The 57,233-nt window shown below is 48.0% G+C and carries 55 protein-coding genes, 1 tRNA gene and 2 pseudogenes (1 of these 58 running past the window's edge); 25 read left to right on the top strand and 33 right to left on the bottom strand.

What is annotated here, in order from left to right; all coding sequences use genetic code 11:
* Positions 1–1,678 (top strand): ABC1 family serine/threonine-protein kinase SpkK (gene spkK / locus IQ217_RS06485; RefSeq protein WP_228025714.1); only part of this gene is annotated, 1,678 nt, incomplete at its 5' end.
* 124 nt (positions 1,679–1,802) lie between these two features.
* Positions 1,803–2,909 (top strand): hypothetical protein, encoded by a 1,107-nt coding sequence (locus IQ217_RS06490; protein ID WP_194019328.1) that lies wholly within the window; start codon positions 1,803–1,805, stop codon positions 2,907–2,909.
* A gap of 89 nt (positions 2,910–2,998) precedes the next feature.
* On the opposite strand, the gene IQ217_RS06495 is transcribed toward IQ217_RS06490, so the two are convergent.
* Positions 2,999–4,036, bottom strand: coding sequence for a LysR family transcriptional regulator (locus tag IQ217_RS06495; RefSeq protein ID WP_190598121.1), 1,038 nt, complete (start codon positions 4,034–4,036; stop codon positions 2,999–3,001).
* A 314-nt stretch (positions 4,037–4,350) separates the two neighbouring features.
* The gene (gifA, locus tag IQ217_RS06500; RefSeq protein ID WP_010871779.1) at positions 4,351–4,548 is read right to left on the bottom strand and encodes a glutamine synthetase inactivation factor IF7A; all 198 of its coding nucleotides are present in this window, start codon (positions 4,546–4,548) and stop codon (positions 4,351–4,353) included.
* A gap of 144 nt (positions 4,549–4,692) precedes the next feature.
* On the opposite strand from gifA, the gene IQ217_RS06505 reads away from it, so the two are divergent.
* Entirely contained in the window at positions 4,693–5,613 is a 921-nt protein-coding gene (locus IQ217_RS06505; RefSeq protein ID WP_194019329.1) for a PhzF family phenazine biosynthesis isomerase, read from the top strand.
* Positions 5,614–5,759: 146 nt separating this feature from the next.
* Positions 5,760–5,840: transfer RNA gene (locus tag IQ217_RS06510), tRNA-Leu, on the top strand.
* Between the two features lie 39 nt (positions 5,841–5,879).
* On the opposite strand, the gene IQ217_RS06515 is transcribed toward IQ217_RS06510, so the two are convergent.
* The 9 genes from IQ217_RS06515 to IQ217_RS06555 all read right to left on the bottom strand — a co-directional run bounded on the left by IQ217_RS06515 (position 5,880) and on the right by IQ217_RS06555 (position 14,027).
* Positions 5,880–7,409: a YifB family Mg chelatase-like AAA ATPase gene (locus IQ217_RS06515; RefSeq protein WP_194019330.1), complete on the bottom strand. Its 1,530-nt coding sequence runs from the start codon at positions 7,407–7,409 to the stop codon at positions 5,880–5,882.
* Positions 7,410–7,563: 154 nt separating this feature from the next.
* Positions 7,564–7,848 carry a small RNA NsiR4-regulated ssr1528 family protein gene (locus IQ217_RS06520; protein ID WP_194019331.1) on the bottom strand — a complete coding sequence of 95 codons (285 nt, stop codon included), beginning with the start codon at positions 7,846–7,848 and terminating at the stop codon, positions 7,564–7,566.
* A gap of 154 nt (positions 7,849–8,002) precedes the next feature.
* Positions 8,003–8,440: a molybdenum cofactor biosynthesis protein MoaE gene (locus IQ217_RS06525; RefSeq protein WP_190598125.1), complete on the bottom strand. Its 438-nt coding sequence runs from the start codon at positions 8,438–8,440 to the stop codon at positions 8,003–8,005.
* A gap of 5 nt (positions 8,441–8,445) precedes the next feature.
* Positions 8,446–8,691, bottom strand: coding sequence for a molybdopterin converting factor subunit 1 (gene moaD, locus IQ217_RS06530; protein WP_194019332.1), 246 nt, complete (start codon positions 8,689–8,691; stop codon positions 8,446–8,448).
* Positions 8,675–9,718 carry a cyclic pyranopterin monophosphate synthase MoaC gene (moaC, locus tag IQ217_RS06535; RefSeq protein ID WP_194019333.1) on the bottom strand — a complete coding sequence of 348 codons (1,044 nt, stop codon included), beginning with the start codon at positions 9,716–9,718 and terminating at the stop codon, positions 8,675–8,677. Before moaC ends, moaD begins: the two co-directional genes overlap by 17 nt.
* Positions 9,719–10,702: a GTP 3',8-cyclase MoaA gene (moaA, locus tag IQ217_RS06540; protein WP_194019334.1), complete on the bottom strand. Its 984-nt coding sequence runs from the start codon at positions 10,700–10,702 to the stop codon at positions 9,719–9,721.
* A complete protein-coding gene (locus IQ217_RS06545; RefSeq protein WP_194019335.1) occupies positions 10,678–11,850 on the bottom strand; it encodes a molybdopterin molybdotransferase MoeA in 1,173 nt (390 codons plus the stop codon). Before IQ217_RS06545 ends, moaA begins: the two co-directional genes overlap by 25 nt.
* Positions 11,851–11,865: 15 nt before the next feature.
* A complete protein-coding gene (gene cynS, locus IQ217_RS06550) occupies positions 11,866–12,315 on the bottom strand; it encodes a cyanase (protein ID WP_194019336.1) in 450 nt (149 codons plus the stop codon).
* Positions 12,316–12,518: 203 nt separating this feature from the next.
* Positions 12,519–14,027, bottom strand: a complete 1,509-nt coding sequence (locus tag IQ217_RS06555; RefSeq protein WP_194019337.1) for a ferredoxin--nitrite reductase — start codon at positions 14,025–14,027, stop codon at positions 12,519–12,521.
* 232 nt (positions 14,028–14,259) lie between these two features.
* Between IQ217_RS06555 and IQ217_RS06560 the strand changes: the two genes are divergently transcribed.
* The gene (locus IQ217_RS06560) at positions 14,260–14,499 is read left to right on the top strand and encodes a type I restriction-modification system subunit M N-terminal domain-containing protein (protein ID WP_228016714.1); all 240 of its coding nucleotides are present in this window, start codon (positions 14,260–14,262) and stop codon (positions 14,497–14,499) included.
* A 148-nt stretch (positions 14,500–14,647) separates the two neighbouring features.
* Positions 14,648–14,935: a hypothetical protein gene (locus IQ217_RS06565; RefSeq protein WP_194019338.1), complete on the top strand. Its 288-nt coding sequence runs from the start codon at positions 14,648–14,650 to the stop codon at positions 14,933–14,935.
* 204 nt (positions 14,936–15,139) lie between these two features.
* Here the strand turns inward: IQ217_RS06565 and IQ217_RS06570 are convergent, their stop codons facing one another.
* Together IQ217_RS06570 and IQ217_RS06575 are read right to left on the bottom strand one after the other, a co-directional pair.
* Positions 15,140–18,397: a glycoside hydrolase family 9 protein gene (locus IQ217_RS06570; RefSeq protein WP_194019339.1), complete on the bottom strand. Its 3,258-nt coding sequence runs from the start codon at positions 18,395–18,397 to the stop codon at positions 15,140–15,142.
* Between the two features lie 167 nt (positions 18,398–18,564).
* Complete coding sequence (locus IQ217_RS06575; protein ID WP_228023957.1) at positions 18,565–18,795, bottom strand: type II toxin-antitoxin system RelE/ParE family toxin; 231 nt, start codon at positions 18,793–18,795, stop codon at positions 18,565–18,567.
* 484 nt (positions 18,796–19,279) lie between these two features.
* Between IQ217_RS06575 and IQ217_RS06580 the strand changes: the two genes are divergently transcribed.
* Together IQ217_RS06580 and IQ217_RS06585 are read left to right on the top strand one after the other, a co-directional pair.
* Entirely contained in the window at positions 19,280–20,119 is an 840-nt protein-coding gene (locus IQ217_RS06580) for a tetratricopeptide repeat protein (RefSeq protein WP_194019340.1), read from the top strand.
* 87 nt (positions 20,120–20,206) lie between these two features.
* Positions 20,207–21,547, top strand: coding sequence for a TldD/PmbA family protein (locus IQ217_RS06585; RefSeq protein ID WP_194019341.1), 1,341 nt, complete (start codon positions 20,207–20,209; stop codon positions 21,545–21,547).
* A 65-nt stretch (positions 21,548–21,612) separates the two neighbouring features.
* On the opposite strand, the pseudogene IQ217_RS06590 reads toward IQ217_RS06585, so the two are convergent.
* Positions 21,613–21,807 (bottom strand): annotated as a pseudogene (locus tag IQ217_RS06590) (hypothetical protein); the annotation flags it as partial.
* A gap of 48 nt (positions 21,808–21,855) precedes the next feature.
* Here IQ217_RS06590 and IQ217_RS06595 point away from each other — a divergent pair.
* The gene (locus IQ217_RS06595; protein ID WP_194019342.1) at positions 21,856–22,428 is read left to right on the top strand and encodes a Uma2 family endonuclease; all 573 of its coding nucleotides are present in this window, start codon (positions 21,856–21,858) and stop codon (positions 22,426–22,428) included.
* 182 nt (positions 22,429–22,610) lie between these two features.
* Positions 22,611–23,120, top strand: coding sequence for a DUF3592 domain-containing protein (locus tag IQ217_RS06600; protein WP_194019343.1), 510 nt, complete (start codon positions 22,611–22,613; stop codon positions 23,118–23,120).
* Between the two features lie 216 nt (positions 23,121–23,336).
* On the opposite strand, the pseudogene IQ217_RS06605 reads toward IQ217_RS06600, so the two are convergent.
* A pseudogene (locus IQ217_RS06605) lies at positions 23,337–23,822 on the bottom strand (vitamin B12 dependent-methionine synthase activation domain-containing protein); the annotation flags it as partial.
* A gap of 128 nt (positions 23,823–23,950) precedes the next feature.
* On the opposite strand from IQ217_RS06605, the gene IQ217_RS06610 reads away from it, so the two are divergent.
* Together IQ217_RS06610 and IQ217_RS06615 are read left to right on the top strand one after the other, a co-directional pair.
* On the top strand, positions 23,951–24,523 hold the full coding sequence (locus tag IQ217_RS06610) for a Uma2 family endonuclease (RefSeq protein WP_194019344.1): 573 nt from the start codon (positions 23,951–23,953) through the stop codon (positions 24,521–24,523).
* Between the two features lie 172 nt (positions 24,524–24,695).
* Positions 24,696–25,510 (top strand): IS5 family transposase gene (locus IQ217_RS06615; protein ID WP_194019345.1). Its coding sequence is split into 2 segments (ribosomal slippage): positions 24,696–25,062 and positions 25,062–25,510, totalling 816 coding nucleotides; the frame shifts between segments, so codons are not numbered across the junction.
* Positions 25,511–25,764: 254 nt separating this feature from the next.
* On the opposite strand, the gene IQ217_RS06620 is transcribed toward IQ217_RS06615, so the two are convergent.
* The 7 genes from IQ217_RS06620 to IQ217_RS06650 form a co-directional block, all read right to left on the bottom strand.
* On the bottom strand, positions 25,765–26,217 hold the full coding sequence (locus IQ217_RS06620) for a BLUF domain-containing protein (RefSeq protein WP_190597955.1): 453 nt from the start codon (positions 26,215–26,217) through the stop codon (positions 25,765–25,767).
* Between the two features lie 142 nt (positions 26,218–26,359).
* The gene (locus tag IQ217_RS06625) at positions 26,360–27,502 is read right to left on the bottom strand and encodes a response regulator (RefSeq protein ID WP_194019346.1); all 1,143 of its coding nucleotides are present in this window, start codon (positions 27,500–27,502) and stop codon (positions 26,360–26,362) included.
* A gap of 217 nt (positions 27,503–27,719) precedes the next feature.
* Entirely contained in the window at positions 27,720–28,496 is a 777-nt protein-coding gene (locus IQ217_RS06630; RefSeq protein ID WP_228017301.1) for a putative bifunctional diguanylate cyclase/phosphodiesterase, read from the bottom strand.
* 440 nt (positions 28,497–28,936) lie between these two features.
* A complete protein-coding gene (locus tag IQ217_RS06635; RefSeq protein ID WP_194019348.1) occupies positions 28,937–30,613 on the bottom strand; it encodes an NAD+ synthase in 1,677 nt (558 codons plus the stop codon).
* 49 nt (positions 30,614–30,662) lie between these two features.
* A complete protein-coding gene (locus IQ217_RS06640; protein ID WP_194019349.1) occupies positions 30,663–31,382 on the bottom strand; it encodes an NUDIX hydrolase in 720 nt (239 codons plus the stop codon).
* Between the two features lie 41 nt (positions 31,383–31,423).
* Positions 31,424–32,287 (bottom strand): DNA-formamidopyrimidine glycosylase, encoded by an 864-nt coding sequence (locus IQ217_RS06645; protein WP_194019350.1) that lies wholly within the window; start codon positions 32,285–32,287, stop codon positions 31,424–31,426.
* Positions 32,288–32,321: 34 nt separating this feature from the next.
* Positions 32,322–32,546 (bottom strand): photosystem I reaction center subunit IV, encoded by a 225-nt coding sequence (locus tag IQ217_RS06650; RefSeq protein WP_190597961.1) that lies wholly within the window; start codon positions 32,544–32,546, stop codon positions 32,322–32,324.
* Positions 32,547–33,045: 499 nt separating this feature from the next.
* Between IQ217_RS06650 and IQ217_RS06655 the strand changes: the two genes are divergently transcribed.
* The 4 genes from IQ217_RS06655 (at position 33,046) to IQ217_RS06670 (ending at position 37,720) form a co-directional block, all read left to right on the top strand.
* A complete protein-coding gene (locus tag IQ217_RS06655) occupies positions 33,046–34,152 on the top strand; it encodes a hybrid sensor histidine kinase/response regulator (protein ID WP_194019351.1) in 1,107 nt (368 codons plus the stop codon).
* 172 nt (positions 34,153–34,324) lie between these two features.
* The gene (gene fni / locus IQ217_RS06660; RefSeq protein WP_194019352.1) at positions 34,325–35,374 is read left to right on the top strand and encodes a type 2 isopentenyl-diphosphate Delta-isomerase; all 1,050 of its coding nucleotides are present in this window, start codon (positions 34,325–34,327) and stop codon (positions 35,372–35,374) included.
* Positions 35,375–35,480: 106 nt separating this feature from the next.
* A complete protein-coding gene (locus IQ217_RS06665) occupies positions 35,481–36,389 on the top strand; it encodes a succinate--CoA ligase subunit alpha (RefSeq protein WP_194019353.1) in 909 nt (302 codons plus the stop codon).
* Positions 36,390–36,553: 164 nt separating this feature from the next.
* Positions 36,554–37,720, top strand: coding sequence for a nucleotidyltransferase family protein (locus IQ217_RS06670; RefSeq protein WP_190597965.1), 1,167 nt, complete (start codon positions 36,554–36,556; stop codon positions 37,718–37,720).
* An 84-nt stretch (positions 37,721–37,804) separates the two neighbouring features.
* Here the strand turns inward: IQ217_RS06670 and IQ217_RS06675 are convergent, their stop codons facing one another.
* The gene (locus tag IQ217_RS06675) at positions 37,805–38,506 is read right to left on the bottom strand and encodes a HEAT repeat domain-containing protein (protein WP_190597966.1); all 702 of its coding nucleotides are present in this window, start codon (positions 38,504–38,506) and stop codon (positions 37,805–37,807) included.
* Between the two features lie 144 nt (positions 38,507–38,650).
* Here IQ217_RS06675 and IQ217_RS06680 point away from each other — a divergent pair, with 144 nt between their 5' ends.
* Complete coding sequence (locus tag IQ217_RS06680; RefSeq protein ID WP_190597967.1) at positions 38,651–38,950, top strand: 2Fe-2S iron-sulfur cluster-binding protein; 300 nt, start codon at positions 38,651–38,653, stop codon at positions 38,948–38,950.
* Positions 38,951–39,036: 86 nt separating this feature from the next.
* On the opposite strand, the gene IQ217_RS06685 is transcribed toward IQ217_RS06680, so the two are convergent.
* The gene (locus tag IQ217_RS06685) at positions 39,037–39,462 is read right to left on the bottom strand and encodes an FHA domain-containing protein (protein ID WP_190597968.1); all 426 of its coding nucleotides are present in this window, start codon (positions 39,460–39,462) and stop codon (positions 39,037–39,039) included.
* Positions 39,463–39,756: 294 nt separating this feature from the next.
* Between IQ217_RS06685 and IQ217_RS06690 the strand changes: the two genes are divergently transcribed.
* Both IQ217_RS06690 and IQ217_RS06695 read left to right on the top strand, forming a co-directional pair.
* Positions 39,757–40,911: a pyridoxal-phosphate-dependent aminotransferase family protein gene (locus tag IQ217_RS06690; RefSeq protein ID WP_194019354.1), complete on the top strand. Its 1,155-nt coding sequence runs from the start codon at positions 39,757–39,759 to the stop codon at positions 40,909–40,911.
* Positions 40,912–41,128: 217 nt separating this feature from the next.
* Positions 41,129–41,713: a Uma2 family endonuclease gene (locus tag IQ217_RS06695; protein WP_194019355.1), complete on the top strand. Its 585-nt coding sequence runs from the start codon at positions 41,129–41,131 to the stop codon at positions 41,711–41,713.
* A 264-nt stretch (positions 41,714–41,977) separates the two neighbouring features.
* On the opposite strand, the gene IQ217_RS06705 is transcribed toward IQ217_RS06695, so the two are convergent.
* On the bottom strand, positions 41,978–43,450 hold the full coding sequence (locus IQ217_RS06705) for a phosphohexomutase domain-containing protein (protein WP_194019356.1): 1,473 nt from the start codon (positions 43,448–43,450) through the stop codon (positions 41,978–41,980).
* 126 nt (positions 43,451–43,576) lie between these two features.
* On the opposite strand from IQ217_RS06705, the gene recO reads away from it, so the two are divergent.
* On the top strand, positions 43,577–44,392 hold the full coding sequence (recO, locus tag IQ217_RS06710) for a DNA repair protein RecO (protein WP_194019357.1): 816 nt from the start codon (positions 43,577–43,579) through the stop codon (positions 44,390–44,392).
* A 29-nt stretch (positions 44,393–44,421) separates the two neighbouring features.
* On the opposite strand, the gene IQ217_RS06715 is transcribed toward recO, so the two are convergent.
* The gene (locus IQ217_RS06715; protein ID WP_194019380.1) at positions 44,422–44,634 is read right to left on the bottom strand and encodes a ssl0294 family protein; all 213 of its coding nucleotides are present in this window, start codon (positions 44,632–44,634) and stop codon (positions 44,422–44,424) included.
* 591 nt (positions 44,635–45,225) lie between these two features.
* Between IQ217_RS06715 and IQ217_RS06720 the strand changes: the two genes are divergently transcribed.
* Positions 45,226–45,693, top strand: a complete 468-nt coding sequence (locus IQ217_RS06720; protein ID WP_194019358.1) for a GNAT family N-acetyltransferase — start codon at positions 45,226–45,228, stop codon at positions 45,691–45,693.
* 14 nt (positions 45,694–45,707) lie between these two features.
* On the opposite strand, the gene pstB is transcribed toward IQ217_RS06720, so the two are convergent.
* Genes pstB through pstS form a run of 4 tightly spaced genes read right to left on the bottom strand, consistent with a single transcriptional unit; the run spans position 45,708 to position 49,456 of the window.
* Entirely contained in the window at positions 45,708–46,511 is an 804-nt protein-coding gene (gene pstB / locus IQ217_RS06725; protein WP_228023958.1) for a phosphate ABC transporter ATP-binding protein PstB, read from the bottom strand.
* A gap of 46 nt (positions 46,512–46,557) precedes the next feature.
* On the bottom strand, positions 46,558–47,430 hold the full coding sequence (pstA, locus tag IQ217_RS06730) for a phosphate ABC transporter permease PstA (protein ID WP_194019359.1): 873 nt from the start codon (positions 47,428–47,430) through the stop codon (positions 46,558–46,560).
* Between the two features lie 4 nt (positions 47,431–47,434).
* Positions 47,435–48,421: a phosphate ABC transporter permease subunit PstC gene (pstC, locus tag IQ217_RS06735; RefSeq protein WP_194019360.1), complete on the bottom strand. Its 987-nt coding sequence runs from the start codon at positions 48,419–48,421 to the stop codon at positions 47,435–47,437.
* 33 nt (positions 48,422–48,454) lie between these two features.
* Positions 48,455–49,456: a phosphate ABC transporter substrate-binding protein PstS gene (gene pstS, locus IQ217_RS06740; protein ID WP_190597977.1), complete on the bottom strand. Its 1,002-nt coding sequence runs from the start codon at positions 49,454–49,456 to the stop codon at positions 48,455–48,457.
* A gap of 603 nt (positions 49,457–50,059) precedes the next feature.
* Here pstS and IQ217_RS06745 point away from each other — a divergent pair.
* The 3 genes from IQ217_RS06745 to apt all read left to right on the top strand — a co-directional run bounded on the left by IQ217_RS06745 (position 50,060) and on the right by apt (position 52,473).
* Positions 50,060–51,316: an MFS transporter gene (locus tag IQ217_RS06745; protein WP_194019361.1), complete on the top strand. Its 1,257-nt coding sequence runs from the start codon at positions 50,060–50,062 to the stop codon at positions 51,314–51,316.
* Positions 51,317–51,481: 165 nt separating this feature from the next.
* Positions 51,482–51,778, top strand: coding sequence for a DUF2973 domain-containing protein (locus IQ217_RS06750; protein ID WP_420826671.1), 297 nt, complete (start codon positions 51,482–51,484; stop codon positions 51,776–51,778).
* A gap of 176 nt (positions 51,779–51,954) precedes the next feature.
* Positions 51,955–52,473, top strand: coding sequence for an adenine phosphoribosyltransferase (gene apt / locus IQ217_RS06755; RefSeq protein WP_190597981.1), 519 nt, complete (start codon positions 51,955–51,957; stop codon positions 52,471–52,473).
* A gap of 166 nt (positions 52,474–52,639) precedes the next feature.
* Here apt and IQ217_RS06760 read toward each other — a convergent pair whose 3' ends face one another.
* A complete protein-coding gene (locus tag IQ217_RS06760; RefSeq protein ID WP_194019362.1) occupies positions 52,640–54,439 on the bottom strand; it encodes a GldG family protein in 1,800 nt (599 codons plus the stop codon).
* A gap of 173 nt (positions 54,440–54,612) precedes the next feature.
* Here IQ217_RS06760 and plsY point away from each other — a divergent pair, with 173 nt between their 5' ends.
* The gene (gene plsY, locus IQ217_RS06765) at positions 54,613–55,281 is read left to right on the top strand and encodes a glycerol-3-phosphate 1-O-acyltransferase PlsY (RefSeq protein WP_194019363.1); all 669 of its coding nucleotides are present in this window, start codon (positions 54,613–54,615) and stop codon (positions 55,279–55,281) included.
* A gap of 47 nt (positions 55,282–55,328) precedes the next feature.
* Here plsY and IQ217_RS06770 read toward each other — a convergent pair whose 3' ends face one another.
* Together IQ217_RS06770 and ftsY are read right to left on the bottom strand one after the other, a co-directional pair.
* Complete coding sequence (locus IQ217_RS06770) at positions 55,329–56,201, bottom strand: 1-acyl-sn-glycerol-3-phosphate acyltransferase (RefSeq protein ID WP_190597984.1); 873 nt, start codon at positions 56,199–56,201, stop codon at positions 55,329–55,331.
* Between the two features lie 7 nt (positions 56,202–56,208).
* Positions 56,209–57,233, bottom strand: partial view of a signal recognition particle-docking protein FtsY gene (gene ftsY, locus IQ217_RS06775; protein ID WP_194019364.1) — the 3' portion only. 499 nt of this gene lie beyond the right edge of the window; only the last 1,025 of its 1,524 coding nucleotides appear in the window; its start codon lies beyond the right edge, outside the window; it ends in the stop codon at positions 56,209–56,211.

Here is a 57,233-nt window from a genome sequence, read left to right on the forward strand (position 1 = left end):
CCCCCAATCCGAACTCGATAATATTCGTCGCTACGACGTTAAGGCGATCGCCAACTATTACCGTCGTCGTCCCTGGAAAGTACTTAGCCGTGCCCTGGAGGTGCTCTGGTCCTTTGGTTTTTTCCTCACCTGTTTGCTCTGGGATCAATGGACCCATCAGGTGGAATATTACAAACGGCAACGGGCGGAGGATTTACGGGAATTACTAACCAAATTGGGGCCGACTTTTATAAAAGTGGGTCAGGCCCTCTCCACCCGACCCGATCTGGTACGGCGAGACTTTTTAGAAGAATTAATCAAACTTCAGGATCAACTACCGCCCTTCGACAATGACCTTGCCTTTCGGCTCATGGAAGAGCAATTGGGCATGAAAGTAGACGAAGCATACCGGGAAATTTCCGCCCACCCTGTGGCCGCCGCTAGTTTAGGGCAAGTGTACCGTGCCATGCTTTTCAGTGGCGAAGAAGTAGCAGTGAAAGTACAGCGCCCCAATCTGCGCCCTCGGCTTAGCTTAGATCTATATCTGATGCGTTTGGGAGCGGAAAAATTTGGGCGATTTCTGCCCCTCAACCTCGGCCACGACTTAACTTTGATTGTGGATGAGTTTGGTATTAAGCTGTTTGAAGAAATTGATTATTTAAACGAGGGTCGCAACGCCGAAAAATTTGCCGAAAATTTCCATGGCGACGCCGATGTTAAAGTGCCGTGTATTTATTGGCAATACAGCAATCAAAAAGTCCTCACCCTCGAATGGATTCAAGGCTTTAAATTAACCGACATAGATAAAATTCGAGCGGCGGGCCTCGACCCCAGCAACATCATCAAAATTGGTGTTACTTCCGGGCTCCGGCAACTGCTGGAACATGGTTTTTTCCATGCCGATCCCCACCCCGGTAACCTATTTGCCACCTTAGACGGTCGCATGGCCTACATTGATTTTGGCATGATGGACCAGTTAGAACCGGGTACCAAGGAAACCATTGCCAGCTCCATTGTCCAGTTAATTAATAAGGATTACCTAGCCCTCACAGAAGACTTTATTGCCCTCGGTTTTCTTGCTCCCAACACCGACATTACCCCCATTATTCCTGCCCTAGAGAATGTTTTTGGTAGTGCCATTGGCCAGAGCGTCCAAGACTTTAACTTTAAAACCATCACCGACGATTTTTCCGAGTTGATGTATGACTATCCTTTCCGAGTACCGGCCAAATTTGCTCTGATTATTCGTTCCTTGGTGACCCAAGAAGGTTTAGCCCTGAGTTTAGACCCCAATTTCAAAATTGTCGAAGTGGCTTATCCCTACGTAGCCCGTCGCTTATTAACCGGGGAATCTCCCCAACTACGCCGCCAACTGATTGATGTGCTGTTTAAAAATGGCAAATTCCAATGGCAACGGTTGGAAAATATGCTCAGCATTGCCCGTTCTGATACCAAGTTTGACCTTTTGCCCACAGCCCAATTGGGTTTACAGTTCCTCTTTTCCGAGGAAGGTCTATATCTACGGCGGCAAATTCTCCTGGCTTTAACGGAGGATGATCGCCTGCATACGGATGAAGTGCAAAGAATTTGGGGTCTGGTGAAGGATGACTTTAAGCCCCAGGAACTAGTAAGCGTCGCTTGGAACGCAGTGCGGGAATTTTCCCTCGCCGGGGTGAGCACCATTCTGCCCCAACGGTAAACGTTTCTGTCCATTGCCCGGCAATTGCCGTTTAAGTAAAGATATTTTGACCTCACAACAGCTTGGGTTCCCCTTTGAGCTATCATAGTGCCTTCACTTTCATCTATCCTGGGGAAGAGTTGATATGTTTCTTAAGATCTTTCAAAAGAAGAACAAAGTCGATGTCAACTTAGAGCCTCCACCCCCCGCAGAAGAGAATGCAAAATCCACCCTTTCTGGTATACCAAGGGTGCCCATTGAAGAACAAAAACTTCTCCGTCGTCAGCGTAAACAGTTTGTCATTGATGAATTTGGTAAGTCTGTTATCAATCTTCGTCTACAAAAGGGCATCCTAACTCCTTTACACATTGTTGACCTACATAAAGTATTAGTTACCCGGGAGTACTATCAAAATCCCCAGCGTTTAATTGAACAAAGAGTAGAGGAGTGTTTGGAAATTCATCGCCAAAATTTGCGGCAAAAACTTTACCGGGAATCGTTTAATCTTCAACCGGGGCACTTGTTAGTTACCATTAAAGACATTCGTAAAAAATCAATTGTGTCTTTCAAGGATTATGCGGATGACCTCGACAAATTTTTACAGGTCTTTAATCCTACTATCCATCAATTATTACTAATTCGCTACTTCATTCCTCCCATTCCCGACGATATGCATCAGTTCGATCACATTGAACTGCCGACCCAGTTTGAGAAAATTTTGACTGATTTCATTAACTTTTGTGACCTTAATTATAGTTTGGATAATTTAACCTACGACAAATGGCAGGCTTTAGTTCGTGCCTTGGATGAAACCGGAGTTATTCTTAATATAGTGAATAAACAACAAGAGCATCCTTTTCGGGAAATGTTTACCTTTGACTACAGCGAAATTGGTTATCGTAAAGTTCTAGCTAAACTACTACTCAAGGAAAAAGTAGAGAAACGGACAATGGTAATTCCGCTATTTGTAATCATGTTGGCTTTCTTTTGCTCTGAACCCAATGCCAGGGTTAGTTTTCCCTATCATTTTCTCTTTACTGCTACAGGAGATGCCAAGAAGCGCTCCCTGGAAAAGGGTAAAATTTCCTTCTTTAAGCTGTTTAATCAGTTGTTAGATGAATCCCTAACCCAGGATCAGTTAAGCAAGTGTTTGGCAGTTATTCATAATGAAGCTTTCAAAATTCACCAAATGGAAATTGACGATTTACTGCTCAGTTATCGAGAAAAATATAGAGTAATGGGTGGAGTCTAGGCTAGTTGCATCGGCTCAATTAGATTTTAGAATCGAGTAATTAAGTTCGAGCTATTCTCGACTATTTAATTGGCCCTGAGTTTTCCTATCTACGTTACTGAATCGATTTCAATTCCCCCTTTGCCGTCCTTGCCATCCCCTTGGCGATCGCCGTTATTGTTGCTGTAGGGATTAGCGAATAACCTTTCGGGGTCGAGGGCATCGGGATGGGTGGAAAATTGGGGCAATACTTCTCGAATGAAAGCGGCAGAAGCCTTGGAACGGTAACGGTTGGGGTTAATGATCACCGAAAGAACCCGGCGAATTTCCACATTTTTAATCGGGGCGATATGGAGCACATTCATCTCCAATTCCTTTTCGATCGCCGTGGTGGAGACGAAGGCCGCTCCCAAACCGGACTGCACCGCATTTTTAATCGCTTCGATGGAATTGAGCTCCATTTCAACTTTAAGGCGCTTGGGGTCAATTTCTCCCTGGCTCAACACCTTATCAATCACTTTGCGGATAGTAGATTGGGAATCAAGACTAATAAATTTAAGCTTGTATAGATCTTCCTTTTGGATTGTCTCTGCCTGGGCCAAGGGATGGAACACTGGCAAAATCAGGGCCAATTCGTCCTCCGCGTAGGGCAATACTGTCAAAGTTTCCTGCAACTCCGCCGGTACCTCGCCGCCGATAATGGCCAAATCCACCTGACCGTTGGCCACGCCCCAGGCCGTCCTGCGGGTTGAATGGACTTGCAATTGCACCGTTACATCGGGATATTTCTGCCGGAACATACCGATCATCCGGGGCAGGAGGTAGGTACCTGTGGTTTGAGAAGCCCCCACAATTAGGGTTCCCCCCTGCAAATTCTGTAAATCCTCGATCGCCCGACAGGTTTCTTGGCAGAGGGTAATAATTTTTTCGCCGTAATTGAGCAGTAAATGCCCCGCCTCCGTCAATTGAGCCTTGCGCCCTCCCCGGTCAAATAAAGGCACGCTCAACTGCTTTTCCAGGTTTTGCACCTGCAAACTAACTGCCGGTTGGGAAACGTACAATGTGTCTGCCGCCCGTTTAAAACTGCCTTCCGAGGCGATCGCCTTGAGGATGCGAAGTTGATCCAACGTGAACGGGATATCCGACATAGATCCAGCCAAACGATGAACAAGACAGGGAGAAAGACAGGGACAGCCCTATTGCACTGACAGTACCACAATTAGAGCCTTTACAACGGTATAGCCCAGGGTCTAATTCCCCGATGGGAGCCTAGTTACCATCAAGACTAATCTCGCTCAAAAAAGTTAATTTACTCTGACCGACGCAAAAAAGAGGGCAGTTAATTTACTCCCTCCCTTTGCAAAATCCACAAAATGGTGGTTATTGGCTTATTTTTACTACTCCGCTGAACTCTAACCCCGTGCTAAAGCATTCAGCGTTGAATACCCTAGCTACAGTCAAACTAACTGAGGGAAGCATTACTACGGTCATAGGTCGTACGGAAACTGGATTGGGGTTTGCCCTGTACAGTGGTCCAAAAATCTTTTTCGGCTTCCACGCCAATCTCAGCGGCAGCCCGGGACAACATAGACTGTTGACGGTTTTTAATAAATTGGTGGTGGCGCATCATGAGAGCGCGGGCTTGTTGTTGAGTAGACATAGTGAATACCTCTTGGCGATTGCTGAAAAAAGTTTTGGTTAATTACCCTCTTTAATATTTATAACACACAATTCTGTAACATTTTATACAGAAACAAAAATTTACATCCCTTTTTTTCTGATTCTCAATTCTCCAGTTAGTCCTATGCGCTATCGCTTTTACACCCTTGACGTGTTCACCGACCAACTTTTTGGTGGCAATCCCCTGGCGGTTTTTCCCGACGCCCAGGGTTTGACCGATGGGCAAATGCAGAACATTGCCGCAGAAATCAATTATTCCGAAACCGTGTTTGTGTTGCCTCCAGAGACGGCAGTGGGGAATTTCCGCCTAAGAATTTTTACCCCCAAAACAGAATTAGATTTTGCGGGGCACCCCACCATTGGGGCCGCCTATCTGTTGGGTTTACTCCAGCCCCCCAGCCCTTTAGTCACCACTACTTGGCAGTTGGAAGAGCCAGTGGGCCTAGTGCCTGTCACTCTCCACTACGATCAAGGACAGTTGATACAAACGGAATTAACCGTGGCTCAACTTCCTCAAACCCAGGGGTCCGCCCCATCCGGCCAGGATTTGACCCTGCTTTTAGGGCTATCCATTGATCAACTACAGCAAGGGGAGTATGAAGCAAAAGCCTATTCCTGTGGGTTGCCCTTTTTATTTATTCCCTTAGTGGATGAGGAGGCGTTAAACGGAATTAGTTTTAACTTGGCGGTTTGGCAAGACCTATTGGCGGATCAATGGGCCCATTGCGTTTATTGTCTGGCCCCAGCGGATCCTGCCCTAGGTTTATTAGATAACAAGTTGATCCATGGGCGGATGTTTGCCCCTGGTTTGGGCATTGCCGAAGATCCTGCCACTGGCTCCGGGGTAGCGGCGTTAGGTGGTTACTTCGGAGATCGCCTGGAGGCTCCAGGGCAATATCACTGGCAGATTGAACAGGGCCAAGCCTTGGGAAGGCCCAGCCAATTACAATTAACTGTGGTGAAGGAAAATCAAGCGATTACGGCAGTGAAAGTGGCCGGGCGATCGGTTTTAGTATCAGAGGGTTTTATGAACCTGGGAAATTAGCAGGGAATTTAGACAGATGGAAACCCTGGAGGGAGAAATTTTTCTTTTTCCCTTACCCCAACCCCACTGAAAAAGGGATTTACCCATAGGTTGCTTGGACAACTGGGAAAAAACCGGGAGGATTGTGATAGGATGATTGGTCGGACGCGGACGTGGCGGAATTGGTAGACGCGCTAGATTTAGGTTCTAGTGTCTTTGGCGTGGGAGTTCGAGTCTCCCCGTCCGCATTAAAAAACGAAGTTAATGTTCCACCCTAGGGGTAAACATTAGGTAAACCTGTCCAGGGTGCGGTATTGGATTGCTTCCGCCAGATGGGATGCTTGGATATGATCCGATTGGCTTAGATCAGCAATGGTGCGGGATACCTTTAAAATTCGGTCCATGGCCCGGGCGGAGAGCCCCAGTTTTTTAATTGCTCCTTCCAGCAGTTGACGGCAGTTTTCATCCAACTGACAAAATTGACGTAATTGTCCCGCCTGCATTTCGGCATTACAACTAATTTTTGAGTCTTTGCTAAATCTGGCGATCGCCATGGCCCTGGCCTTAGCTACCCGTTGTCGTACTGGTTCTGAACTTTCTCCCTGGCCTTGGCTGGTCATTTCCTCTGGCTTAAGACGGTTAACTGCCACCTGTAAATCGATACGGTCCATCAGGGGGCCAGAAAGCTTGGACCAATACATTTCTCTCTGGCGGGGAGAACAGGAACAGGCTTGAATTGGATCGCCAAAATAACCACAGGGACAGGGATTGGTGCTGGCAATAAGGGTAAATTGGGCAGGAAACATGATGGTTTGCTTGGTGCGGGAAATGGTAACTTGCCCGTCCTCCAAGGGTTGACGCAAAAATTCCAACACATTGCGTTTAAATTCTGTCAATTCATCTAAAAACAGAACCCCTCGATGGGCCAAGGAGATTTCCCCCGGCCGGGGAAAGCTACCGCCTCCCACTAGGGAAGGGCCGGAAGCCGAATGGTGGGGACTGCGAAAAGGGCGCTGACGAATTAACTGCCCCCGTTCCTTCAGCAATCCTGCTACGGAATGGATTTGGGACACTTCCAGTGCTTCTTCAAAATGGAGCGGCGGCAGAATACCCGGTAAACGCCTAGCCAACATGGTTTTACCACTGCCCGGTGGCCCGACAAAAATCAAGTTATGGCCCCCCGCGGCGGCAATTTCTAATGCTCTCCGGCCATGGGATTGCCCTTTCACGTCTTTTAAATCCAGGCAAGGTAGGGGCATGCTCCACTGTTGCTTGGCATCCTGGGCATTAACTGGGGTGAATTTTTCCGGTGCTCCAAGAAATTCCACCACGTCTTTAATATGGTCGAAGCCGTAGACTTTTAAGCCCTGCACCACGGAGGCTTCCAAGGCATTACCGGACGGTACGACTATGCCCGCTAGGCCCATTTTTTGTGCTGTGGCCGCAATGGGAAGAACTCCGGCGATCGCCCTTAAACTGCCATCTAGGGACATTTCCCCTAAAAACAAATAATCACCCAACAGTTGGGCATCCACCTGTTCCGATGCTGCGAGGACGCCAATGCTAATGGGCAGATCGAAACTGGGGCCTTCCTTTCGTAAATCCGCCGGGGTGAGGTTAATGACAATGCGTCGTACTGGAAAAGCAAAGCCTGCATTTTTTAACGCCGCCTTGACCCGTTCCCTCGATTCCTGCACTGCCGTATCTGGTAGTCCCACCACGGCGATCGCCGGTAACCCAGCAGAAACGTCCACTTCCACTCCGACCTTGATGGCATCAATGCCCAACAGGGAAGCACTCCAAACCCTTGCTAACATAATCGATCCACAAACTCAGTTCACTTAGCCTGATTTTATCTATCAAGATAGCATGGGAAAATTTTCACTAAAGCTCCCCCACCCTGGAGGTCGACAATGGGTTCTAAGTCTAGCCAGCCAGGGAGATAACTACTCTGCTTAAAGGCAACCTAAATTACTTAGCGCCATAGAAAAAAGCAATTTCTTTATCCTTGAGGGGGGCAAAGCCAGCGTCAATCAATTTTTGGTCTAATTCTGCCTGGGCAATATGCTTGGCTCCAATGCGGACAATGCGGGAGCGCATGGTATTACTAACCCCACTGCGTTGCCGCCCTGCTTCCAAACCCATCACTTGATGATAGAGTTCCAGTTTGGCTGGGGGAATAGCACTGCCATCAAAATCAATGCCAGCGGCGATCGCCTGGTCAATGGCATCGGCTCCTTTGGTTGTATTAGCCATAATCAATATTACCCTCGAGTTATTTTGCTTTAATTATCCTAGCGAAAAAAGGTCACTAAAATCACCAATATCCGCCAGATAATTGCGACGATTAAATCAAATCAGTGCCATCAATAAATATTATTAATCTCCACCTGGCTAGATGATTAATAATCTAGTGACTGTGGTGATGGGAGCAATAAACCCATGCGGCCGGATGATTGAGATAATGCTCCTTTTTCCAAATCGGTAATCTCAATTTAATTTGGTCAATAACATACTGAGTGCCTTGAAAAGCGGCTTGGCGATGGCTAGCCACTGTCCCCACCCACACCGCGGTTTCCCCTATTTTTAAATGGCCACTCCGATGGATGGCGATCGCCTGGTGAAGATCATATTTTTCCTTAGCTTCAGTAATAATTTTAAAGCCCTCGTTAATGGCTAACTCCTGATAAACCTGGTATTCCAAAGAGTTAACTTGTTTGCCATCATTGTGATTTCTGACCCAACCGGCAAAAGTTACCAAGGCTCCAGCCTGGTCATACTCTAAAGCCGCAATTAAAGGTTGGGTATTAATCGGTTGGTCACTAATGTCAAATAAAGCTAAAGCCATGGAAATTAGCCCCCAGCAACGGGGGGGATAAAAACGATAGTGGACTGGTCTAAAATTATATTTTCCATGGTGGTAAATTCATCATTGACTGCAACTTTTACTTGAGTAGAAGACAAATTAAATCTATAACGCTCCGACAATAAATCATAAAGTTCTCGGTAGGTATTTAGATCGGTGATTAAATTTTCCTCCGCAACTTTGGCCTGTTCCTGGAGAGAAGCAAAATACCTTAACTTAATTGATTTGGACATAATCTTCTGGGCTATTAACGTTGGCAATGTCAAGTAAATTGTCAGGCTTGATCAATTGGTAATCCGCCATTTGTAAAATTTTAACTGGACAATGTAAACCAATATGTTTCGCTTTAGTAAATAACTTTAGGGCAAGGGGAGTGTAAATGCCACACAACGCTTCGGGAAAACCTTGATCAGCATTTTCGTAGCAAGTTGCCACCAAATCTTGGCGGGCATGGGCAATTAGCTTTTCCACCATTGTACTATTGATATAGACCAAATCACAGGCAATAATTAGCCAATTAACCTGGGGATAACTCTGCAACGCCGTTAAAATTCCCGACATCGGCCCCACACTTTCTCCTTCGTCAACTAAGGTAGGTAAATTTTCTAACGCAGTGCCTTGCCACTGGCCGGGGCGGGCGGAGAGGAAAACTTGTTCACAATATTTTGATAATAAATCGTAGATATATTGCCCATGGGGTTGCCCTTGATAATTAATTAACGCCTTGTCCTTACCCATGCGTTTGCTTTTTCCGCCGGTCAACACTAAACCGTAGAGAGGAGTTTGCTTAATATCGGCTTTGCCACCGGTCTTTTCTATTAATTGAGTGTTTTTGATAATAATTTCAGAGCTGATGGATTTACACATATCGTAAATGGCTAATGCCGCCACGGAGACTCCACAAAGGGCTTCCATTTCTACCCCAGTTTTGTAATTAGTGTTAACAGCACATTGCAAAATTATCTCCAAATAATCTTGTCCTTGATCAACAATCTTGACATCAAATTTACAGCCATGGATTGGTAAGGTATGGCAAAAGGGAATCAGATCCGCTGTTTTTTTCACTGCCATGGTGCCAGCAATAATCGCTGTTTGAATCACTGGCCCCTTCTTCAGAACAATTTCCTGCCCTGTTAAATAATCTTTGATGGCCTTAGGTAACTGCACTATGCACTGGGCCACTGCCCGGCGATCGCCAGCTACTTTTTGACTAATATCCACCATGCGGGGCTGTTGATTTTCGTCGAGATGGGTAAACATTTATCCTCCAATTTGATGCATGGCATGGCTAACTTCGGGGGGTCGCAAATAGGGCTTCATTCCCAGTAATTGCCAGTAAACTTGCTGACGTTCCAATGGCGAAAAGTTGCGAATGTTAACCCCTTCATTTTTAAGCAAACAGGCCCGCAGAGTCCCATCTACCGATAGCCGCCAACGGGAACAATGACCGCAAAATGGCTGGGATTCGGACGCAATAAAACCGATTACGCCCCCACAGCTAGTGCTATAGCGAAAAGCCGTAGCGTCCAAGGCCGATTGGATCGGTTTCAAATTATATTTTTGTTGAATTTTGGTCAGCAACTCTTGGGCAGAAATGAATGTTCTTTCCTGCTGTTGACAGGCATATCCAATGCGCATAATTTCCAAAAATCTAATCTCCATATCCCATTGTTTAGCATATTCAATCAAATCAAAAATTTCCTGATCATTAATCCCCCTCATTACCACCGTATTGAGTTTGATCTTAAATCCTTGATGATGGGCTAATTCGAGATTACGAAGGATTATTTTCAGATAATTGCCATGGGTGATTTCCCGAAAAGTTTTAACATTTAAACTATCGAGACTAACGTTTAAATCCAGAATATTATTTTCCCTAAGGGTATCCAAATGTCGATCTAGAACAATACCATTGGTGGTCAAACCAATTTTTTTAAGTTTTAATTGACCAATGGCTCGGGCAATTTCGGCGAAGTTACTTCTCAGCAAAGGTTCTCCCCCGGTTAGGCGGACTTCTTCCAAGCCAAATTCAATTAATTCTCCAACAATTTCCCCATATTCTTGACAAGATAAATAAGTCGATTGATTAAGAAATGTTGCGTCCACTGGCATACAATAATGGCAACGCAAATTACACTGATCCGTGAGGGAAACCCTCAATTTACGAATGCGGCGGCCATAACTATCAACTAAGGTCTGGGACATGGGCAATGCTAATTCTACCAGGCATAAAAAGGAAAACATTCTCCAGCCTGAAAATATGCTTGGTGCTGAGGTAGTTCCAAAAAGCCATCACTGTTAGCTAGGGCAATAAATTCCCCGGAGTTTTTGACGGGCAGCGGCTCAGCTGTAATCACCGCCTGGGGAGTATAACTTCGCTTAACAGGTAAAAAATAGGTCAAATCTTTTTTAAAAGTAAAATCCCTAGTTAACTGGGCGTAGATTGGAGGATTATCCAAAAAGTAGCGATGTAAACAAACAAGACTAGAAATAGGGTTTCCCGGCAGACCAATAATAACAGTTTTAGCCTGATGATCAACACCAAAATACATCGGCTTACCGGGCTTTTGGGCCACGCCATGGATATATTTAGTTACGCCTAGCTCAGACCAGACCTTTGGTAAATAGTCAAATTTACCTTTAGAAATGCCACCGGAATAAATCAAAATGTCATACTCCAGTTTAGCCCGTTGATAATGGCTAATAATTACCTCTTGATCATCAGCTAAGTGATTCAAGTTTAGATTCTGAAACCCTCGACTTTGTAGGGATACTTGGAGTCCATAAAGATTAGAACGACGTAGCTGATGAGATTCTGGTTTTTGAGTAACTTCCACCAATTCATCCCCGGTGGAAATAATTTGGATGCGGGGCGTTTGCTTAATTTTGACTTTAGTTTTTCCAAAGGAAGTAATGATGCTCCAAGCGGGGCCGTTTAACTTTGAAGCAGATTCTAAAATAACTGTTCCTGATCGGCAATCACTAGCTTTTGAGTGAATAAATTCCCCTGGATTTCTTGACCGGAGATCAACAATTTTCACCTGATGATCGGCGATCGCCACCTCTTCGTAGGGAATAACCAAATCACAATTCTGGGGTAGTAGGGCCCCCGTCATCACCTCTAAGCAACCGGCCTGGTCCGGTAAACTACATCGGCGATCGCCTGCCGCCACCGTCCCCAAAAGGTTGAACTGACGACGGCCCTGGTTATATTCTGACCAAGCCAAGGCAATGCCATCCATCATTACCCGATCGCCAGGGGGATAATCCCGGTCGGCCTCAATGGATTCCGCCAGAACTGCCCCATAGCTACCATCAAAATCAATGGTGGTATCACCAAAATCCGGCCAATGGGTTTGGATAATTTCAACAGCGGCGGCAACGGAAATCATTTCGGACGCTCCCCATTACCATTTCTTGTAGGGTAGGAATTTACCATTCATCGTCACTTTAACCCGATCTCCCTTGGGATCTGCTTCTTTTTCCACATCGAGGGTAAAGTCGATGGCACTCATGATACCATCCCCGAATTTTTCATGGATCACTTCCTTCATGGGCATGCCATAGACCTGCATAATCTCATAAAAGCGATAAATGAGGGGATCCGTGGGAACCACTGGTCCCAAACCCTTAACCGAAGGAGCAGTAAGTTCGGGCACAAGATCACCGCTCAAGCCGAGGCATTGAAGAAGTTTTTCCGCCTCATCAACGGAAGCACTGGCCTGTCGATAAATCACAGCGGCAATCCAGACTTCATCCCGTTCGAGCAATTGCTCCAAATCGGCGAAGGTGACTCCCTTGGCTTTTTTCGCTTCCAGAAGTTTTGTCGTAATGGCAGAAATTTCAGTACTCGACATGGAGTTCTCCCTATTAATTAAATAGTTTCAATTCAACGGAATTAATTTTCAGACTACAGATTGACCCGCCTATGCAAGGACCATGGGCACCCAGAAAAATCTACCGCCATGGGATTCTGACGGGAAAAGCCCAGAGAGTACTACTGCCGATAAATCTGGAGATGTTATCGATGGCAGAATTAACCAGAACTTGGGTGCTAAAATCAACGCCGCACTGCACCAAATTGTTCAATTAAAATCTGAGCCAGCAAAGGCTGGAGTTCATCACAGGGAATGCTCTTATGGACACAGGTTCCTAAATGGGCATCTTTACCCACTTTCCCCCCTAGGTAAACGTCTGCCCCGTCCACCGTTTTGCCATCTTTGCGCACCTTTGTGCCCATCAAGCCAATGTCCGCCACCTGGGGTTGGCCACAGGAGTTGGGACATCCAGTCCAATGGATCCGCACTGGACTTGGCACAGTAAGTTCCTTTTCCAACGCCTCCACCATGGCCAAGGCTCGATTTTTCGTTTCGATCAGAGCGAATTTACAAAATTGCGCCCCCGTACAGGACACCACCGATCTTTTTAGGTTGTCAGGATTAACCTTAAATTTATCCAGTAAAGGTTCCGCTAAAAGTGCTTCAAGTTTTTCGTCGGGGACATTGACCAAAATTAAATTTTGTTCCACCGTCAGCCGCACTTCCCCACTGCCGTAGCTTGCCGCCAAACGGGAGAATTCAAAAAAGTCATTGGCATAGAGACGGCCCACCGGCACATGGAGTCCCACATAATTTAACCCCGCCTGTTTCTGGGGGTGAACTCCCAAATGATCCCGCTTATCCCAGTCCAACTCATCCTTGGGAGCCGCTGTTAACAGGGGAAAGGACAACTTGGCGGCCACTTCCTCCCGAAATTTGGTGACTCCCCATTCATCAATTAGCCACATTAAGCGGGACTTTTGACGGTTAGCCCGCAAACCATGGTCACGATAGACTTCCAAAATAGCTCGGCACAGATCCACCACCTGTTGATCCGGTTGCACCCAAGCATCCAGGGGAATGGCCGCCTCACAACGACGGGAGGAGAAAAAGCCCCCTACCACCACGTTGAATCCTAAAATTCCTTCCCGATAGGCCGGCACAAAGGCCACATCGTTAATTTCTGCGTGGACAGAATTATCCCGACTTCCTTCAATGGCAATGTTAAATTTCCTGGGCAAGTTGGTAAATTCGGGATTACCCTGACCGCCATTGGTGATCATGTCCTGTACCCGTTGCACCAGGTCTCTGGTATCAATCAATTCATCCTTTTCCAACCCTGCCACCGGGGAGCCAGTAATGTTACGCACATTATCCATACCGGACTGGACAGAGGTCAGGCCACAGCTTTCCAGCTTGCTAAAAATATCGGGAATATCTTCAATTTTGATGCCCCGAATCTGCAAATTTTGCCTGGTGGTGATGTCCCCATTGCCCCGATCGCCGTAGCGGTCAATAATGTCGCCAATGACCTGCAACTGCTGACTGGTGAGCAAGCCGTGGGGAATGCGAAAACGGAGCATGAACTCCCCGGGGGTAACAGGGCGAAAAAAAATGCCCAACCACTTCAAGCGTAGATCCCTGTCCTCTTCGGGGATGTTTTCCCAACCAATCTGGGCAAAATGCTCCAACTCAGCCCGGACAGCCAAACCATCTTTGGTTGCCTTAACGGTCTCAAATTTATTAGCCACAACGCTTCAAGCCAGATAACAGTAGAAATCACTATAGGGTTCCCATTTCGTTAAATTTTGTAACGTAAATTACACTCAGCCTACCTATATGCGGTTTGTGCATTTAGACTATGCGTTAACTTTTGTTGGAATATCGGGCCGATAATTTGGTATTCCAGCCCATGGAATGGACGATAATTGGGGATGTCAATGTAGTATCGAAAGACTTACCCCAGGTTTTTGTTAGTGATTCATGGTTCAATTTCAACCCAGTGATAAAGGCGAACTGATTTGGTCGGTGGCGGATCTCCTGCGGGGAGACTATAAGCAGTCGGATTATGGCAAAGTTATTCTGCCGATGACGGTCCTACGGCGGTTGGATTGTGTGTTGCAACCCACCAAGGAAAAGGTATTGGGTCACTCTCTGCTCCAAACCTTGAAGAAACTGCCCAGGAGGAACAGGAAAATGAAAACACGCAGAAGATGGCATTAACGAAGCCGTAGAAAAATCTGCCGCCGCCCGTGGTCAGCAAAGTAATCTCTCATTTTTCGCCTTTACCGCCACCCCCAAACCCAAAACCCCAGCCATTTTTGGACAGCAAGACCAAACAGGTAAACCAGAACCCTTTCATCTTTACTCCATGCGCCAAGCCATTGAGGAAGGTTTTATTCTCAATGTCCTCCAAAATTACATCACCTACCAGCGATTTTTCCGCCTCTCCAAAGCCATTGAAGATGACCCCGAATTCAATAAGAAAAAAGCAGCCAAGGCGATCGCCCGATTTGTGAGCCTACATCCCCATGACCTTTGCAAAAAAACTGAGATTATCATTGAGCATTTCCGCCAATTCGTCATCCACAAAATCGGTGGTAAAGCCAAAGCGATGGTGGTGACTTCCTCCCGACTCCATGCCAAAGCGAGTCCTTGAAGACCCATCCTTTGGTGATTTGGTCAAAGAATTAATGATGAAAAATGTCTATACTCGTCTCAATCAAGATGAAGCTGCCTAGTTAATTGCATCGGCGATCGCCGTAGGATCCACCAGTGCGACTTCCCATTCACTAATCGCCATCGGGAAGTTGGGAGTGGTGGGGAGTTGCCGTTCTCCCCTTGGCATTCTGAGCTTGTTTTCCTACATCCCCTGGGGCACTGAAATACCTGGTAAAGCATTCAATTGAGCCGCCGTGAGAGGATTGCCACCAAACTGTTCTACGGACCAAGCCAAGGCTCCAGTCAGGCCGGCATTGTAGTCAATGGCCACTTCATTGCTGATGTAGTCATCCCGGGAATCGTTATAGCTAAAATCATTGGCCGCAGTGGGGCCTCCCACCAAAGCACCGAATAAAACATGTTCATTGGGTAAACCGTTGCGGAAACCGTCCCAGCCGACTCCCGAAGCGGCCCGGTGGTGGGGTTGTTGGGGGAAATCGTTGCCGTAACCCACCATATAACTAGCATTACGGGGATTACTGCCCAAAATATAATCCACCGTATCCTGGGCCAACTGGGCATATTTACCCGTGGGATCGGTTAGACCATCTGAGTACACCGCCGCTAACATTGCCGTATTCGCCGCATACCGCAGAGAACCCCATTGACTGATGAATCGTAATCCACCGTCAGTGATTTGGACTCCATCGGTGCCATTGACCCAGGCATCTAACCAGCGGGTAACATCTTGTTTGATAGCTTGATTGCCGCTGTCTTGGGCTAGGATCACCGCCGTGCCATAGGAAGCATCGTCCCAATTGTGGGTCCAACCTCGGCTTAGACCGCCAATGTCGCTGTTGTAAATATTTAAGGCTTTTTGCAGATAAGCAGAACCATCTCCCCCCGCACTATTAACTGCCCGGGATAACCACGCGGCCCCATAGGCCAGTTCATCTTCATAACCACTCCAGGAATTGTAATAGTTCCGCACTTCGGGAATGGAGTCGGAATATTTACCCCGGTACGTATCGGCAAATCGGTACAAAGATTGGGCATTAACTAACAATTCATCGGCATAGGCAACATCCCCCGCTTCTCGGAACAGAATGGAAGCTGCCGCTAGGGCCGCCGCCGATCCCGCCGCTACATCGGAACCAGGTTTATCTGGGGTGACTGCCATGGCTGGTCGAGCAATGGTCTGACTTTCCGGAGCACTCCAGAGGGAATGATCCGCCGACACATTCCCCACTTGGGCGACAAAAAATGCGGTTTCCCCATTGGCATTGGTGACGTGGGCTTTGAGCATATAATCTGTCCCCCACCGTATGGTTGCGAGGAGGTCATCCATTTGGCCGCTAGTTTGATAACCGGCTGTAAATTCCACACCGCCCCAGGCTAGGGTGGTCAAAGTAGAAGCGAGGGGTAAACCAAATTTGCCGTGGTCTCCCGCATCGTGGTAGCCACCAGTTAGGTCTAGGCTCAAACCCGCTTGCAAATTACCATTACTTTGTCCACCAAAATAAATACCATCTCGACCATCCCTCAGACCGGAATCTCCCCGCCAGTCAATCCGTTTCGTGGCTTCATCCAAGTCTCCAGAACGATTCGCTTCGTAAAACAGGAACGATTTTTGTAAAGCTTCGCCGTAATTATGGTCCCCATTGGCGATCGCCGGCGGATCAACGGGATTGGGGTCAGGGCTAATCGGGTCAGTGGGGGGATTGGGATTCGTGGGAGTTGCCCCGGTATTACCGCCAGAACCAGCACTAGGTTGGCCGACAATACCACCACCGAGGAAAAGCAGATCGGCGTTTAAACTGCCATCATTACCGATCGCCGTTCCTTGGGTACCATTAAAACCAACTTTGACTGAAGCGCCAGGGGCCATGGCCGCCGCCCACTCACTGCCGGTGACCACATAACGGGTAATACCTCCGCCTAAATCCGTCCCCTGTACAGTGGCGCCCCAGGGACTACCGGAGATTTTATGCACCGTATCGAAGCTAAAGCTCCAACTATTAAGCCGTGTATTAGAGGTATTGGTTATGGTCAATTCCGCCGTAAAACCATTCCACCAACGATTGCCTGCCACCGTGACAGTAAAAGGACTACCCGGAGAAATGGGATCAGTGGGTGGGGGAGTAACTGGATCAGGGTCTGTTGCAGGAGGATTGGTAGTGCCTCCTCCCATGCCATCACCGGGGTCAGAACCATGGTCCATACCGCCGCCGTGGTCATGATCATGGTGACTGTGGTCATCGCCACTGCCATGGCCCCCAGCCCCACCGCTAAATTCTCCCCCGCCAATGGGGGTTAAGCCATTGCCCGGCCGACTCTGATGGCCGTCGGTAATTTGCCCTGCAGGGCCCTGGGGCGTAGCTAAACCAGTGCGGCTGACAATGGTAACTTGAGCGACAGTAACCCCAAAAGCATCTTCCAACCGGTCTTCCACTACCTGGTCATGGTGAAATTCTAAATTGGCAGGAATCAATTGACCGCGGGTAATCCCCACCAGCAATAGAGTCTGCCCCGTGGGTTGGGTGGCAATTAATAAACCCTCCGCCGTATCTGTAACGGTTAATCTTTCCCTGGTGCCGTAGTAGAGAAAGCTCAGCTTCATGGTGGCAGGGTCAAAATTTTCAATCCGTTCCTGCACCCCATACTCATGGGAACGAACATAAACTGTGTTGCTATTCCTAGCCCCCAAACCCAATTCCCAACTGAGGACTCCGCCAATGTCCTGGCGTAAATGCTCGTTTTGTACAATGCCAAAATTTACTGCCGTCAGATCGGTAAAACTAACCCCCCGAATAATTTGGAACTCAGGCGTCCAGGCCCAGGGATTGATAATAGCCACTTCCCCAGTGCTGGTCTTACCAACGATCAGGTTGTGCACCGACACATCGCCAAAATCTAATCTATCTAGAGCCGGATTAAAACCAACAATATCGGCCGCCGCAGGATTAATCGCAAACACTCTGCCGGTGCCAGGATTCGGATTAGAGTCCACCACGGGATCGGTAGGTGTTACAGGATCGGGATCCACAACCGGATCAGGGATAGGATCTGGGTCGTGATGATGATGATCTCCCCCCGTGCCCCCCGTATTGCCCCCAGCGTTAGTGAACAATAGGGCGGAGGTTAAAGAGCCGCTGTTACCGATCGCCTTGCCCTGAGTACCGTTAAAGCCAATGGTGACAGAACCACCAGGGGGAATACTTGATGCCCAACCGGCCCCCGTTAGGGTGTAGCGGGTGATGCCATTGCCCAAATCTACGCTAGTGAACGTCGCCCCCCAGGGATTACCGGAAATTTTGTGGACAGTGTCGAAGGTGTAAGTCCAGTTAGTAAGGGGGGTGCTGGAGGTGTTGGTGATGGTGAAATCAGCGGTAAAACCGTTCCACCAGAGGGAGCCACCCACGGCTACGGTGAGGGGGGATAGGGTACTGGTACTGTTCATGGCGAGGAGCTTTAAAGGGGATGGGGATACTTTTTACAACTTAAGCAACAATCCCTGGAAACCTAAACCCTTCAGGTGGAGGGTTTTTAACTGGCTTTGGCTTATATTGACCCAAATATTCCATCTACGCCTAAGGATAAATACACTAAATTTGACAGATTTTTCGGTCAGTAAACCTCATCTAAAACTATTTCTTCTTCTAAATTTTCTTGATTTTTCTCAAAATTAAATATGATGCGACAATCATACTCAACACTGCAAGCCCAGGCACCAGATAATTTACCCTTTAGTTTGTGGCTTCTGAGGACAGGATTATAAGGATCTGCGGCTAACAGTCTTAATTTTGCTTCAATCTTTCTCTTCAGATCTGGATTTCTCTTAACAACCACTTTAAACACCCGTTTAAAAGAGGCAGTTAAAACTAACTCATCATCATTTAGTTCGTCAATAATCTCGTCAATACTTCCTCGAAATTGTTCTCCTTGCTGATAATCTCGACAAGTTTTTTGGATATTTTGAACAATTTCTTCTCTTCTTTATTCTGTTTGACGACGCCGAACAAGATCAATTAATTCATGTTGTTCATTGATAGAAAGACCGTCTATAATTTCTAGGATTTGATAAAATTGCATTGCTTGTGGCATTATTCATTTTCCTCTTTGGAATAATCAGATAATAAGTAAATTCCTTTAAATTCCTTGAGTTTGTTGTGACGGTATAATACTAACGGTCTACGCTAAAGGTTTTGTGCTACCAGATGCTTCGCTGAATAACTTTAGGTACAATAACCAGAGACTGGGCAAGGAAAATACACCTAAAATTCGCTCTCCTTCTGGGTTGAACACCATCATCACTCGACTTAACATACCAAAAAAATTTTCAATGATTCCCTTTGCAAAAAAAAGTTTGGCTTTGCTGACTCCCTATCTATGGGGAATTTTACTGGTCGGTTTACTAATTCTTTGCCCTGCCCCAGTCTGGGCCACAGAAAATGTCAGTCCTGTCACCAATGAGGAGTTACAGGTAGGGGATAACCTCGCCGATCAAGCCTTTGCCGCCACGGAAATGGGGGATTTTGTCACCGCTGAAAAATATTGGACGGAATTGATTGAGAAGTTCCCCCAGAATCCCGCCGTGTGGAGTAATCGGGGCAATTCTCGGGTGAGCCAAAACAAATTGGACGAGGCGATCGCCGATTTCAACCGAGCTATTGAGTTGGCACCGGGGCAGGCGGATCCCTACCTCAACCGGGGTACTGCCTTGGAAGCGAAAGGGGAATTTAAAGCCGCCATTGCCGACTATAACAAGGTTTTAGCCGTTAACCCCGAAGATGCTTTTGCCTACAATAATCGGGGTAATGCGGAAGGGGGTTTGGGCCATTGGACCGTCGCCCTAGAGGATTTTCAGCGAGCCACGGCGATCGCCCCCAATTTTGCCTTTGCCCAGGCCAACACTGCCCTAGCCCTTTATGAATTGGGGCAAAAAGAAGAGGCCATTCAAACCATGCGCCGTTTAGTAAAAAAATATCCCATGTTTGCTGATATGCGGGCCGCCCTCACCGCCGTACTGTGGGTAGATGGACAACAGGGGGAAGCAGAAAGCAATTGGGTGGCCGCTGTGGGGGTAGATAGCCGTTACCAAAATCTGGACTGGGTCAAACAAGTCCGCCGTTGGCCTCCCAGCGTGATCAGTGCGTTGGATAAATTTTTGAGTCTCAGTTAAGGCATCCCCACCCACGGGGGAATTGATAGCTCTCGGCCCCGTCCATTCGTTAAATTGGAATTATTCAGTCCTAATAATCACAAGACTATGCTCGATATTCAGGCGATCGCCGACCATGCCCACCAAGGAGCCGCCGCCCTGGGAATTAAACAATACGATATTTATGGTTCTTCCGTGGATGACAGCGGAGTCGAAGTGGATTCCGGTGAACCCAAACAGGTAGAAGCTTCCAACCGGGCCAGCGTGATTGTACGGGTTTGGAATGACAAAGGTTTAGTGGGGGTCACTAGCACCACAGATTTGGATGCGGCTGGGATTAGTTTAGCCCTGGAAACCGCCGCCGAAGCCAGTGCTTTTGGCATCACTGATAATATTCCCGACTTCAGTCCCGAAGCCCAAGTGCCCATCGGTGGCGCTGAAAATGACGTGGCGGAACCGGCCCCCATGGGGGATTTAATTGCCACATTGGTCAAAGCAGAACAGGACTTGTTGAGCAGCCATCCCGCCATTACCGGAGTGCCCTATAACGGTTTATCGGAACAGACCACGGAGCGGTTTTATCTCAACAGTGCTGGGGCTAAACGTTATGAATGCCGTTCCTATGCTTCCATTTATCTCTACAGTCGAGCAGAACAGGAAGGCAAAAAGCCCCGTAGTGCCGGAGAAATGAAGATCAGCCGGGATTTAGCCAGCCTGGACATTGATGATTGTTTGCAAACGGTGAAGGAGAAAACCCTCAGCCATCTTGATTACCGCCCCATCCCCACCGGCAAATATACTGTCGTTTTTTCCCCCCGGGCTTTTTTAAGTTTGCTCAGTGCTTTTTCTAATCTTTACAATGCCCAAAGCATCCTCGATAAACAGTCCTTGGCCACCAAGGAAACCCTCGGCACGGCGATCGCCAGTGAATTACTTTCGGTCAGCGATGATGCTCTGCACCCAGGCAACATTTCCGCCGAACGTTTTGACGGGGAAGGCACCCCCACCAGAAGGGTGAACATCATTGAGAACGGAGTTTTAACCGGCTTACTCCACAGTGCCGGCACTGCCAAGCGTTTTAATACCCAACCCACCGGCCACGCCAACATTGGAGCCAAAATTACTGTTGGAGCTCACTTCTACCATGTGTACAGCGAGAAAACTCCAGAAAAAAGCTATAGCTTGGACGAAGCGGAAAATGTAGTTTATATAGATAAGCTTCAAGCTCTCCATGCCGGGGTCAATTCCCTCCAGGGTTCTTTTTCCCTGCCCTTTGATGGTTGGTTAGTGAACAAGGGTGAAAAGCAAAGCATTGATGCGGCCACGGTGGCAGGGGACTTCTTAGAAGTTTTAAAAACTATTGTTTACTTAGAACCAGAAGCGGAAGTTACCCCAGGGGGTGTTTGTCCCCGGGTTTGGGTGGAAGGATTGGCCATTACAGGGGAGTAGATTAGGCACTGAAATATTTGGCGGTGGGATGATAAGCCATGATCGCCCTGGTCGGATTATTTTGGGTAGAGACAATCGGTGTAATTATCGTCAGTAAGTCGTTCTCTCCCATATTCCGCTGCTATTTCCCCCACCGTCACAGCTTACAAAGGAAAAATATCGGTAATCCCCAATTCTTTAGAGGCAAAAAAGTCCGTAATACAAAGCCGTCGCCCTGACTTTTGCCGGGGAAACTCGTATTTGGCGATCGCCATAAAATCGCTAAATCGCTAGAATAAAAGCCTAATTATTTCTGGAAACGGTGGCATATGTTAGTGCTCCAACCCCGCTTTAAAAGCTTTGACGAGTATCTTGCGTACGAAGACGATACCGATCAACTCTATGAATTATTCAATGGGGAATTAATAGCTGTGCCGACGGAATCGGGTTTAAACTTTGAAATTGCCACATTTTTGCTACTGAAGTTGGCTGAAATCGTTGGCTATCGACGGGTGCGGGGACACGGTTTAGAATTAGAAGTTCATGGTGAGCCCAAAAACCGTTTTCCTGATTTAACGATTATTCGAGAAGAGCATATTGCCCAATTAGCTAAACGCAATACGATTCGGTTATTGATGTTACCGCCCTTATTGGTGGTGGAAGTTGTCAGTCCGGGGGAATTGCAACGGGAGCGGGACTACATTGCCAAGCGTCAACAATATCAAGCCTGTAGCATTCCTGAATATTGGATTGTTAATCCCCAAACGCAATCAATTTTGGTTTTAGAATTGGTTTCAGAGAATTATCAGGAAGTCGGTAATTTTGAAGGCTCTATGGCAATTCAGTCCCCTACGTTTCCCCAGTTATCGTTAACCGTTAATGAGATTTTTAAGGATCTTTGAGATAACGGCGATCGCCGAGATATTTCCTACGGGGGGCGCTATTTTCCTCAGCCGTTTTTATAAAAAAGTGATAATAGGGTTTTTAACATCCCCAATGCTCCCTTATACCCTCATTTTCCTAAGGTTGCGGATGATCTCAACAAACCCAATGAGGCGATCGCCTGTTATAAATAAACTTTGGTATGACAAAACAAACAATGCCACCGTGGCAATATGGGCTAGGAGTTGGTTTCGCCGGACTTTTAACAGTCGGTGGAGCGGCAATGATTATCTTCGGTGTCAATTTTGTACAGGAGGCCCTAGCTGCCAAACAATGGCCAGTTGTAGCGGGCGAGATTAAATCTGTGCAAATTATCAGAGAAGTTGATCGTAATGGCAGCACCAGGGTGGAAACTCATCATTTGAAGATTACCTATGACTACCAAATGGATGGCAATGCCTACACCGGCGATCGCTATTCCCTTGGTGACGGTTCGACCGCCAGTAAACGCTTTAATGAAAGAAGTAAGGCGATCGCCGAAAAAAATAAATATCCAATTGGCAGTGCCATTGATGTATTTTACAAACCAACAGAACCCAGTTTAGCTATCTTAAAACCGGGCGTTAATTTTGGAACTGCTGTTCCCATTATTTTGGGGTTTATTTTCTTATCAACTGGACTATCTCTGCTGATTTTAGTAATACGTAACTAAGAGCCTGTTTGGAAGGTTTTAGTTCGCCTCCTAAATCCCCTAACTAAAGCTCTGGCAATACTGGGAGTCCCCAAACTTGGGAGGTAAGGGGGCTGTTAAAACACCCTCTGAACCAGATAGCATAATCGTCAAACAAAGGGTTGCCTATAACAAATGTCGGAATCAAGGGAAACTCTTTGAAGTTGGTAAACTTCTGACATCTTGAGTGCCTTAAGTCTAAATACTAAAATATTTGGCAGTGGGGTGGTAGGCAATAATCGCCGTTGTCGATTGTTCTGGATAAACCTGTTCACTTTCATCCATAAACAGGCCAATCCGGTCGGTTTGGAGTAAATCTAACTGGGTGTATTGATCCTGCATATTGGGGCAAGCGGGATAACCAAAACTATAACGGGAGCCTTGGTAACGTTGTTGCAGAATATCGCGGATATTGTCGGGATCTAAATCACCAAATCTCAATTCCCGCCGTACTCGTTGGTGGGTCCACTCGGCTAAACCTTCCGCCATTTGCACTGCCATGCCATGGAAGTAGAAGTAATCGGTGTAATTATCTCCGGCAAATAGTTTCCTGGCATATTCCGTCGCTATTTGTCCCACCGTCGTCGCTTGCAAAGGAAAAACATCGATAATCCTTGATTCTTTTGAGGCAAAAAAGTCCGCAATACAAAGCCGTCGCCCTGACTTTTGCCGGGGAAATTCAAACTATGGTTTGTATGAGAATGTTCTTCCCATTGGTTGCGCGGGGAATATGCTTGATGGGACTGGCGATCGCCATAAAATCGCTAAATCGTTAGAATAAAAGCCTAATTATTTCTGAAAACGGTCAGCCTATGTTAGCGCTCCAACCCCGCTTTAAAAGCTTTGACGAGTATCTTGCGTACGAAGACGATACCGATCAACTCTATGAATTATTCAATGGGGAATTAATTGCTGTGCCGACGGAATCGGGTTTGAATTTTCAAATTGCCAATCGTTTATTTCTTGTTTTTGCCTTAATGTTGGGCACGGATCGGGTGCGGGGACACGGTTTAGAACTAGAAGTTCATGGTGAGCCCAAAAACCGCTTTCCTGATTTAACTATTATTCGAGAAGAGCATATTGCTCAATTAGCTAAACGCAATACGGTTCGGTTATCGATGTTACCGCCTTTATTGGTGGTGGAAGTTGTCAGTCCGGGGGAATTGCAACGGGAGCGGGACTACATTGCCAAGCGTCAACAATATCAAGCCTGTAGCATTCCTGAATATTGGATTGTTGATCCCCAAACGCAATCAGTTTTGGTTTTAGAATTGGCTTCGGGTTGCTATCAAGAAGTGGGTGATTTTAAAGAATCAATGGCAATTCAGTCCCCCACGTTTCCCCAGTTAGCGTTAACCGTTAATGAAATTTTTAAGGATCTTTGATATGAGGGCAACCAGCACTTTCTTTGATATTTTTGTCAAACCCGCAGGATTGGATTGAATAAATACATTCAAAAACTGATTCGTAAGAGGTCATTTCTAAAGAAAATATAAAAAAGAGGGGAGAGAAGAAATTTAGTTTTTGTGGTGGAGTGGTAAAAATTGAGTGTTGTGGATGAGCAGTTTACCCAATGTAGCCAATGTGAAACGTAAGCCATATGTGAGTGGAATGAGTGATGCAGAGTGGAAGATAATCGAGCCCAAGCTACCGGCACATAAGGGATTTGGGTGTCCCAGAGAGGTAGACCTGCGAGAAATTATCAATGCTATCTTCTATGTACAGCGCACAGGATGCCAGTGGGAGATGCTCCCCCATGATTTTCCGCTCCATCAGACAGTGTATAAATATTTTCACAAGTGGCAAAGGAAGGGTATCTGGCAAAGAATTTATGATGAATTACGTAAAGAAGCGAGAGAAAAGACGGGAAGAGTTCCCGACTCCAGTGTGGCAATGGCTGACTCCCAATCCGTTAAAACAACGGAAAAAAGGGGGAAGTCTATGGTTTTGACGGTGGCAAGAAAGTTAAAGGACGTAAACGGCACATCGTAGTGGATTCCCAGGGCTTTATTTTAGGATTATTAGTAACGGAAGCTAATGCTTCAGAGCGCTTAGGAGCGGTAGTGATTTTTGATGAGTTGCGTCAGCATTTATCCTCACTGGAAGTGATTTACCTAGACCAGGGCTATTGCGGGGAAAATTTTGCTCGGGCAATAAGGCAAGTGTGTGGAGAATCAGTACGGCTCGAGGTCGTCAAGCGTTCCTCCAAAGAATTTGAAGTTTTAGCCAAGTGTTGGGTGGTAGAGCGTATTATTGGTTGCTTAAATTACTATCGAAGATTGAGCAAGGATTATGAACTTTATACCGAAATCAGTGAAGCCATGATTTACGGCGCCCTCATTCGTATTATGCTTTCCCGTATTACTTCTTAATTTTTACTTTAGAAATTAGCTCTTAGGGGGGAACTGCAAAGCCACCCTGCCTCCTCAATTCTGAGGCAAATAGGATTCAAAGTCCCCCAATGTTTGGGGATTGAGGTGAAAAATTAACGCTTTTAACTCTGGAACGGAGGATTCCGCCTATTGTCAGAATGTAAGGCTCGCTACTCCTTGGGGTAGAGAGCTTTTCTTTGGATAGGAAGCTCCAACTTCAGCGCAAGGGAGTCGGGGTAGTTCACAACAGCCTCCTAAAGGTCGAGGAAAAAGTTATCGGATAATTCATAAATTTTGGCAATGTCTAACAAAAAATTAAGACATTGTTCCGGATCCATGGCGTTAGGGCGTAAGGTGGTAAAGCCGGAATACTTTAACACCAACGTCTTGACTTGCTCTGTCGACAAATCATTCACCGTGATGGCTTGCATAGACCAAACTTCAAAATTTCTGCTTTTAATCGGTACACACTCAATGATTTGGGGGGTATGGTGACGCTCGTCCTGGACGATGCGGTGATAGGTTTCATTGATTTGTTCACACTCCCCCTCCAACACTTGTAGAAAAGCAGGCTTGCTGTAGCAGAGCAGCCCGGTAATGCCATTGGCCGGATTATTTCTTTGGGAAGATTCTAAAATATCTTTTAAATCCTGGGGCTGTAGGTTGGGAATGCCCTGACTGCTGTAAATCAAACGATACAAACTCATTTTTGTGCTTAGCTTTTAGCTACTTTATAATTTTAGGATTAGTAATATTTTGGATTGCTGTCTGGATTAGGATTGAGAAGAACAGTGGCTGAAAAGTGAAATCAATCCCCTCAAACTGTCTGCCCATAACCCAGAAAAGCTGTCAGGAGTTGGTTTTATTAGTGGGAATAAATTCTGCCAACCGACCAAGTAATTCCTCAGGTACAAAAGGCTCGCTCAAGTACCCAGACGCTTGACAAAGTTTGGTACGGATACCGCTGATTAAATTGTCTCCTTTACCCAATAGTAGGATTGGCACATCTTTAAGTTGATTTGACTTACGACAAAACGAACAGAGCTGATAGCCGTTCATATCGGGCAGGTCAGTATTTATAATAATCAGATCGGGAGGAGAATTCAACAAAACTGTCAAGGCTCGGAAGGGATCCTCTAACACTGAAGTTCGATAGCCCTCTTTTCCTAAAGAATAGGCCATCATGCGTTGGTGAGCTTCCCTATGGTCAACATAAGCCACCAAATAGCGATCGTCCGTTTGAATTTCTTGATAGGGGAGCATTTTAATCTCACCAGTCTTGACCATGGGCTGTAACATCAGTGCCAGCTCCAAAGTACTGATTTCTAAATGTCCAGCAATTTCGTACAAGCAATTTAAATTTTCCAAGCAAGTGTGAAAGCGCCTTAACCAATGTTGGCCATGGAGGTTATTTTTTACCAGATTTTGGCGCAAACTAAGCCAATTTTCCACTAGAGGTCGCTGGAAGGGCGAATTAATATAGGATCTTAGTTCCCACCAGTAGCGAATTTTATGCTTAATGGGAGTAATGGTTTTTTCTAACTCTAAATTTAAAAACAGTTCGCTCAGTTCTTTTTCCTGGTTAAAACGATAGGATGTTTTGGGTAAAGAAAGCACCTGAACTAAGGCTTCTTGGCTGGCTTGGGTCAAAATCGAACGGGTTTGCTGAAAGGAAAAAACATCCTTTTTCCATAATCCGGAAAGAAAAAGATAATCGTCAGCAATTCTCGACGGCAGTTCGATACCCCTCTGACGGAGGGTGCTACCAATCAAATAGTTGAGTCTTTCTGAACAACCGTTGGCACTGTTAGCCAGGTGAATACGACCATCCCCTAAATACACTTGCCAATAAACAAACTCGTCAAAGGGGTTTTGCACCACTAGTTTGCCGCTGGTTTTTTGGTTAACAAGGGCATAGAGGAGCTTGGCGGGGATTGCCTGCTGAATTTGGACATTACCTGGGGAAGAGGCGGACAAAACTGAATTGCTCATTATAGTGGTCGGACGGTGGATAGAAATTGACGATGTTGAAATTAGTTAATTAGCGGAGCAATTGGCTGATTGTTTAATGGTATTGTGCCTTATTTGATTTCTAAGACTTCGACTGTTTGGGCTAATTTAGCCAGATTGAGGGGCGAATTTAGTCTAAAGTTACCGATAAAATCCATGGGATATTGAAGCATTAATAAAAATATTAAAGATAAATTATTTAAACTGTGGCCAGGGGGCGGGAATCCAAAAAGGATGATGTTCTGAAAAGGGCAGTAGCATCTTGGTCCGTTAAAGGGCGACTGAATAGGTAACCTTGACCATAGTCACAATCCATGGATTTGAGCACAGCTAGCTGTTCTGAACTTTCTACTCCTTCGGCAATAATTTTCAAGCCTAGGCGGTGCCCCAGTTCGATAATGGTTTGGAGAATTACTTGGTTTTTTTCCCTGGTCAAAAGGTCATCTAAGAAGGATTTATCAATTTTTAACGTCTGGAGAGGTAAATCCTTCAGGTAGGAGAGGGAGGAATAGCCGACACCAAAATCATCAATGGCAATTTGTATGCCCATATCATTTAGTTGATTGAGATGGTGAATTGTTTCCCCTGGTTCGCAGAGCATAAGACTTTCTGTTACTTCTAGGGTGATTTGTTGGCAATTTATTTTAGTTTGGCTAACAATATTTTTTATTTCGGTTACTAGGTTTGTTTCTTGTAATTGACGCAGGGATAAATTGACCGATAACTTGAAAGGAGGAATGCCCTGGGAAAGCCAGCGTTGGTATTGAAGACAACTTTGCTGTAACACCCAGTAACCCATGGGGACAATTAAGCCAGTTTGTTCAGCAATGGGAATAAACTCGGCGGGGGAAATCAAGCCCAGGCGGGGATGATGCCAACGAATGAGGGTTTCGACTCCCAATAAAGCTCCAGTTTTGATGTCAACTTGCGGTTGGTAATGGAGATGAAATTTGTTCTGCTCTAGGGAATGGGCCATTTCCCAGGCTAGGTTTTGAATTGGGTGGTTAGATTGCGCAGAGTTGACAACCTTATTAACCCCATGTACGGTCAGGGATTTGTTACTAAAATTTGGGATAAGAAAGTTACGAAACCATTGTGACAAATTGTCCAACATTGCTTGCGGTGAGAAAACAAAATTTAGTGAGGAGGTAAGGAACCAATGGTAGATTTTATCACCACGGTAAAGCGAGGAATTCATAACATTTATTTGTTCCAAAAAGAGTAAAGTTATCGATTTTTAAATAAATGCAATTAAGTTATCCTAGACAAACACCAAGCTTAGATGCCAAGTTTGGAAGCAATTGGACTACGCTTAATATTTTCTTTACATTCATTAAATGCTAACGTAGTCCAGGGAGAAAATTCAATGATCATTACAGACTAATTCCTCCTTGGAGTGCGGCTTTGCTGCTGCAATTAACAGTTTTGGGAATGGAACGCTTGGGCAATGGGCATGCGCCAACCACTGCCAAAGGCCCGATCCGTGACTTTCAGACCCGGGGCGGCCTGGCGACGTTTGAATTCAGATCTTTGCACTAATTGGAAAATTTTTAGTACAGTTTCCCGTTCAAAGCCAGCGTTGATAATTTCCTGGGGGGACTGGTGTTTTTCAATTAATCTGCCGAGGATGCCATCCAAAATATCGTAGGGGGGAAGGGAGTCGGCGTCTACCTGCCCTGGTTTGAGTTCGGCGCTGGGGGGCTTGGTGAGGACGTTGGGGGGGATGATGGTTTGTTCCCGGTTGAGCCAACGGCACAGTTCAAATACTTGGGTTTTGGGCACGTCGGCGATCGCCGCTAGGCCACCATTCATATCCCCATAGAGGGTGCAGTAACCCACCGCCATTTCTGACTTATTGCCCGTGCTGAGGAGTAGATGACCAAATTTGTTGGCGATCGCCATGAGGAGATTGCCCCGGATGCGGGACTGGAGATTTTCTTCCGCAATGCCAAAGGGAGTGCCCTGGAAGAGGGGTTCTAGGGCTTGGTCATAGGTAGCCATAATTGGGCCAATGGCAATGGTCTGGGTAGCAATGCCCAAATTGTCCGCTAAGGCTAAAGCATCCTGAACAGAATGGTCGGAACTGTAGGGAGAAGGCATCAGAATTCCCAGGACATTTTCTTTTCCTAAGGCTTCGACGGCAATGGCCGCCACCAGAGATGAATCAATGCCGCCACTGAGGCCTAAAATCGCTTTACTAAAACCGCATTTATGGAGGTAATCCCCCACCCCCAACACCAGAGCTTGCCATAACTCTTCGGGGCCAGCCATGGGTAAACTAGCTAATTTTTGTCCAATTAATTCCCCTTTATTGAGGTCATAATTTAACAGGGCTAAATCCTCTTGAAATAATGGCGATCTCCCGATAATTTTACCTTGATTATTGACGGCAAAACTACCACCATCAAAAATTAAATCGTCGTTGCCTCCCACTTGATTAACATAAATCAAAGGAACATTAAATCTTTTGGCACTGTGGCTAATTAAAGATTCTCGCAGGCGATGCTTGCCACAACTGTAGGGAGAAGCGGACAGATTAACAACTAAATTTACCCCCTGGTCGATCAAATCCGTGAGGGGATTAACTTGGTAAAACTTTTGCCCCCAAAAGGCTTCATCGTTCCATAAATCTTCACAAATAGTTACACCAATTTTGACATTTTTGTAAGTAAAATATTCACTCTTGGGGGCCGAGGCAAAATAACGGTCTTCGTCGAATACATCGTAGGTGGGCAAGAGACATTTATGAAACCGCTGTTTTACCTGCCCTTGCTCAATTAATACGGCACTATTCCAAAGTTTTTTTTGCCCCTGATGTTCTGCCTCGTGGTGAGGCGTAACAGTGCCCACCAAAACTGCCATAGAAGGGGGTATTTTTTCCGCCAACCGTTGTAATTCCCCCTCCAATTGCTGAACAAAACTTGGATTAAGTAACAAATCCTTAGGGGGATAACCACATAGGGCTAATTCCGGCGTTAATAGTAAATCAGTTCCCCTTGCCTGGGCTTGCAGGGCCGCAGTGACGATTTTTTCGGCATTCTCGGCGATCGCCCCAATGGTGGGATTAAGTTGGGCAAGGGCAATGGTAAACATAGTCAGAGGGGTATTATGGTAATTATCACTTTAATCCACCGACGTCAATTCAGACAAATATGAGGGCCTTATCTTTAAAAGGGGCAAAGGCCTGGGCATCAAAACGAAAAAGACTGGCGGGACGACCCACCCCTTTACTGATTTTTTGGCCAGTATCTTTGAGAAAACCCAACTTTAGTAAGCGGGAGCGGAAATTAGAATAATCGGAAAAATCTTCCCCTAAAACCGTGGTGTATAGTTGAAATAAATCGTTTAAGGTGAACAATTCTGGCAGCACTTCAAAGGCAATGGGACTGTATTCCAACTTATTGCGGAGCCGTTGATAGCCATAGTCAAGGATTTGGTTATGGTCAAAAGCCAAGGGGGGAATGGCCGCCACATTATGCCAACTGACTTGACTCAGGTTTTTGCTCATTAGTTGGGCATCTTCGTAGCGGATTAAGGCAAAATAGCTGACGGATAGATACCTGACTCCATACTGATCCGGGGCTTCCCTGGGGTCTCGACCAGGGTTGCCAAATGTGTATAGTTGTTCTAGGTAAAGATTTTTGACGGCAATTTTTTCCGATAAAACCCGGTGGGCCGCCCCTTCTAGGGTTTCCCCCATCCTTACTAAAGTACCGGGAAAGCTCCAGTAGCTTTGATAGGGGTCATCTTCTCGTTTAACTAATAAGACCAATAAACGATGCAGGTGGGTATCTACGGAAAAAATTACATTATCTACACCCACTTTGAAGTCAGCTAAATAGTTTGATCGAGACTGGCCCATAGGATTTATCAATAATTTGTTTGACCTATATTTGTCGGCGTTTACCGGTCCAATTTTGGTTGACACTGGGGGCAAAAGTGGGCCGAACGGCCAGCTAATTTAAGTTTGGCGATCGCCGTACCACAATGGCGACAGGGTTCCCCTTCCCGACCATATACCTGGGCTATACCACCGTAATTACCATTGATACCCGTCACCTGACGATAGTCACTGAAGCTAGTGCCTCCCGCGGCGATGGCCGCCGTCAACGTGGCTTTGATTTGTTGATGTATCCTTTCACAATCCTGCCGACTAACCTGATTACTGCCCATGGTAGGGTTCAAGCCACAAAAAAATAGCACCTCATCGGCGTAAATATTACCCAACCCCGCCACCAAGCGTTGATCCAACAGGGCATTTTTTAAAGGACGGCGACTAGATTTCAGCTTTTCGTAGAGATATTCCGCCGTAAAATCTGCTCCAAATGGTTCTGGCCCCATCTGCCCCAGCCCCGTAATTACTTCGGCCCAAGGGCGATCGCCTGGTAGGAGCCAAATTTTACCAAAGGTGCGGGTATCGACAAAGCGTAACTCCCGGCCACCTTCGAACTGGAGCACCACCCTAGTGTGCTTTGGCCTCTGCTGACTCCGCTCCGCCCAGAGTAACTGTCCTGTCATGCGTAAATGGCATCCCAACCACCCTGTTGGGGCTTTGGTCTGACTTTTTCTGAGTTCCCCCAGCAAATACTTACCCCGCCGTTGCCAGCCCACCAAGCGACAACCGGTAATTTGACTTTGAAAATCCTCAACAGAAACGGGGTAGGCAAGACTGCGATCAAGCAACACTTCCCCTCCCCCGATGGTCTGCTCCAGGGTCAAACGATTGAGCCCCCGGCATACTGTTTCCACTTCTGGTAGTTCTGGCACAGTTCAACGATGCAAATTTAGTCCATGGTCAAGACTATTTTGCCGCTGCTTGCACCAATTCCAATTCATTCTCGGCAAAGTTGTTGGTGTTTACCCCGGAAGCACTACCGCTGAAACCGTTGTAGTTCACCCGCTCGAAGCGCACAATCACCGGATAGAGAATGCCGCTTTTTTCCACACTAGCAACCGTGCCAACATCACCGTACCAGTAGGACTCAGTGCGTTTGATTCTAACTTTGTCACCACGATTTAAGGCCATGATTTAATTCCTTAGATAATTGCGATTTGTAAAAAACTATCCCGTTTGCTGGTGTCCCAAGGAAGCCCCAGGCAACAACCCAGCCCACTTAACGCCAAATTCTACCAGCTTTATTCTGCGTCCTCCCCCTTCCCCCGACTTTCCTAAAACAATTCTTTACATATCAATGCCCTGGGGACCAGTTCCAGAGATAAGATCTCGACCAAATGTCCCTTTCTGGAACAATGGATGGATAATGGAAGGACAATCGGTAGTGATAAATAATTTTAAATTTTCTTTAAACTCGCCCCTCCATTTACCAAAACCAAATAAAATTCTTTTGTACCGCAGTCCGGTATAGGGTTTGATTCCCAGACCGCCCGATGGTCTGAAGGTTTTCCTAGCAAGAAAACCATGGTGTAAGGGGAGTATGGGGTTGAAGACTGTGCCCCCAATCCCCAAGTCGAGAAATCATCAAAAAAGTCAAAATGACCTACAATCACTTTTTTAAATGTGACCGATGGCTAAGATTTTAGTAATTGAAGACCAGCTAGAGGTCAGGCAGAACATAGAAGATATCCTCACCTTGGAAGACTATGAAGTTATCTCTGCCCCCGATGGTGAAACCGGTCTGGCTTTGGCGAAGCAACATCTACCGGACTTAATTCTCTGTGATGTGATGATGCCCAGGGTAACGGGATTTGAGGTGTTGATGACCCTGCGTCAGGATCAGGAGTTGGCAGTTATTCCCTTTATCCTGTTGACAGCGAAGGCGGATCACCATGCATTTCGCCAGGGGATGGAATTGGGGGCGGATGATTATTTAACCAAACCCTTTACCATTGATGAATTACTCCATGCCATTACCAGCCGTTTAGACCGCCATTATCAGCGCCAGGCCATGGTGGAAAGTCGTCTGGATAATTTGCGCCAGCACGTCACCCGTTCCCTGCCCCATGAATTGTTGACCCCCCTGAACGGTATTTTGGGCACGTCCCAGTTGATGATCAATTTCTACGATTCCCTGTCCCACAATGAAGTGATGGAATCGTTGCATGACATCAAAACCTCTGGGGAGAGACTCTACCGTTTGGTGGAGAATTTTTTGTTAATGGCGGATTTAGACTTGCTGTTGGCCAGTCCCGCTCGTCTACAGGTGTGGCAATCCCGTTTGAGTCAATACACTGAATTACCATCGAGTTTGGTCCCGATGTTGGAAGATTTGGGACAGAATCAACCCCGCCGTCAGGACGTGGAAATGATGGTTGTGCCCCAGCGCATCCAAGTGGCCGAGCCGGATTTTCAGAAAATTATTCGAGAGTTGATCGACAATGCTTTTAAGTTTTCCCTGCCTGGCACCCCAGTGCAACTGGAAGCAGTGGTTAAAAATGGCCTCTGTGAACTGACTATCCAAGATCACGGTAGGGGCATGACCAAAGAGGAATTAGGTTCCATCGGCGCCCATGTCCAATTTCAGCGCTCTGAATTTGAGCAACAGGGTTCCGGCCTGGGGTTGACCTTAGCCCAACGGCTAACGGAACTCTACGGTGGCCAATTGGCGATCGCCAGTGTCCCCGGGGAAGGCACCACCATTACCATCCAGGGCTGGGAATCGGCCCCCATTTAAGCCACTGATGAACTGATGAATAGTATTGAAAGTGATATTTTCTAACATCTCCTGGCAGCGCCACAATCTGCCCCGCTTTAAATCCTAGGTAAGTTATTTTTAAAATATTGTCCCATTCTCCCTAGTTGATGGGAGCGTTGCCTGTTTGCCGATAGTTGTAATGTAATTCCCCATGGATAGCACCCCCCACCGTAAGTCCGACCATATCCGCATTGTCCTAGAAGAAGATGTCCTAGGCAAAGGGGTTTCCACCGGCTTTGAAAGATTGATGCTAGAACACTGTGCTCTGCCTGAAGTGGACTTGGACGGGGTGGATCTGGGGCTGAACCTCTGGGGGAAATCCCTCGCCTACCCCTGGTTGATTAGCAGTATGACCGGGGGCACTCCAGAGGCCAAGCAAATTAATTTGTTTTTGGCGGAGGTAGCCCAAACCTTGGGCATTGCCATGGGTTTAGGTTCCCAACGGGCCGCCATTGAAAATCCTGATTTAGCCGCCACCTATCAAGTCCGGTCCGTGGCGCCGGACATTTTACTTTTTGCCAATCTCGGATTAGTGCAGTTAAATTATGGCTACGGTTTGGCAGAAGCCCAGCGGGCCGTGGCCATGATCGAAGCGGACGCTTTGATTTTGCATCTCAACCCCCTCCAGGAAGCAGTGCAACCCGATGGCGATCGCCGTTGGTCGGGGCTCTGGCCCAAGCTGGAAACATTGGTACAGGGTTTGGAAGTGCCGGTCATTGTCAAAGAAGTGGGCAATGGTATTAGTGGCCCGGTGGCCAAAAGATTGCAGGAATGTGGCGTCAAGGCGATCGATGTGGCCGGAGCCGGGGGCACCAGTTGGAGTGAAGTAGAAGCCCATCGACAAACCGATCGCCAAGCGAAGGAAGTGGCCCATAATTTTGCCGATTGGGGATTGCCCACAGCGCTGAGTTTGCAACAGGTGGTGCAAAACACTGAACAGATCCCAATTTTCGCCAGCGGCGGTATTCGTTCCGGCATTGATGGGGCCAAGGCGATCGCCCTAGGGGCTACCTTAGTTGGTAGTGCGGCACCGGTATTAGCGGAAGCCACAGTCAACGCCCAAAGGGTTTATGACCATTACCAGGCCCGCTTGAGGGAACTGAAAATCGCCGCCTTTTGTTGTGATGCGGCCAATCTGACCCAACTAGCCCAGGTTCCCCTCTGGGACAGACAATCAGGACAAAGGTTAACTAAACCTTAAGGGACATTTTGCTCTGGTTGACGATACAGTGAAGGCTGGACTGCTTGATCTCGATATAGCTGCGGAGTAGGGCATCAAGCCATAGTTTTCCTTCAATAATCCCCCCATGAAATGGCATAAAGAAAGCAAAGTATTATTACAAGGAGTACATCATCCCCTCGGTTTAACCTATCTAGAGCAGATGCGGAGTTGTGGTACCAAACTGGTGGCGGGGGTGAGTCCGGGCCATGGGGGGGAACTGATTGGCGATTTGCCGGTATTTGACTTGGTAGATTTGGCCGTTAAAACCTTAGGCTCCGTGGACATTAGTTTAATTCTCAATCCCCCCTACCGAGTTTTAGATGCGGCCCTAGAGGCGATCGCCGCTGGCATTCGTCAACTGGTAATTGTGTCCGCCGGAGTCCCACCCCTGGATATGATCACCCTCCTGCGGGAAGCCCAAGCGACCCACACCCTGATCCTTGGTTCCGGCAGCCAAGGCATTATGGTGCCCCAACAGTTTTCCGTCGGTACCCTGGACCCCAGTTGTTACCTGCCTGGGCCCATCGGCATTATTAGCCACTGCGATCGCCTCACCGACGACATTGCCCAAACCTTAAGCGCAGCCGGCCTGGGGCAATCCATGGTGATTAGCCTGGGCACCGATGGCCTCAATGGTTCCAACTTTGAGCAATGGCTCCAGGTGCTGGAAGAAGACGAACAAACGGAAACTATTTTATTGCTGGGGCAACCCAACAGTAACGGGGAAATGAGGGCGGCGGATTATGTGGCCTCCGCCATTGAAAAACCAGTGGTGGCCTATCTGGCGGGGCGGGGCGCAAAAATCAAACGGCACTTTGGCGACTCCCTAACCATTGTGGCCAACCAACTGTCCCATAAACGTCCCCTCTTAACCAGCGTCGAGCAAACGGTACAAGCCTTTGAGAAAGCTAACATTCCGGTGGCGGAAGCCCCCTGGGAACTGCCCATTTTTTTACCCCTGGCCATGGAAAGTCGCCATTTGGGCGGTGATTAGGGCAAAGATGATGGAGACAGCTTCTTCTTTTTTCCTGGCGGTCACCAGGGGGTTGGTTACCAACCCAAGCTTTCAGCTATGCTTATTGGAGTAGCGGGAAGAATCTTGATAGACTGGCTGGGAGCTATGCCAATTTGTGTGATTGAGTTTGAGGAAAATTGTTGATGAAAGCCATGATTTTGGCCGCCGGCAAGGGCACTCGGGTCAGACCAATCACCCACACCATTCCCAAGCCGATGATCCCCATTCTGCAAAAGCCAGTGATGGAATTTTTGCTGGAGTTATTGCGGCAACACGGTTTTGATCAAATCATGGTCAATGTGAGTCATCTGGCGGAGGAGATAGAGAGTTATTTTCGGGATGGGCAGAGGTTCGGCGTACAAATAGCCTATTCTTTTGAAGGCAATATTGTCGATGGCGACTTGGTAGGCAAGGCCCTCGGATCGGCGGGGGGATTAAAAAAAATTCAGGAGTTCAATCCTTTTTTTGACGATACTTTTGTGGTGCTTTGTGGTGATGCACTAATTGATTTGGACCTCACCACTGCGGTCAAGCTCCACCGGGAAAAGGGGGCGATCGCCACCATTATCACCAAAACGGTGCCCAGGGAATTGGTCTCTAGCTATGGCGTAGTAGTTACCGATGACAATGGCAAAATTTTAACCTTCCAGGAAAAGCCAGCGGTGGAAGAGGCCCTGAGCACAGAAATTAACACGGGCATTTATATTTTTGAGCCGGAAGTGATTGACTACATTCCCTCCGGCCAGGAATACGACCTGGGGGGGGATCTATTTCCCAAGCTGGTGGACAGCGGCCTACCCTTTTATGCGGTCAATATGGACTTTGAGTGGGTGGATATTGGTAAAGTGCCGGACTATTGGCAGGCCATCCGGGGGGTACTTTCCCGGGAAATAAAAAATGTACAAATTCCCGGCATTGAAGTTAGACCGGGAGTCTATACCGGCATTAACGTGGCCGCTAACTGGGACAATATCGAAATTGAGGGCCCAGTGTATATCGGTGGTATGACCCGCATCGAAGATGGGGTAAAAATCATTGGCCCCTCCATGATTGGCCCCAGTTGCCTAATCTGTCAGGGGGCGGTGGTGGACAACAGCGTAATTTTTGAGTATTCCCGTTTAGGCCCCGGGGCCCGTTTGGTGGATAAATTAGTGTTTGGTCGTTACTGTGTGGATAAAACCGGAGCGGCGATCGATGTGCAGGCAGCGGCTTTGGATTGGTTAATCACCGATGCCCGCCATGCGGCCGTGCAATATCGCCAGGAGTATCCGCCCCAAAGGGAAATTTCCAAACTTCTCCAGCCGGAATAGTGGGAGAAATGGACTGGTGAGGAATTGTTTTCTTTTCCCCTGGTTACAACCTTTGATTGAATGGGGGGAAATTGAACAGATAACCTAGCTAGGCAATTCTAATTTTTGCAGGGATAGCTGGGCTGCCTGGGACACTTGGGGATGTTCGTCCCTAACCATGAAAGTCAGAGCGGAACGACTCTGGTCACAGGGTAAATTACCCAGGGCCTCCGCTAATCTTTGGCGAATTAACCAATCTTCGTGGGAAGCAAACGCCAAAATCGCCTCCACCGCATCCACCGCGCCAATTTCCCCTAGAGCCGCGATCGCCGCTTGTTGCACCACTGCTTCATCACTTTTCAGCGCTTCTAGCAAGACAGTTTGGGCCCGAATATCTTTTAAATTGCCTAGGGCCACCGCCGCACTGAACCGCACCAGCCATTCCGTATCTTCGTAAAAAGCTCGGCAGAGGGGATGGAAAGCCCGTTCGTCTTCTAGATAACCCAGGGCCCCCGCCGCATCGGCCCGGATGCCATAATCTTCATCGGTTTCCAACAGCTTAACCAGAATGGGATAGCATTCCTCCGTTTGCTTAATGCCCAGGGCAAACACCGCCATGGAACGCACCTGCAAAGTATCGTCATCCAGAACTTTTTTAATCAGAGGCACCGCTTCCTCACTGGAATAGGGTCTAAGGGAAGCTAGGGCAATGAGGCGATCGCGGGAATTGGGGCTGTCGAGTTGGCTGGCAATTTGTTCGAGGGTCAGGGCTGTCATGGCTAGGTTTCTGAGAATTTCTTCTGCCATTGTAACAAAACTTTATAAAACCATCTTGGTGTTCTCCCCCGGCGATCGGTCGGTAAACCCCCCACCGACAAATTTTCCCCAGGCAACATAATCCCGTAAACTTTCTTAATATAGTTCGTCCCCTGAGGACAGGAGGAAATTGCGGTGACCATTACCTTTGTCAAAGAGCAGAAAGATATTATTGTGGCCCAGGGTGCCAACCTAAGGGAAAAAGCCCTGCAGAATGGCGTTGATATTTACACCTTGAAGGGAAAGTTGATGAACTGTGGCGGCTACGGCCAATGTGGCACTTGCATAGTGGAAATCACAGCGGGCATGGAAAACCTTTCCCCGAAAACCGATTTTGAAAATAGGGTGTTACGCAAAAAGCCCGACAACTTTCGCCTCGCTTGCCAAACCTTGGTCAATGGGCCAGTGAGTGTGAATACCAAACCCAAAGGCTAGGGCGATCGCCGAGGATTGAGGATTTGCTCAAGCCTTGTCGAGGGTAGGCATCCCCCTTATATTAAGTTCCAAAATTACCCTCAAATCTAATTAATAACCGTCTCTTTCGAATCCCCAGGGTGGAGGCCGGGAGATTTCTGTTCTTCCCCTGGTCCGGCTGGAGCGGCATTCTGTTTGGCTAGTTCCCGTTCCAGGGTGCTGAGTTCAGACTGGAAGCGAATTTGTATTTTGGGTCCCGAACTGGCTAGACGCAGAACCATGCCATCCTTTAGGACGAGTTCTTCCACGGTTTCCGCTTCCATATAGGTGCCATTGGCCCCCAAGTTAACGGCAACCCAACCATCCCCTTCTGGTCGGAGCTCTAGATGGTGGCGGGATACTACAGCACTGTAGAGTACAACATCGTTATCCGCCGCCCTACCCACACGGATGCTTCGTTCCGATTCAAAGGTCCAGCTCTGGACAGCAACGCTTTTACCCGGCAGGAGGAGGGTGAGTGTGATGGCGGACATTCAAGTTATGCGTGCATTTGATTAACTGTTTCCCATTGTACGGTCTGTCCTGCTTTTGCACCCAGACAATCTTGACGGGGCTGATCGCCGGAGAGTCAGTCGTATTAAGGCGTCCTTAATGTCAACGAAGGAAATCAAGCCGAGGCCACAAGGCAGATTTTGCCAGCGCCATGTTTTGATAATATGGGAAGCCTAACTATCATGCCCGATTACCTCGGCATTGATAACAATTACCGACAAATTAACCCTAGAAAATTACCTGACTGCGTTTAGCGAAGGGGAGGATTGACCGCGATGGACAATAAGCAAATGTTGATGATTCCGGGGCCAACTCCCGTACCAGAAAAAGTTTTGTTGGCCATGGCAAAGCATCCCATTGGCCACCGCAGTGGTGATTTTAGCAAAATCATCGCTGAACTGACGGCAAACCTCAAATGGTTACACCAAACCCAAAATGATGTGTTGATGCTGACCACCAGCGGCACGGGGGCGATGGAGGCGGGCATAATTAACTTCCTCAGCCCTGGCGATCGGGTGTTGGTGGGTAATAACGGTAAATTTGGCGATCGTTGGGTTAAGGTGGCCAAAACCTTCGGTTTAGCAGTGGAAGAAGTTAAGGCCGAATGGGGCAAACCTTTGGATCCCAATGCTTTTAAAACGCTGTTGGAAGCGAATACTGCCAAGACCATCAAAGCTTTGATCATTACCCATTCCGAAACCTCAACGGGGGTACTGAATGACTTGGCCGCCATCAATACCGCTGCCAAAGCCCACAGTGGAGCGTTAATGATTGTGGATGCGGTGACCAGTTTAGGAGCCACTCCAGTGGCGATCGATGAGCTGGGTCTAGACGTGGTGGCATCCGGTTCCCAAAAGGGCTACATGATTCCCCCTGGGCTGGGATTTGTCTCCGTCAGTCGCAAAGCTTGGCAGGCTTATGAAACTGCCACCATTCCCCGCTTCTATCTGGATTTGAAAAAATACAAAAAATCCACCGATGAAGATAGCTCCCCCTTCACTCCCCCCATCAACCTAATGTATGGGTTGCAAGCATCCCTTCAAATGATGAAAGCGGAGGGCTTAGAGGCTATTTTTGCCCGCCATCAACGGCACACCAATGCGACGCGGGCGGCCATGAAAGCTTTGAACCTACCTCTATTTGCCCCTGACAATGCGGCCAGTAATGCCATCACCGCCGTTGCGCCTCTGGGAGTGGAAGCGGAGAAAATTCGCAGTACCATGCGCAAAAAATTCGACATTGCCATGGCCGGTGGGCAGGATCACCTCAAAGGTAAAATCTTCCGGATTGGGCACCTGGGCTTTGTCTGTGACCGGGATATCCTCAGTTGCATCGGGGCTTTGGAAGCCACTTTGATTGAACTTGGTTATGAGGGTGTGAACCCTGGAGCTGGGGTGGCTGCTGCCGCTGGAGTTTTGGCCCAGGGTTAAAAAAGCCCTAGCAATCTCAAAATATCAACAATGGCGATCGCCAAATATCCCCACAGAGGGGAGGTAAACCAGGGAATGAAAATTCCGACCTTGGATTTATCTCCTCTTTTTCGGTGTCTGTATTTGGCTAGTGAGACTAACTAGAGTCACTGTCACCGAGCCGGCTTTTAAAAGAACTGATAGGGTGAAAGGAGTTGGACGCAGGGCTTAAATTTTTATGCAGTTATCCATTTGTTTGCCGGAAACCCCCCTCACCGTAACCCCGGAGCAATTTCTGGCGATCGCCGTTGCCAACCCAGACCTACGCTTAGAGAGAACTGCCAACGGAGAGTTAATTGTGAACCCGCCAACGGGGAGTGAGTCCAGCCGCCGTAATCTGAGTATTACTGCACAGCTCTGGAATTGGGCTGAAAACCATTCTGAGTTGGGAGTAGCATTTGAGTCTTCCTGTGGTTTTCGTTTACCCAATGGTTCTACCCGTGCCCCCGACGCGTCTTGGGTCAGTCGTGAACGTTGGGAGGCCTTGAGTCCAGCGGAGAAAGAGGGATTTGCGCCCCTTTGTCCCGATTTTGTGGTCGAATTGCGCTCAAAAACCGATAGCCTATCTACCCTGCAAGAAAAAATGCGGGAATATATGGAGAACGGTGCCCGTTTAGGCTGGTTAATCGATCCCCAGAACTGTCAAGTGGAGATTTATCGTTACACAGGTAAAACAGTAGAAATCTTGCAACAGCCGGACACTTTGTCGGGAGAAGATGTACTGCCGGATTTTGTGCTTTCCTTAACTCGCATCTGGCCTTAACTGCATTTCAGACCACTATTTCTGCCTTAACCATTGCTTAATGGGGAAAACCGTGCTAAGCTTCCAACCCTATGCACTACGCCATCCCAAAAACCTACGCCGAACTAGATGCCCTACGCCGTTTCCCCGCTAACGAGGAATTGGTGGCAGTGGCGATCGCCGGGGTCATTAACTGGGCCCGGGCCAACGAGCAATCTTTGGATGACGTGGTTCAGGAAATTTTGGCGGAGGATGGTTTATTGGATTACGTCCAAAGGGACCGCCTCAGTGAGATGATTGTGCAGGCTTGGCAGGCGTTACCGCATTTGCCCAATCCTTTGCCCAGTGGAGCACCGTCTGTACCCGGGAACTGGTGGGAGCCTCGCAGTAAAGCCGTAGTAAAGGTTCCGTCCCACTAAAACGAATTAATAGCCAACCGCCACCGGCCATGCGGAATTTGTAGCCGTCGGTGGTCAATAGATCTGTCACCTTTTCCCCAGCGATTTCCGTTAGGGGGTTTTCATTTAGGGTTTGTACCAAGGCAGTGCGGACAGCCATGCTGGCCAAAGGTAAATCAATGCGGTCATATTCACTAACAAAGCCGACTTTTTCCTGGAGCCGACCATATTGCTTACTAATATCTTGCCGGGACTGCACCACCGTTTCCAACACATACAGGGCCGATAACAGGGCATCCCGTTCGGGAATGTGACTCCCATAGCCAATGCCACCGGACTCTTCCCCACCAATCAACACTGGGCTAGTTAACATCCTGTCGGCTATGTACTTATAACCGATCGCCGTTTCTGTGAGGGGAATGCCGTAAAGCTCTGCCAATTTTGGGATTAGGTCGGAGCCGCTAACGGTTTTAACGATTTCCCCCTGGAGGCCCTTTTGGGTAGCCAGATGGTAAATCAAAATGGGAATTAAACCCTGGGAACTGAGAAAATTGCCCTGGCCGTCCACTGCGGCAATGCGGTCCGCATCCCCATCAAAAATCAAACCCACCCGCAACTCTGGCCCACCAGCTTCGGCCACCGTTTTCAGCGTTGCTAATAATTTGGGGACATATTTGGGCAAAGGTTCCGGGGATCCACCACCAAACAAGGGATCCCGATCGCCGTTAATTTCATCGATGGGGCAACCAAGCAACCGTTCCAAGCCACTGGCGGCTGCCCCGTGCATCACATCGGCAAACACCCGCAATTTTTCTTGTTGAATCGCAGTTCTGATCGGCGTCACATCCACTTTGGCCTGTAAACCCTGGCAGTAACTAGGCCAGGGATCAAAATACCGCAAACTGCCTCCTGGTGAGGGCGGGAGCAAGGGATTTTGTAATTGGGCTTCGATTTTTGCGGTAATGTCTCCCCCCACAGAACCCCCAAAGGCCCCTTTTACCTTGAGCCCTAAATAGTTGGCCGGGTTATGGCTAGCAGTTAAAACCAAGGCGCCTAGGGCATTTTCCTGGTGGGCAGCCCAACTAAAGGCTGGCGTGGGAGCATAACATTCGCTCAACCAAACTTCAAAGCCCAACTCCTGCACCGTCTGGGCCACCAACAGTGCAAATTGTTCCGCCATAAAACGGCGATCGTATCCCACAATTAAGCGATGTTCCCGACCATTACCGCCAAATTCTTCTGCCAACACCTGGGCCGCCGCCGCCGCTACTAATGCCACCCGCTCAAAGGTAAATTCTGCGGCAATTACCCCCCGCCAACCATCAGTACCAAATTTAATCGGAGCAGGAGTGTAAACCATGACAAACCCATTATTGTTGGAGGAATTACCCGTGGCTATTTTACCCCAAGCCTTGGCTTTCCCTTTCCCCTGGGGCGGGATTTTCTAAAATGGGAGAGTCCCCCACCATCGCCCCCCTGAACGCCATTGAGCCGCACTTACCAAACCCTAGGCATTGTCGTTAAAGGTATGGCCTTTGGGGAATCCGATCGCCTGGTGACCATTTTTTCGCCGGAATATGGACTGATTCGAGCCATTGCCCCCGGGGCCAGAAAACCAAAATCTAGCCTCAGGGGCCGCACTGAACTATTTGTGGTGAATCAGTTTCTGCTATTTGCAGGCAAAAGTTTGGATCGTATTAACCAGGCGGAAACCCAATACTCCTATCCCGGCCTGGGGCAAAATGTTTGTAATTTGGCGGCGGGGCAATATTTAATCGAACTAATCCTGGCCCTGGGGACGGAAGCCAGCGCCCAGGCATCTCTGTATGAACTGTTCACTGAACATTTACGCCGGTTGGAAACAGAAGCAACGGCGGAGGATATTTATGGCCATTTGGCCCAAGCGTTGTTCCATTGCCTGGGAGCGGAGGGCTTTGCACCCCAATTTCATCACTGTGCCATCACGACCCAAACCATTCGCCCTAATTTTTACGATCACCAATGGCGGGTGGGCTTTAGCCCGGAGTTGGGCGGTATTGTCGACCTGGGAAATAAGGAGGGTATCGGCCCCATTCCCCAAATGCGCCGCTTAACCGCCATGGAACTCAGTTTGTTACAACAACTCAACCAGGCTGCCCTGCCCAACCCCCAGCAATACCTACCGGCGATCGCCCGGAAAAATTTTCGCCTCTGGGACTGGGTGAAAGCGGAAAACCTCATGCGCCACTACGCCCAACGTCAACTGGGAAAAAGCTTCCGGGCCGCTGTTTTGCTGGATAGTATGTGGGAAGTCGATTTCTAGACTAGCTTCCCCTCCCCGTTCATGCCCAATTAATCAATATCAATGCTTTGGGGGCGATTATCCTGGGTCGTTTGATTAATGTCTGCCCCAGAAAAGTCCGTTACCCCTTGCTTTTGTAGCCATTTTTTCAAGGGATCATCGGTCAGTTTTAGCCGCAGTACACCAGATACAAACCCCCCAGCGAAGGCGATCGGTTGTTGGCAAAGTTCACGGGCCACTGGTTTAAGTTCTTCAAGAAACATGGGCATTAGCAATGAAGTTCGAATGGCGAAAAATTGCGAGACAGGCAATACCCGTCATTATACTCAATTAACCTCTGGCTGAGTTTGGACAAGTACAACTAAAATCCTTGACAGATGAGGATTTCACCATGTAATGTCTTGTCTTTTCAGTCGAATATCAACGCTAAAACGATTCTCAGGCTGGCCAAAACAGCAATAGCCCTAGGCGAGCAAACTTGGTTGTGCATTCTTGCGTCTCCATTGCCCTCCCCAGTCTAGGAGTTAGTTGATTATCATGATTTATTAAGACGCCGCAACAAATGATCTAATTTTACGTTAGCATTCCGTCAAGAATGATAATTTGTGCTGTGGCTTCACCCCTATATTTGATACATGTACGTAATTTACGTAATTATCGCACTTTGCCCAGTAGTCTTCAGTAGAATATCGAACACCGGAGGTTGATGTTTGCCAAAAAATTTTAAAAGATCAAGTAATTTATGATATTTTAAAGCGGTTATCTTCTTCTCAGGCTTTTGAATTAAGAGATGTTAAAATTTGAAAAATAAATATCTAATTTGACAATAAAATACCCAGGAAAAACAGAAGCTTATGACTGATAATGACTCGCTTAATCTTCGTCCCACCCAGGTGGATGATTTGACCAAAGTCTTACCCTTGGTTGAAGCATTTTATCAACATTTTAGTTATCCTTTCAGTCAAACGGAAAAAGCTCAAACTCTACGAGAACTTTGGAACAATCCCGACAAAGGTTGTTTTTGGTTAATTGAGCAAGACCAAGGCATTGTCGGTTATGTGTATGTTTCCTTTTATTTCAGCCTCGAATTTGGTGGCAGAACTGCTTTTATTGATGAATTATTTATTTCATCCGATCGCCGTGGTCAGGGAATTGGTTCACGCATCATTGAACTAGTGGAAGGGGAGTGCCGAAAGCTCAATCTCAAAGCACTACATTTAGAGTCGGAACGCAGTAATGAAAGGGCCACAGCTTTGTACAAAAGAATGGGTTTTGTCGACTATGATCGTCGTTTATTAACCAAACATTTGAATGATTGTTAAAAGGTAGGGATCGATTAGCCGAATCTGCCGGCCACGTAATCCCTGGTTTGGGTTTCCTGGGGACTAGAGAAAATACTCTGGGTGCTATCAAATTCCACCAACTGACCAATGCGACTTTCGTCAGTATTAAAAAAAGCCGTGTAATCCGATACCCTCAGGGCCTGTTGCATATTGTGGGTAACAATGGTGATGGTCACCTTTTCCCGCAGACTTTTAATCAACTCCTCAATTTTGAGAGTGGAAATGGGATCGAGGGCGGAACAGGGCTCGTCCATTAGTAGCACCTTGGGATTAACCGCTAGAGCTCTGGCAATGCATAATCTTTGCTGTTGTCCCCCCGATAGACCCAAAGCGGACTTTTTCAAACTATCTTTGACCTCATCCCATAACACAGCCCTGGTGAGGGAGCGTTCCACAATTTCATCCAGTTCTCCCCGGCTAGCCCGGCCACTAAGCTTAACCCCATAGACAATGTTGTCGTAGATACTAGTGGGAAAAGGATTAGGCCTTTGAAAAACCATACCAATTTCCCGACGCAGACTGTTGATATTGACTTTAGGGTCGTAAATGTTTTGCCCCAAAAACTCCACTGTTCCCGTCACCTTGACCCGGCCTTCCAGTTCGGCAATGCGGTTAAAAGCTTTGAGCAAAGTTGATTTACCACAGCCAGAGGGGCCAATCATAGCAGTGACCCGACCAACGGGGATTGCCATGGTTACCCCCTCCAACACTTTTTTGGTGCCGTAATAAAATCCCAAACCTTCAACCCTAAGGGCAGGTTGTAAACCCACTGTCATTGAACCGGACAAATTAGTCATAGATGGTAAACGGGGAAAACTGAAAAATTAACTATTGATGGCAGATTTAAAAACGCCGACGGATCAGCAAACGAGAAAATAGGTTAATGCTTAAAACCAGCATTAACAGTACAAGGGAAGCGGTCCAGGCAATGGCATTCTGTTCCTCAAAAGGAGAACTGGCATAGTTGTAAATCAGTACAGGAAGGGAAGGAGTGGGGGCCATTAACCCCTCCTGCCAGAATTGACTGAATAGGGCAGTGAACATTAAGGGAGCGGTTTCCCCGGCGGCCCTCGCTACGGCCAGCAGTACCCCCGTAGTAATGGCAGGAATGGCACAAGGAATCACCGTTTTGACTGTGGTTTCCCATTTGCTGGCCCCCAGGGCGGCGGAGCCTAGGCGATAGTGTATGGGGACTAACTTGATGGCTTCCTCCGTGGTTAAGGCAATAATGGGAGTCATAATTACCCCCAAAGCCAGGCCTCCGGCATAGGCCGAAAATTGTTTGGTGGTAATAACCAATACTCCGTAGGCGAACACCCCCACAATTACCGAGGGCACACTACTCAGGATCACGGTGACAAACCGTACCCCATTGGCGATCGCCGAGCCGGCCGCAAACTCCGCTAAAAATACCCCGGTCATTACCCCCAGAGGAACACTAAAAAGAGCGCCCAAACCCACCATGGTCAGGGTCCCCACAATGGCATTGGCAAAACCGTTGGGTTCCCCCTCCACCCCCACCGGGGCCGGTAGATGGATAAACACTTCCCAGGAAAGGGTGGGCAAACCCCGTTGAATAATGGCGGCTAAGATGGCCAATAGGGGGAGCAGGGCCAGAAGGGTTAGGGTAAAGGACAACCCTCCGATTACCCAGGCAAAACCATTACGAAATAAAGGTAAGGGGTCAAGCAGACTACCAGGGGCCATATTTTTCATGGCTTTAATGTCCCTCCCCTTGGCGACGAATCGTTGCCACCATCAACACCGCCAGACTATTAATGCCCAGGGTGATAACAAAGAGAATTAAAGCTAAGTACATCAAAGCGCCGATGTGTAGCTCATCCACTGCTTCGGCAAACTGATTAGCCAGCACAGAGGGAATGGTGTACCCCGGTGCCAACAAGGAAGCAGAGATAATATTCGAGTTACCGATCACCATTGTTACTGCCATGGTTTCTCCCAGGGCCCTACCCAGGGCCAAAATAGTGGCACCGACAATTCCCGAACTAGCGGAAGGCAAAATTACCAGGCAAATAGTTTCCCACCGAGTTGCCCCCAAGGCCATGGACGCACTGCGGAGGCTGGGGGAAAGAGAAAGTAAAATATCCCGGCTAATGGAGGCGATCGTGGGAATAATCATCACCGCCAGCACCAGTCCCGCCACCAGCATGCTGGGGCCAAAGGGTTCTGTGCCAAAGATTGGCAACCAACCTAGATATTCAAACAATGCCACCTGCAATGGCATCAGCACGGGGATAAAGACAAAAATTCCCCACAGGCCAATGATTACACTGGGAATAGAAGCAATCAGTTCCACCAGAAAGGCAATGGGAACCCGCACTGGGGAAGGCAGAAGATTTTCGCTGGTCATCACGGCTACCGCCAGCCCCAAGGGCAAAGCAAACACCAAGGCGATAAGGGAACTTACCACTGACCCAAAAATGTAGGGCAAGCCCCCAAACAGTTGCTCGCCGCTGTCCCACTGTTGACTGAGGATAAATTCCCAACCAAACTTGGCGATCGCCGGTTGGGCATCGGCAAAGACCACCCAGGCAATCCAACCGAGAATCACTACCACTCCGAGGGAACAGAGACGGGTCAACTGTTTAAAGCCCCAGTCCAAAGCACTGCCCAGGGCATTTCCTTGGGTAATATCTGCCCCCGGGACCGGGGGAATTTCCGGACGAGGCGAAAAACCTTCCACCATAGCTATTGCTCTAATCTTCAGTAAGTTTGCTGACTATTTGATTTTGTCCACCGCCGCAATTACCCGTTGGGCCACCGCCGGGGGAACTTTGGTGTATTCCAATTGGGTGTTGTAATTTTGACCAGTGGTTAAAATCCAGCGCACCAGAGCTTTGATGTCCTTAGCAGTGGCAGCATTTTTGTTGTTTTGGTACACCAACAACCAAGTCAAGCCCACAATGGGATAACCGGAGGCTGGATCATTTATTTCTGCCACAAAGTTAGCGTCAAACTTAGCTCCACTGATGGCCTTATTAGCCTCCGCCAAGCTCGGTTCCACATACTGGCCAGCTTTGTTTTGCACCTTCGCAGTTTGTAAATTTGGTCCCTCATTGCGACGGGCAAAGGTGTCCTGGACATAGCCGATCGCCCCGGGGGTTTGTTTAACCGTGGCGGCTACCCCATCATTTTTGGGCCCCTTGAGCACCTGGAAACCCCAGTTGGGATCCTGACTGGCCCCAATCTTGCTCCTAAAGGTACTATTTATGGCACTGAGATGACTGGTAAAAATATCGGTGGTGCCACTACCATCAGCCCTTACCACCACACGAATTGGCATATTGGGCAGCTTGGAATCGATCTGGTTCCAAGTTTTTAATTCCCCAGTAAAAATTTTACCCAGGGCTATCCTGGAAAGTTGGACTTTTTTGCCCGGTAAATTGTAAACCACTGCCACAGCTCCACCGGCGGTGGGAACCATTACCACCCCCCGTTTCATTTGTTGACGTTGGGCGGAAGTAGGCACTGCATCGGTAGCACCAAAGTCCACGGTTTCACCAATGAATTGACGGATACCAGCGCCACTACCAACGGAGTTGTAATTGACAGTGTTGCCGGTGGCTTTTTTATACTCGGCAAAATAGCGTTGATAGAGTGGTGCAGGAAAACTTGCCCCCGCCCCATTTAAGGTACCGGCGATGGCCTGACCAATACTACCAAAACCGACTATGACGCTAACTACTGAAAAGGTAGCAACTTTTTGGAATGAACTAAGCATAGGAACTTGCAATGGGAATATGGTGCAGTTGAAAAAGTCAGCCCTTCTTTGCTGATGGGGCTTCCATTGGCATCGCTATCGACCGAAAAACGGCAAAAACCTCTGGTTAGACCGGCCGTTTACTGTCAATAAACCCAGAAACTTGCCTGGGGATTTCTAGTTAACAATATTAGTGGCATTTTGTTCATTTACAACCGCAAAAATATTTTTATTTTTAATGCATAAACTCCCCAGAAAGTCGATTAACTTCCGGTTAAATCTTGCTTGTTTTATCCGTGGTTGTCATTTCATTAAGCCTAGATTAACGCCATATTAAGACCAGGTTAAAACGAGCAAAATTATTGTCTAAATACGACGACTATTTTTCCCGTTATCCTCGGGCAAATTTTTCCTGCCCTTGCCACATTTGATGTGTAAATTTGAGCCTTGGCAATGGACTTTAAATCCATCGGCAAAACGATTACTCCCCCAGCCTAGAATACAATTTGCGTATTCATGCACTAGCCCACGGTCAGAAGTAATTTAGGTTTATGATGGGGGGACAACTGTAAAGAAACTTTAAGCAGTTGCAACGTCTTTCCTTTCCCCCCAGCAAATTATTCCGTGAGTTCTTTCCAGGCCCTGCGCCAACTATCCCCCTCCACCCAAAAAACCTTTGCCCTGTTGTTTGCTTCAGTGCTGATGTTTTGGCTCAGCCTCACTTCCCTCCTGCCTACCCTGCCCATGTACGCCCAGGATGTGGGGGCGACGAAACAACAGGTGGGCTGGATTATGGGGAGTTTTGCCCTCGGCCTGTTGGGCTCCCGCGTTTGGATTGGTCAGTTGGTCGATCGCCGGGGGAGAAAAATCGCCATTGTCATTGGGGCATTGGTAGTGGCCCTGGCCCCCTTGGGCTACCTACTCACTGCCACGGTGGGGGCTTTAATGGCAATTAGAGCTTTCCATGGCATTTGCTTGGCCGCCTATACCACCGGCTATAACGCCCTAGTGGTGGATTTATCCCCGCCCCAGCAACGGGGGGAAATTATTGGCTATATGAGTTTGGCAGTGCCTATTGGCATGGGATTTGGACCGGCCATGGGAGCTTACATTTCCCAAGCCATCGGCTACGAAGTCCTATTCATCATTTCTTCCCTGTTGGGCTTTATTTCCCTGGGCTTGGCCCTGCAGGTACGGGAAAACCGTACCCCAGACCAGTCGTCAGCAGAGAATGTTTTTGGCGATCGCCCCCGACCCCGTTCCATTGGCAAACTAATCACCAGTCGATCCATGGCCGTACCCACCCTTGTGTTACTGCTGATTGGGCTTCTGTTTGGTAACTTAGCCACCTTTTTGCCCCTATTTGTGCGGGAAATTAACCTAGCCGCCTATGCCGGAGTTTTTTACAGTGTGGCGGCGATCGCCAGCTTTGTGCCCCGCCTCTTCCTTGGCCCCTTGGCAGACACCTATGGCCGGGGGCTATTCATTGCCGGTAGCTTGATTTGCTACTTGCTATCCATGGTGTGCCTGGCCCAGGCTGATAACTCTTGGGAATTATTGACTGCCGCCGCCCTGGAGGGAGCTGGCAGTGGCATTTTATTGCCCACCACCATTGCCTTAATTTCCGATCGTTCTTCCCTGGAGGAAAGGGGTCGGGTTTTCTCTGTTTGTATGAGTGGCTTTGATGGGGGCATTGCCATTGCCGCACCAATTATGGGGGTGCTGAACGAAATGTTTGGTTACCGCCATGTATTTTGGCTCAGCGGTGGATTGGCCCTGGCCGCCATCATGGTTTTTGGCATCTTTTCTAACCCCACCATCGGCCGTTCCCTCAAGTTTTGCATTGGTCGCAGTCGAGACCTCTACGCCACTCCTCAATAGACCCAATGGGCTTGGTTAATTCCTGTCAACGGTGGAAAATCTTGTTAAGCTAGAAGAACACTTAGGCGATCGTTCCTAGATTTTTCCTGCCCAGTTCCATGCTGAAAAAATTTTTCTACCATGGCGCTCAGCAGGGTCGCCATCGAACAATTGGGGAAAATTTCAGTGCTGCATCTTATCTATATTTTGGCCTTCACAGTGATTGCCTTCCTTGCGGTTAGCAACCTGATTCGGAGCTTAATTTCCGTCAGCATGGGTAGCCAGCGCACCCCGCCCAACAGTTTTTCCCGTCGCTTTGGCCAGAGCAGTCATCCAGAATTATTTGACGACCAGGGTGTGCCCATTAGCGAACCCTTATTGGTGATGCGCTCCGTTAATGTGGACGATGCCAGGGAAAAGTTGAATGCTATTTTTGATGCTTCCCCCAGCGTTACCCTCCAGGAAGGGGAAGACGAAAAATAATCCTATTAAGCGTCAGTAGAAATTAGTTTTTCCCTAGGCATAATGGCCATAATAGTCGGCTAGGTAGTGTCTCCCCGGCAACGCTAAAATGGGATTTATTTCGTATGCAATAACAATGGTTAAAGGTACACTGTAGCCTGAACCCTGTTGCCGTGACGGCCTGAAACCATCGCATTATGGATTTAAAAGCTTTAATTCGGGATATACCGGACTTCCCCAAGCCAGGCATTATGTTCCGGGATATTACCACCCTGCTCAACAGTCCAGAGGGACTGCGCTACACCATCGACTCCCTCGTGGAACAGTGTCAAGCAAAGGAACTGATGCCGGATCATGTGGTGGGCATGGAATCCCGGGGTTTTTTATTTGGTATGCCCCTTGCCTATCAAATGAATGCTGGTTTTATCCCTGTAAGGAAACCAGGTAAATTACCCGCCCCAGTCCACCGAGTAGAGTATGATTTAGAGTACGGCAAAGATTCTTTGGAAATCCACCAAGATGCTGTGGCTCCCCACCACCGGGTCTTAATTGTGGACGACTTAATTGCCACGGGGGGAACCGCCAAGGCCACCGCTGAATTGCTGAGTCAGCTTGGTTGTGAGGTGTTGGGTTTTGCTTTTATCATCGAGCTTGTGGCCCTGAATGGTCGTCAGTGTTTACCAGATTTACCAATTATTTCTTTGGTGGAATATTAAGGGTTGGAATGGCATTCAGTTAGCTCCAAGAACCCGTTGGCAAGATTTTAATTTGCCCCCAAATCGACCGACTAAAGCTCCGGCAATACCAGAGCATTTTGGTCTGTCTAGCTCTTTCCCAAACTTGGGGATCCAAGGGCACTTTAGAAATCCACTCTAATTACCCTTACCTTTGTCGCCACCAGGTAAACACCGCCAATCCTAGGCCGATTAGAGGAACAATTACCCAGGTTAACCAGCCCAAAACCGTAGCTCTTCGTACCCCCAAATTAATACGGCGATCGGTGGGATCTTTGGCCCGCAAACCAAGGGGTTGGTCGATGTTTTCCGCCAACCATTGCACACTGTTGAGAAAAATATCACCGTTCACAGCTTCGTTAAACCAAGCATTGGTGGCAAAGGCCGCACTGCCCACCACCACCATCTTGGCCGGGGGAAGTTCTGGGTTAGGCTTGCGATCTTGCTCTTCTGTTTGGGCTTGATCATTACCACTATCTCCGTTTTCTCTGGCCGGTGATTCTTCTTGATCTGCGGCTTGATCGCCATCATTTTCCTGCACCGCCTCTGGCTGATTGGTGCCATTGCTGGTGGGACTAGGGCTCGGAGTAGGAGAAACTGTGGGATTAGGAGAGGGGTTAATTGCTTCGGAGTCACTATCATTACTTGTCTCCGTTTCCTTGACTGAACTAGCTTCTTTTCCTTCCCTGGTCAAAGCTACAGCCACATCGAAGGGGCCTAACAAGTCCGTTTCTGGGTTTGGTTGTAGATCTTCACTAATTAGTTGGGTGGCATACATTAAGTCCGATGCTTCCACTAGGGTGGTGGCTTGGATACCAGGTTCTTCCTTGGTGGCTACGGGGCGTACCAGGGGAAAAATGGCGATCGCCCCTTGGAGTTTTTCGGTGATGGGATGGTTGCCGTAGCGATTAAAAATGGGCACGGTGGGGTCAAGGCCAAACACACTGCCAGCCCCCGAAAGGTCAATTACCAATCTGGGATCAAAACTAACTCCCCAGGACTCAAGGACGTCTTCTAGACCGGCATCGGCTTCCGGAGAGATCATCACTAATAAGTTACCCCCCTGATCGGTGTACTGCTTTAGAGCAGCAATTTCCGGCGCTAAAAACTTGCGGGTCGGCCCAGCAATGACTACGGCATCGGCGTCGGCCGGAATGCCCCCGTCGGTGACTACATTGAGGGACTGGACGGCCAAACCAAGGTTTTCCAAGGCGGTCACTGCGGCGGAAACGCCCCCTGGTTCGTTATTGAGGGGCAGTTCCCCATGGCCCTGGACGAAGTAAATTTGTGGTGTTTCTTGCCGCTGGGCTTTAGCAATGGCATTGGTGAGTTGAATTTCTGAGAGGGCTTCCCGTTGTTGAAAGCTTAGTAGATTCTGTACTAGCTGCTTTTTGTCGCCGTACTCGACAAATACATCTCCCTTATTTTGCACATTGAAGTCCTGCACCAGCTTAGGACGGCGATCGGGGTGAACAAATTCAAAACTGAATTTATCGCTGAAACGTTGGTAATTTTGCAGGAGCTTACGATCCTGTTCACTGGGGGCATCGTCGAAAATCCAAACTTTCAGGGGTTGTTTCAGCTCTGCCACTAGGCTTTGGCTTTGGGGAGCGAGGGTAAAACGTTGATTTTCGGTTAAATCCCAGGTGACGGGATAGCGAAAAGCGATGTAGTTAATGAGGGTTAAAATCACCAGCACCGCTAGGGTGGAAGCAATGACGTTAGCGCTGGATTGGGTCGATCGCCGTCCGAGAAAACCTTGGGACCGTTGCCAGAGCCAGGTCCACCAGAGGAGAAAAAAAATCACCGCTATCCCCGTTAAACCCAGGTATAAACTGCTCATCACCCCCGTTACCCCCAGGGCAATGCCCCCCGCCAAACCAAAGGCGATCGCCGGTAAAAAGGCATATTTCCCGTAAGTCCGAAATAGAGCAGTAAGCCGAGCCATAGTTTATGTGATGGGGAATCCTCCGTATCGTATCTTACCGAAATAGGCAACCCATACATGGGATCAGAGTTCCGGCCAGCTTAACCAAAACTTTTAAACTGGGTGACATTGGGCACGGATCAGCAAATAATTGGTGTTAGCCCTGCCGATGCTGATTACCTTTCGCCCACGCCATGACTACTGCTCTCTTCCTCTGTTTGTGCCTATTCCTCATTACCTATTTCATGGGTTCTATCCCCACCGGCTACCTAGCGGGTAAATTATTGTTAGGCATTGATATTCGGGAGCATGGTTCCAAATCCACCGGGGCCACCAATGTATTTCGCACCCTCGGGAAACCAGCGGCGATCGCCGTTTTAGCGATTGATATCAGTAAGGGGATCATGGCCGTGGCCTTGGTACGGGCCATTTACGGGGGCGACTGGTTACCAGCCTTACCAGCAGATTGGCAAAATTGGTTAACGTTGGGGGTGGCCATTGCGGTGGTGCTAGGGCACAGCAAATCCATTTTTCTCCGGTTTTCCGGCGGTAAATCCGTTGCCACCAGTCTAGGGGTGCTATTCATGCTCAATATTTGGTTGGCCCTGGGCACTTTGGCCACCTTTTTAGCTGTAATTTTCTTCACTCGCATTGTTTCCCTTAGTTCAATTGTGGCGGCGATCGCCGTTAATGGTATTGCGCTAGCGCTCCAATTGCCTCTGCCTTATCTTGCCTTTACCCTGCTGGCGGGTATGTACGTGATTGTTCGTCACCGCAGCAACATTGAACGAATCTTCCAGGGCACAGAGCCAAAATTAGGGGAGAAGGTCTCTTCTGTACCGGAGAGAAAAGGGGTCGCCTAACCATAGTTAGATTCTCCCGCTTGGCGAAGAAGTCAGATTACTTTAATTCACCAGGGAAAAATGTTGGCGGTTTCAGCCAGGCTATCCAACTCCCGTTGCATCTGAGTTTTTACCAGTTGATAACACTGATCCACATAATCCTTATCTTTGGCAGCGTCGTTGCCGTAACGCTCAAAGTAGATTGGTGGACAGATGCGGGTGTGCATGGTTAACGGGAAGGGCACATGGGGAAGGGGCCCCAATGCTAGACCCCAGGGTAAACCCAAATAGATGGGAAAAACCACCGGATCAACGTCCAATAGCCAAGGCATACCAAGGTCATGGAGATATTTAACCTGGTCGTAGCAGTCCCCCATAACTAACAGAGTTTCGTGGGAACCAACGGCGATCGCCGGCACAATGGGCACCTGCTGTCTCAGCGCCAATTTGATAAAACCTTTACGACCGGCAAAATAAATTTGGTGGCGTTGGTTAAAGGGACGAAACACATCCTGGGCTCCACCGGGATAAACTAACACGCTGGCACCGGACTGCAGAGCGGCGATCGCCATTTTGGGGTGGGCTTGGACAGCCCCTACTTTAACCGCTAACTCCGCCATCGGACGGCTCATTTTCCAAACGGTGGGATGCATCAAACCGTACACGGGACGGTGTAAACCCTGATGACGAAACCAGTCATAGATCATCATTACCATGTCTGGCGAAGAAAGGCCGCCATTATGGGACCCCACCAGCAATACCTGTTCCGGCGGCAAATTTTCCCAGCCACTGGTCTGCACCCGGAAATAGTATTTGTAAAACCATTCCCAAAAAGGCATTAATTGTTTGATAGTTTCCGGATCCCGTCCCCCCAAAGACCAACCATCCAGGGCAGGATTGGATTCAAAAAACGGCGATCGATCATTGGTCGCTCTTAGCACAAAAGTATTAACCGTTTAGTAGGGCTTCAACAAATTCATAGCTGGAAAAGGGGCGCAAATCCTCAATGCCTTCCCCTGCTCCAATAAAACGAATGGGCAGATTCAATTGCTGGGCCACCGCCAGGGCTACCCCTCCCTTAGCACTGCCATCTAACTTAGTCAGCACCACACCGCTCAATTTAGCGGCCTCGGCAAATACTTCCGCCTGACGTAAACCGTTTTGCCCCAGGGTAGCATCCAGCACCAATAGGGATTCCACGGTGGCATTGGGGGCTTTTTTGTCGATAATGCGACGAATTTTGGCCAGCTCGTCCATCAAATTTTTCTTATTTTGCAACCTCCCTGCCGTATCTACCAACAGCAGATTAACGTTACGGGACTGGGCCGCACTAATGCCGTCATAGACCACTGCTGCCGGGTCAGTGTTTTGTCCGGGGTTAGCAATGACCGGCACGCCACTCCTTTCCCCCCACACTTTTACCTGTTCCACCGCCGCTGCGCGAAAAGTGTCAGCCGCAGCAATCACGCATTCATAGCCCGATTGTTTAGCCATAAAAGCTAACTTACCAATGGTGGTGGTTTTGCCGGCCCCATTGACCCCCGTTAATAACCAAACATTCAACCCTTCCGCTTCCGGGGCAAATTCGGGACTGGGCAGGGATAGCAGAGGGCGATCGAGGATGGAACGCAAAATTTCCTTGAGGAATTCAATGGCCTGTTCCGGCGGCAACGCTTCCTCCCGCAATTTGTCCTGGAGGGTGGTGATGATGTAGTCGGTGGCTTCAATGCCCACATCGGCCTGGAGCAGAATGGCTTCAATTTCTTCCACCGCCGCTTCGTTGAGGGGTCCCTGGCCAACAATGGATTTAAGCTGGTTGACCAAGTTAACCCTGGTTTTGCTCAGCCCCTGGCGCAGTTTTCTCAGCCAATCAATTTCTTCTGCTGACACATCGGCCGCCGATCGCCCCTGGGCCGCTAATACCTTAGCTGACCAGATGAAATCATCATCCATGGCCATGGATTCAGCGGTAA

It is taken from the genome of Synechocystis salina LEGE 00031 (assembly GCF_015207985.1).
Taxonomy (GTDB): domain Bacteria; phylum Cyanobacteriota; class Cyanobacteriia; order Cyanobacteriales; family Microcystaceae; genus Synechocystis; species Synechocystis salina.

What these genes read in the sequence shown, in the direction of transcription:
- IQ217_RS06490 (WP_194019328.1), top strand. Translation starts at nt 1,803, where the DNA reads ATGTTTCTTAAGATCTTTCAAAAGAAGAACAAAGTCGATGTCAACTTA.
- IQ217_RS06495 (WP_190598121.1), bottom strand. Translation starts at nt 4,036, where the DNA reads ATGTCGGATATCCCGTTCACGTTGGATCAACTTCGCATCCTCAAGGCG.
- gifA (WP_010871779.1), bottom strand. Translation starts at nt 4,548, where the DNA reads ATGTCTACTCAACAACAAGCCCGCGCTCTCATGATGCGCCACCACCAA.
- IQ217_RS06505 (WP_194019329.1), top strand. Translation starts at nt 4,693, where the DNA reads ATGCGCTATCGCTTTTACACCCTTGACGTGTTCACCGACCAACTTTTT.
- IQ217_RS06515 (WP_194019330.1), bottom strand. Translation starts at nt 7,409, where the DNA reads ATGTTAGCAAGGGTTTGGAGTGCTTCCCTGTTGGGCATTGATGCCATC.
- IQ217_RS06520 (WP_194019331.1), bottom strand. Translation starts at nt 7,848, where the DNA reads ATGGCTAATACAACCAAAGGAGCCGATGCCATTGACCAGGCGATCGCC.
- IQ217_RS06525 (WP_190598125.1), bottom strand. Translation starts at nt 8,440, where the DNA reads ATGGCTTTAGCTTTATTTGACATTAGTGACCAACCGATTAATACCCAA.
- moaD (WP_194019332.1), bottom strand. Translation starts at nt 8,691, where the DNA reads ATGTCCAAATCAATTAAGTTAAGGTATTTTGCTTCTCTCCAGGAACAG.
- moaC (WP_194019333.1), bottom strand. Translation starts at nt 9,718, where the DNA reads ATGTTTACCCATCTCGACGAAAATCAACAGCCCCGCATGGTGGATATT.
- moaA (WP_194019334.1), bottom strand. Translation starts at nt 10,702, where the DNA reads ATGTTTTCCTTTTTATGCCTGGTAGAATTAGCATTGCCCATGTCCCAG.
- IQ217_RS06545 (WP_194019335.1), bottom strand. Translation starts at nt 11,850, where the DNA reads ATGATTTCCGTTGCCGCCGCTGTTGAAATTATCCAAACCCATTGGCCG.
- cynS (WP_194019336.1), bottom strand. Translation starts at nt 12,315, where the DNA reads ATGTCGAGTACTGAAATTTCTGCCATTACGACAAAACTTCTGGAAGCG.
- IQ217_RS06560 (WP_228016714.1), top strand. Translation starts at nt 14,260, where the DNA reads ATGGTTCAATTTCAACCCAGTGATAAAGGCGAACTGATTTGGTCGGTG.
- IQ217_RS06565 (WP_194019338.1), top strand. Translation starts at nt 14,648, where the DNA reads ATGCGCCAAGCCATTGAGGAAGGTTTTATTCTCAATGTCCTCCAAAAT.
- IQ217_RS06570 (WP_194019339.1), bottom strand. Translation starts at nt 18,397, where the DNA reads ATGAACAGTACCAGTACCCTATCCCCCCTCACCGTAGCCGTGGGTGGC.
- IQ217_RS06580 (WP_194019340.1), top strand. Translation starts at nt 19,280, where the DNA reads ATGATTCCCTTTGCAAAAAAAAGTTTGGCTTTGCTGACTCCCTATCTA.
- IQ217_RS06585 (WP_194019341.1), top strand. Translation starts at nt 20,207, where the DNA reads ATGCTCGATATTCAGGCGATCGCCGACCATGCCCACCAAGGAGCCGCC.
- IQ217_RS06595 (WP_194019342.1), top strand. Translation starts at nt 21,856, where the DNA reads ATGTTAGTGCTCCAACCCCGCTTTAAAAGCTTTGACGAGTATCTTGCG.
- IQ217_RS06600 (WP_194019343.1), top strand. Translation starts at nt 22,611, where the DNA reads ATGACAAAACAAACAATGCCACCGTGGCAATATGGGCTAGGAGTTGGT.
- IQ217_RS06610 (WP_194019344.1), top strand. Translation starts at nt 23,951, where the DNA reads ATGTTAGCGCTCCAACCCCGCTTTAAAAGCTTTGACGAGTATCTTGCG.
- IQ217_RS06620 (WP_190597955.1), bottom strand. Translation starts at nt 26,217, where the DNA reads ATGAGTTTGTATCGTTTGATTTACAGCAGTCAGGGCATTCCCAACCTA.
- IQ217_RS06625 (WP_194019346.1), bottom strand. Translation starts at nt 27,502, where the DNA reads ATGAGCAATTCAGTTTTGTCCGCCTCTTCCCCAGGTAATGTCCAAATT.
- IQ217_RS06630 (WP_228017301.1), bottom strand. Translation starts at nt 28,496, where the DNA reads ATGGCCCATTCCCTAGAGCAGAACAAATTTCATCTCCATTACCAACCG.
- IQ217_RS06635 (WP_194019348.1), bottom strand. Translation starts at nt 30,613, where the DNA reads ATGTTTACCATTGCCCTTGCCCAACTTAATCCCACCATTGGGGCGATC.
- IQ217_RS06640 (WP_194019349.1), bottom strand. Translation starts at nt 31,382, where the DNA reads ATGGGCCAGTCTCGATCAAACTATTTAGCTGACTTCAAAGTGGGTGTA.
- IQ217_RS06650 (WP_190597961.1), bottom strand. Translation starts at nt 32,546, where the DNA reads ATGGCCTTAAATCGTGGTGACAAAGTTAGAATCAAACGCACTGAGTCC.
- IQ217_RS06655 (WP_194019351.1), top strand. Translation starts at nt 33,046, where the DNA reads ATGGCTAAGATTTTAGTAATTGAAGACCAGCTAGAGGTCAGGCAGAAC.
- fni (WP_194019352.1), top strand. Translation starts at nt 34,325, where the DNA reads ATGGATAGCACCCCCCACCGTAAGTCCGACCATATCCGCATTGTCCTA.
- IQ217_RS06665 (WP_194019353.1), top strand. Translation starts at nt 35,481, where the DNA reads ATGAAATGGCATAAAGAAAGCAAAGTATTATTACAAGGAGTACATCAT.
- IQ217_RS06670 (WP_190597965.1), top strand. Translation starts at nt 36,554, where the DNA reads ATGAAAGCCATGATTTTGGCCGCCGGCAAGGGCACTCGGGTCAGACCA.
- IQ217_RS06675 (WP_190597966.1), bottom strand. Translation starts at nt 38,506, where the DNA reads ATGGCAGAAGAAATTCTCAGAAACCTAGCCATGACAGCCCTGACCCTC.
- IQ217_RS06685 (WP_190597968.1), bottom strand. Translation starts at nt 39,462, where the DNA reads ATGTCCGCCATCACACTCACCCTCCTCCTGCCGGGTAAAAGCGTTGCT.
- IQ217_RS06690 (WP_194019354.1), top strand. Translation starts at nt 39,757, where the DNA reads ATGGACAATAAGCAAATGTTGATGATTCCGGGGCCAACTCCCGTACCA.
- IQ217_RS06695 (WP_194019355.1), top strand. Translation starts at nt 41,129, where the DNA reads ATGCAGTTATCCATTTGTTTGCCGGAAACCCCCCTCACCGTAACCCCG.
- IQ217_RS06705 (WP_194019356.1), bottom strand. Translation starts at nt 43,450, where the DNA reads ATGGTTTACACTCCTGCTCCGATTAAATTTGGTACTGATGGTTGGCGG.
- IQ217_RS06715 (WP_194019380.1), bottom strand. Translation starts at nt 44,634, where the DNA reads ATGTTTCTTGAAGAACTTAAACCAGTGGCCCGTGAACTTTGCCAACAA.
- IQ217_RS06720 (WP_194019358.1), top strand. Translation starts at nt 45,226, where the DNA reads ATGACTGATAATGACTCGCTTAATCTTCGTCCCACCCAGGTGGATGAT.
- pstB (WP_228023958.1), bottom strand. Translation starts at nt 46,511, where the DNA reads ATGACTAATTTGTCCGGTTCAATGACAGTGGGTTTACAACCTGCCCTT.
- pstA (WP_194019359.1), bottom strand. Translation starts at nt 47,430, where the DNA reads ATGAAAAATATGGCCCCTGGTAGTCTGCTTGACCCCTTACCTTTATTT.
- pstC (WP_194019360.1), bottom strand. Translation starts at nt 48,421, where the DNA reads ATGGTGGAAGGTTTTTCGCCTCGTCCGGAAATTCCCCCGGTCCCGGGG.
- pstS (WP_190597977.1), bottom strand. Translation starts at nt 49,456, where the DNA reads ATGCTTAGTTCATTCCAAAAAGTTGCTACCTTTTCAGTAGTTAGCGTC.
- apt (WP_190597981.1), top strand. Translation starts at nt 51,955, where the DNA reads ATGGATTTAAAAGCTTTAATTCGGGATATACCGGACTTCCCCAAGCCA.
- IQ217_RS06760 (WP_194019362.1), bottom strand. Translation starts at nt 54,439, where the DNA reads ATGGCTCGGCTTACTGCTCTATTTCGGACTTACGGGAAATATGCCTTT.
- plsY (WP_194019363.1), top strand. Translation starts at nt 54,613, where the DNA reads ATGACTACTGCTCTCTTCCTCTGTTTGTGCCTATTCCTCATTACCTAT.